At 69.1% G+C, this 55,296-nt stretch carries 53 protein-coding genes, 1 tRNA gene, 1 pseudogene and 1 riboswitch (1 of these 56 only partly in view); of the genes and pseudogenes, 26 read left to right on the top strand and 29 right to left on the bottom strand.

Features of this window, described 5'->3' with window-relative positions; translation table 11 throughout:
• Positions 1 to 1,961 carry the 3' portion of a putative Ig domain-containing protein gene (locus ABZ642_RS29270; RefSeq protein WP_360489435.1) on the top strand. The gene continues 94 nt to the left of window position 1, outside the view, so only the last 1,961 of its 2,055 coding nucleotides appear in the window; the start codon falls outside the window, past its left edge; the stop codon is at positions 1,959 to 1,961.
• Positions 1,962 to 2,083: 122 nt separating this feature from the next.
• A complete protein-coding gene (locus ABZ642_RS29265; protein WP_360489434.1) occupies positions 2,084 to 2,584 on the top strand; it encodes a hypothetical protein in 501 nt (166 codons plus the stop codon).
• A gap of 3 nt (positions 2,585 to 2,587) precedes the next feature.
• Here the strand turns inward: ABZ642_RS29265 and ABZ642_RS29260 are convergent, their stop codons facing one another.
• A complete protein-coding gene (locus ABZ642_RS29260; RefSeq protein ID WP_360489433.1) occupies positions 2,588 to 3,046 on the bottom strand; it encodes a type II toxin-antitoxin system PemK/MazF family toxin in 459 nt (152 codons plus the stop codon).
• A gap of 240 nt (positions 3,047 to 3,286) precedes the next feature.
• On the opposite strand from ABZ642_RS29260, the gene ABZ642_RS29255 reads away from it, so the two are divergent.
• Positions 3,287 to 4,039, top strand: a complete 753-nt coding sequence (locus tag ABZ642_RS29255) for an MBL fold metallo-hydrolase (protein ID WP_360489432.1) — start codon at positions 3,287 to 3,289, stop codon at positions 4,037 to 4,039.
• Between the two features lie 89 nt (positions 4,040 to 4,128).
• Here ABZ642_RS29255 and ABZ642_RS29250 read toward each other — a convergent pair whose 3' ends face one another.
• Both ABZ642_RS29250 and ABZ642_RS29245 read right to left on the bottom strand, forming a co-directional pair.
• Entirely contained in the window at positions 4,129 to 5,376 is a 1,248-nt protein-coding gene (locus ABZ642_RS29250) for a PTS transporter subunit EIIC (protein WP_360489431.1), read from the bottom strand.
• Positions 5,377 to 5,508: 132 nt separating this feature from the next.
• Positions 5,509 to 6,807 (bottom strand): PTS transporter subunit EIIC, encoded by a 1,299-nt coding sequence (locus ABZ642_RS29245; RefSeq protein WP_360489430.1) that lies wholly within the window; start codon positions 6,805 to 6,807, stop codon positions 5,509 to 5,511.
• 189 nt (positions 6,808 to 6,996) lie between these two features.
• Between ABZ642_RS29245 and ABZ642_RS29240 the strand changes: the two genes are divergently transcribed.
• The 4 genes from ABZ642_RS29240 (at position 6,997) to rdgB (ending at position 9,217) form a co-directional block, all read left to right on the top strand.
• Positions 6,997 to 7,230 (top strand): PTS glucose/sucrose transporter subunit IIB, encoded by a 234-nt coding sequence (locus ABZ642_RS29240; RefSeq protein ID WP_360489429.1) that lies wholly within the window; start codon positions 6,997 to 6,999, stop codon positions 7,228 to 7,230.
• Positions 7,231 to 7,306: 76 nt separating this feature from the next.
• On the top strand, positions 7,307 to 8,047 hold the full coding sequence (gene rph, locus ABZ642_RS29235) for a ribonuclease PH (RefSeq protein WP_360489428.1): 741 nt from the start codon (positions 7,307 to 7,309) through the stop codon (positions 8,045 to 8,047).
• 129 nt (positions 8,048 to 8,176) lie between these two features.
• Positions 8,177 to 8,578, top strand: coding sequence for a hypothetical protein (locus tag ABZ642_RS29230; RefSeq protein WP_360489427.1), 402 nt, complete (start codon positions 8,177 to 8,179; stop codon positions 8,576 to 8,578).
• Between the two features lie 33 nt (positions 8,579 to 8,611).
• Positions 8,612 to 9,217, top strand: coding sequence for an RdgB/HAM1 family non-canonical purine NTP pyrophosphatase (gene rdgB / locus ABZ642_RS29225; protein WP_360489426.1), 606 nt, complete (start codon positions 8,612 to 8,614; stop codon positions 9,215 to 9,217).
• A gap of 44 nt (positions 9,218 to 9,261) precedes the next feature.
• Here rdgB and ABZ642_RS29220 read toward each other — a convergent pair.
• Together ABZ642_RS29220 and bcp are read right to left on the bottom strand one after the other, a co-directional pair.
• Positions 9,262 to 9,346 (bottom strand) — tRNA-Leu (locus tag ABZ642_RS29220).
• A 288-nt stretch (positions 9,347 to 9,634) separates the two neighbouring features.
• Complete coding sequence (gene bcp, locus ABZ642_RS29215) at positions 9,635 to 10,102, bottom strand: thioredoxin-dependent thiol peroxidase (protein WP_360489425.1); 468 nt, start codon at positions 10,100 to 10,102, stop codon at positions 9,635 to 9,637.
• Between the two features lie 97 nt (positions 10,103 to 10,199).
• Here bcp and ABZ642_RS29210 point away from each other — a divergent pair, with 97 nt between their 5' ends.
• From ABZ642_RS29210 to ABZ642_RS29200, 3 genes are all read left to right on the top strand, one after another.
• Positions 10,200 to 10,529: a DUF3618 domain-containing protein gene (locus ABZ642_RS29210; protein ID WP_360489424.1), complete on the top strand. Its 330-nt coding sequence runs from the start codon at positions 10,200 to 10,202 to the stop codon at positions 10,527 to 10,529.
• Positions 10,530 to 10,553: 24 nt separating this feature from the next.
• Complete coding sequence (locus tag ABZ642_RS29205) at positions 10,554 to 10,904, top strand: co-chaperone GroES (RefSeq protein WP_351322974.1); 351 nt, start codon at positions 10,554 to 10,556, stop codon at positions 10,902 to 10,904.
• Positions 10,905 to 10,962: 58 nt separating this feature from the next.
• A riboswitch (guanidine-III (ykkC-III) riboswitch) is annotated at positions 10,963 to 11,030 on the top strand.
• 32 nt (positions 11,031 to 11,062) lie between these two features.
• Complete coding sequence (locus ABZ642_RS29200; protein ID WP_360489423.1) at positions 11,063 to 11,383, top strand: SMR family transporter; 321 nt, start codon at positions 11,063 to 11,065, stop codon at positions 11,381 to 11,383.
• Positions 11,384 to 11,422: 39 nt separating this feature from the next.
• On the opposite strand, the gene ABZ642_RS29195 is transcribed toward ABZ642_RS29200, so the two are convergent.
• On the bottom strand, positions 11,423 to 13,849 hold the full coding sequence (locus tag ABZ642_RS29195; protein WP_360489422.1) for a transglycosylase domain-containing protein: 2,427 nt from the start codon (positions 13,847 to 13,849) through the stop codon (positions 11,423 to 11,425).
• Between the two features lie 266 nt (positions 13,850 to 14,115).
• Here ABZ642_RS29195 and ABZ642_RS29190 point away from each other — a divergent pair, with 266 nt between their 5' ends.
• The 4 genes from ABZ642_RS29190 to ABZ642_RS29175 all read left to right on the top strand — a co-directional run bounded on the left by ABZ642_RS29190 (position 14,116) and on the right by ABZ642_RS29175 (position 17,643).
• Complete coding sequence (locus ABZ642_RS29190) at positions 14,116 to 14,916, top strand: ABC-2 family transporter protein (RefSeq protein ID WP_360489421.1); 801 nt, start codon at positions 14,116 to 14,118, stop codon at positions 14,914 to 14,916.
• 79 nt (positions 14,917 to 14,995) lie between these two features.
• Complete coding sequence (locus ABZ642_RS29185) at positions 14,996 to 15,760, top strand: ABC transporter permease (RefSeq protein WP_360489555.1); 765 nt, start codon at positions 14,996 to 14,998, stop codon at positions 15,758 to 15,760.
• A 71-nt stretch (positions 15,761 to 15,831) separates the two neighbouring features.
• On the top strand, positions 15,832 to 16,848 hold the full coding sequence (locus ABZ642_RS29180; RefSeq protein ID WP_360489420.1) for an ATP-binding cassette domain-containing protein: 1,017 nt from the start codon (positions 15,832 to 15,834) through the stop codon (positions 16,846 to 16,848).
• Positions 16,849 to 16,857: 9 nt separating this feature from the next.
• Positions 16,858 to 17,643: a DUF1707 domain-containing protein gene (locus ABZ642_RS29175; protein ID WP_360489419.1), complete on the top strand. Its 786-nt coding sequence runs from the start codon at positions 16,858 to 16,860 to the stop codon at positions 17,641 to 17,643.
• 139 nt (positions 17,644 to 17,782) lie between these two features.
• Here ABZ642_RS29175 and ABZ642_RS29170 read toward each other — a convergent pair whose 3' ends face one another.
• Positions 17,783 to 19,123 carry an SGNH/GDSL hydrolase family protein gene (locus ABZ642_RS29170; RefSeq protein ID WP_360489418.1) on the bottom strand — a complete coding sequence of 447 codons (1,341 nt, stop codon included), beginning with the start codon at positions 19,121 to 19,123 and terminating at the stop codon, positions 17,783 to 17,785.
• Between the two features lie 285 nt (positions 19,124 to 19,408).
• Here ABZ642_RS29170 and ABZ642_RS29165 point away from each other — a divergent pair, with 285 nt between their 5' ends.
• Both ABZ642_RS29165 and ABZ642_RS29160 read left to right on the top strand, forming a co-directional pair.
• The gene (locus tag ABZ642_RS29165; protein WP_360489554.1) at positions 19,409 to 20,671 is read left to right on the top strand and encodes a DUF445 domain-containing protein; all 1,263 of its coding nucleotides are present in this window, start codon (positions 19,409 to 19,411) and stop codon (positions 20,669 to 20,671) included.
• A 70-nt stretch (positions 20,672 to 20,741) separates the two neighbouring features.
• Entirely contained in the window at positions 20,742 to 22,259 is a 1,518-nt protein-coding gene (locus ABZ642_RS29160; protein ID WP_360489417.1) for an MFS transporter, read from the top strand.
• On the opposite strand, the gene ABZ642_RS29155 is transcribed toward ABZ642_RS29160, so the two are convergent.
• The 4 genes and pseudogenes from ABZ642_RS29155 to ABZ642_RS29140 form a co-directional block, all read right to left on the bottom strand.
• Complete coding sequence (locus ABZ642_RS29155; RefSeq protein ID WP_360489416.1) at positions 22,245 to 22,613, bottom strand: cytochrome C oxidase subunit I; 369 nt, start codon at positions 22,611 to 22,613, stop codon at positions 22,245 to 22,247. The genes ABZ642_RS29160 and ABZ642_RS29155 overlap by 15 nt on opposite strands.
• Positions 22,610 to 24,304: a cytochrome c oxidase subunit I gene (ctaD, locus tag ABZ642_RS29150; protein ID WP_360489415.1), complete on the bottom strand. Its 1,695-nt coding sequence runs from the start codon at positions 24,302 to 24,304 to the stop codon at positions 22,610 to 22,612. The genes ABZ642_RS29155 and ctaD overlap by 4 nt, the downstream gene beginning before the upstream one ends.
• A 214-nt stretch (positions 24,305 to 24,518) precedes the next feature.
• Positions 24,519 to 26,015 (bottom strand): annotated as a pseudogene (locus ABZ642_RS29145) (alginate lyase family protein); the annotation flags it as partial.
• Positions 26,016 to 26,069: 54 nt separating this feature from the next.
• Positions 26,070 to 26,540, bottom strand: a complete 471-nt coding sequence (locus ABZ642_RS29140) for a hypothetical protein (protein ID WP_360489414.1) — start codon at positions 26,538 to 26,540, stop codon at positions 26,070 to 26,072.
• Positions 26,541 to 26,684: 144 nt separating this feature from the next.
• Here ABZ642_RS29140 and ABZ642_RS29135 point away from each other — a divergent pair, with 144 nt between their 5' ends.
• Positions 26,685 to 27,644 (top strand): helix-turn-helix domain-containing protein, encoded by a 960-nt coding sequence (locus ABZ642_RS29135; protein WP_360489413.1) that lies wholly within the window; start codon positions 26,685 to 26,687, stop codon positions 27,642 to 27,644.
• 154 nt (positions 27,645 to 27,798) lie between these two features.
• Here ABZ642_RS29135 and ABZ642_RS29130 read toward each other — a convergent pair whose 3' ends face one another.
• Positions 27,799 to 28,101, bottom strand: coding sequence for a hypothetical protein (locus ABZ642_RS29130; protein ID WP_360489412.1), 303 nt, complete (start codon positions 28,099 to 28,101; stop codon positions 27,799 to 27,801).
• A 244-nt stretch (positions 28,102 to 28,345) separates the two neighbouring features.
• The gene (locus ABZ642_RS29125) at positions 28,346 to 28,774 is read right to left on the bottom strand and encodes a hypothetical protein (protein ID WP_360489411.1); all 429 of its coding nucleotides are present in this window, start codon (positions 28,772 to 28,774) and stop codon (positions 28,346 to 28,348) included.
• 168 nt (positions 28,775 to 28,942) lie between these two features.
• On the opposite strand from ABZ642_RS29125, the gene ABZ642_RS29120 reads away from it, so the two are divergent.
• Positions 28,943 to 29,092 carry a hypothetical protein gene (locus ABZ642_RS29120; protein WP_360489410.1) on the top strand — a complete coding sequence of 50 codons (150 nt, stop codon included), beginning with the start codon at positions 28,943 to 28,945 and terminating at the stop codon, positions 29,090 to 29,092.
• On the opposite strand, the gene ABZ642_RS29115 is transcribed toward ABZ642_RS29120, so the two are convergent.
• From ABZ642_RS29115 to ABZ642_RS29100, 4 genes are all read right to left on the bottom strand, one after another.
• The gene (locus ABZ642_RS29115) at positions 29,070 to 30,359 is read right to left on the bottom strand and encodes a hypothetical protein (RefSeq protein WP_360489409.1); all 1,290 of its coding nucleotides are present in this window, start codon (positions 30,357 to 30,359) and stop codon (positions 29,070 to 29,072) included. The two genes, ABZ642_RS29120 and ABZ642_RS29115, sit on opposite strands and share 23 nt — an antisense overlap.
• Positions 30,360 to 30,397: 38 nt before the next feature.
• Positions 30,398 to 30,904 carry a SigE family RNA polymerase sigma factor gene (locus tag ABZ642_RS29110; protein ID WP_360489408.1) on the bottom strand — a complete coding sequence of 169 codons (507 nt, stop codon included), beginning with the start codon at positions 30,902 to 30,904 and terminating at the stop codon, positions 30,398 to 30,400.
• A 174-nt stretch (positions 30,905 to 31,078) separates the two neighbouring features.
• On the bottom strand, positions 31,079 to 32,254 hold the full coding sequence (locus ABZ642_RS29105) for a serine hydrolase domain-containing protein (protein WP_360489407.1): 1,176 nt from the start codon (positions 32,252 to 32,254) through the stop codon (positions 31,079 to 31,081).
• 153 nt (positions 32,255 to 32,407) lie between these two features.
• The gene (locus ABZ642_RS29100; RefSeq protein WP_360489406.1) at positions 32,408 to 33,133 is read right to left on the bottom strand and encodes an SDR family oxidoreductase; all 726 of its coding nucleotides are present in this window, start codon (positions 33,131 to 33,133) and stop codon (positions 32,408 to 32,410) included.
• A 103-nt stretch (positions 33,134 to 33,236) separates the two neighbouring features.
• On the opposite strand from ABZ642_RS29100, the gene ABZ642_RS29095 reads away from it, so the two are divergent.
• A complete protein-coding gene (locus ABZ642_RS29095; protein WP_360489405.1) occupies positions 33,237 to 34,085 on the top strand; it encodes a LysR family transcriptional regulator in 849 nt (282 codons plus the stop codon).
• Between the two features lie 176 nt (positions 34,086 to 34,261).
• Here ABZ642_RS29095 and ABZ642_RS29090 read toward each other — a convergent pair whose 3' ends face one another.
• From ABZ642_RS29090 to ABZ642_RS29065, 6 genes are all read right to left on the bottom strand, one after another.
• The gene (locus ABZ642_RS29090) at positions 34,262 to 36,181 is read right to left on the bottom strand and encodes an N-acetylmuramoyl-L-alanine amidase (RefSeq protein ID WP_360489404.1); all 1,920 of its coding nucleotides are present in this window, start codon (positions 36,179 to 36,181) and stop codon (positions 34,262 to 34,264) included.
• Positions 36,182 to 36,351: 170 nt separating this feature from the next.
• Positions 36,352 to 36,843: a hypothetical protein gene (locus tag ABZ642_RS29085; RefSeq protein WP_360489403.1), complete on the bottom strand. Its 492-nt coding sequence runs from the start codon at positions 36,841 to 36,843 to the stop codon at positions 36,352 to 36,354.
• Positions 36,840 to 37,484 carry a hypothetical protein gene (locus ABZ642_RS29080; protein ID WP_360489402.1) on the bottom strand — a complete coding sequence of 215 codons (645 nt, stop codon included), beginning with the start codon at positions 37,482 to 37,484 and terminating at the stop codon, positions 36,840 to 36,842. The genes ABZ642_RS29085 and ABZ642_RS29080 overlap by 4 nt, the downstream gene beginning before the upstream one ends.
• Complete coding sequence (locus tag ABZ642_RS29075; protein WP_360489401.1) at positions 37,375 to 38,490, bottom strand: hypothetical protein; 1,116 nt, start codon at positions 38,488 to 38,490, stop codon at positions 37,375 to 37,377. Before ABZ642_RS29075 ends, ABZ642_RS29080 begins: the two co-directional genes overlap by 110 nt.
• Before the next feature lie 202 nt (positions 38,491 to 38,692).
• Positions 38,693 to 38,890, bottom strand: coding sequence for a DUF397 domain-containing protein (locus ABZ642_RS29070; RefSeq protein ID WP_360489400.1), 198 nt, complete (start codon positions 38,888 to 38,890; stop codon positions 38,693 to 38,695).
• Complete coding sequence (locus ABZ642_RS29065; RefSeq protein ID WP_360489399.1) at positions 38,891 to 39,736, bottom strand: helix-turn-helix transcriptional regulator; 846 nt, start codon at positions 39,734 to 39,736, stop codon at positions 38,891 to 38,893.
• A gap of 213 nt (positions 39,737 to 39,949) precedes the next feature.
• Here ABZ642_RS29065 and ABZ642_RS29060 point away from each other — a divergent pair, with 213 nt between their 5' ends.
• Positions 39,950 to 40,576 (top strand): ATP-binding protein, encoded by a 627-nt coding sequence (locus ABZ642_RS29060; protein WP_360489398.1) that lies wholly within the window; start codon positions 39,950 to 39,952, stop codon positions 40,574 to 40,576.
• Between the two features lie 39 nt (positions 40,577 to 40,615).
• Here the strand turns inward: ABZ642_RS29060 and ABZ642_RS29055 are convergent, their stop codons facing one another.
• Positions 40,616 to 41,578 (bottom strand): hypothetical protein, encoded by a 963-nt coding sequence (locus ABZ642_RS29055; protein ID WP_360489397.1) that lies wholly within the window; start codon positions 41,576 to 41,578, stop codon positions 40,616 to 40,618.
• Positions 41,579 to 41,921: 343 nt separating this feature from the next.
• On the opposite strand from ABZ642_RS29055, the gene ABZ642_RS29050 reads away from it, so the two are divergent.
• From ABZ642_RS29050 to dcm, 4 genes are all read left to right on the top strand, one after another.
• Positions 41,922 to 42,623 carry a hypothetical protein gene (locus ABZ642_RS29050; protein WP_360489396.1) on the top strand — a complete coding sequence of 234 codons (702 nt, stop codon included), beginning with the start codon at positions 41,922 to 41,924 and terminating at the stop codon, positions 42,621 to 42,623.
• 28 nt (positions 42,624 to 42,651) lie between these two features.
• The gene (locus tag ABZ642_RS29045; protein WP_360489395.1) at positions 42,652 to 44,118 is read left to right on the top strand and encodes a hypothetical protein; all 1,467 of its coding nucleotides are present in this window, start codon (positions 42,652 to 42,654) and stop codon (positions 44,116 to 44,118) included.
• Positions 44,115 to 45,920, top strand: coding sequence for a DEAD/DEAH box helicase (locus ABZ642_RS29040; protein WP_360489394.1), 1,806 nt, complete (start codon positions 44,115 to 44,117; stop codon positions 45,918 to 45,920). The genes ABZ642_RS29045 and ABZ642_RS29040 overlap by 4 nt, the downstream gene beginning before the upstream one ends.
• 237 nt (positions 45,921 to 46,157) lie before the next feature.
• Positions 46,158 to 47,507, top strand: a complete 1,350-nt coding sequence (gene dcm / locus ABZ642_RS29035; protein WP_360489393.1) for a DNA (cytosine-5-)-methyltransferase — start codon at positions 46,158 to 46,160, stop codon at positions 47,505 to 47,507.
• Here dcm and ABZ642_RS29030 read toward each other — a convergent pair.
• From ABZ642_RS29030 to ABZ642_RS29020, 3 genes are all read right to left on the bottom strand, one after another.
• Positions 47,439 to 47,906, bottom strand: coding sequence for a very short patch repair endonuclease (locus tag ABZ642_RS29030; protein WP_360489392.1), 468 nt, complete (start codon positions 47,904 to 47,906; stop codon positions 47,439 to 47,441). The two genes, dcm and ABZ642_RS29030, sit on opposite strands and share 69 nt — an antisense overlap.
• A 440-nt stretch (positions 47,907 to 48,346) precedes the next feature.
• Positions 48,347 to 49,357: a hypothetical protein gene (locus ABZ642_RS29025; protein WP_360489391.1), complete on the bottom strand. Its 1,011-nt coding sequence runs from the start codon at positions 49,355 to 49,357 to the stop codon at positions 48,347 to 48,349.
• Between the two features lie 96 nt (positions 49,358 to 49,453).
• Positions 49,454 to 50,023 (bottom strand): TetR family transcriptional regulator, encoded by a 570-nt coding sequence (locus ABZ642_RS29020; RefSeq protein WP_360489390.1) that lies wholly within the window; start codon positions 50,021 to 50,023, stop codon positions 49,454 to 49,456.
• A gap of 243 nt (positions 50,024 to 50,266) precedes the next feature.
• Between ABZ642_RS29020 and ABZ642_RS29015 the strand changes: the two genes are divergently transcribed.
• Entirely contained in the window at positions 50,267 to 51,661 is a 1,395-nt protein-coding gene (locus ABZ642_RS29015) for a carboxypeptidase regulatory-like domain-containing protein (protein WP_360489389.1), read from the top strand.
• 95 nt (positions 51,662 to 51,756) lie between these two features.
• On the opposite strand, the gene ABZ642_RS29010 is transcribed toward ABZ642_RS29015, so the two are convergent.
• Both ABZ642_RS29010 and ABZ642_RS29005 read right to left on the bottom strand, forming a co-directional pair.
• Positions 51,757 to 53,229: a beta-1,6-galactanase gene (locus ABZ642_RS29010; protein ID WP_360489388.1), complete on the bottom strand. Its 1,473-nt coding sequence runs from the start codon at positions 53,227 to 53,229 to the stop codon at positions 51,757 to 51,759.
• Positions 53,230 to 53,497: 268 nt separating this feature from the next.
• Positions 53,498 to 54,064 (bottom strand): dihydrofolate reductase family protein, encoded by a 567-nt coding sequence (locus ABZ642_RS29005; RefSeq protein ID WP_360489387.1) that lies wholly within the window; start codon positions 54,062 to 54,064, stop codon positions 53,498 to 53,500.
• A 228-nt stretch (positions 54,065 to 54,292) separates the two neighbouring features.
• Between ABZ642_RS29005 and ABZ642_RS29000 the strand changes: the two genes are divergently transcribed.
• Entirely contained in the window at positions 54,293 to 55,066 is a 774-nt protein-coding gene (locus ABZ642_RS29000; RefSeq protein WP_360489386.1) for a class E sortase, read from the top strand.
• Positions 55,067 to 55,296 lie beyond the last annotated feature (230 nt).

Here is a 55,296-nt window from a genome sequence, read left to right as displayed (position 1 = left end):
CCGGGGCCGCCCAGCCCGCGGCACCCCATGCCACCGCCAAGGTCACCCAGAACGCCAAGGCCCTCAGCGACCCCGCCCGCCAGGCCGTGCACAGCACCGGCAAGGCCGGCCAGAAGGTGCCGACCAAGCACCTGTGCGCCACCGCCACCAAGGCCGGCCAGGTCTCCTGCTTCGCGCAGCGCCGGACCGACATCAAGCAGCAGCTGGCCTCCGCGCTCGCCGCCGCCCCCTCCGGCCTGAGCCCCTCGAACCTGCACAGCGCCTACAACCTGCCCTCGACGGGCGGCTCCGGCCTGACCGTTGCCGTGGTCGACGCCTACAACGACCCCAACGCGGCCTCCGACCTGGCCACTTACCGCTCCACGTACGGCCTGTCCGCGTGCACCGTCGCCAACGGCTGCTTCAAGCAGGTCAGTCAGACCGGTTCGACGACCTCGCTGCCGACGAACGACTCCGGCTGGGCCGGCGAGGAAGCGCTCGACATCGACATGGTCAGCGCGGTCTGTCCGAACTGCAACATCATCCTCGTCGAGGCCAGCTCCGCCACCGACTCCGACCTCGGCACCGCCGAGAACGAGGCCGTCGCGCTCGGCGCCAAGTTCGTCTCCAACAGCTGGGGCGGCTCCGAGTCCTCCTCCCAGACCAGCGAGGACACCTCGTACTTCAAGCACCCGGGCGTCGCGATCACCGTCTCCGCCGGTGACGAGGACTACGGCGCCGAGTACCCGGCGACCTCCCAGTACGTGACCGCCGTCGGCGGCACCGCGCTCTCCACCTCCTCCAGCACCCGCGGCTGGACCGAGTCCGTGTGGAAGACCAGCTCCTCCGAGGGCACCGGCTCCGGCTGCTCCGCCTACGACGCCAAGCCGAGCTGGCAGACCGACACCGGCTGCACCAAGCGCATGGAGTCCGACGTCTCCGCGGTCGCCGACCCGGCCACCGGCGTGGCGGTCTACGACACCTACGGCGGCTCCGGCTGGGCGGTCTACGGCGGCACCAGCGCCTCCTCCCCGATCATCGCCGGCGTCTACGCCCTCGCGGGCACCCCGGGCTCCAGCGACTACCCGGCGAAGTACCCCTACTCCCACACCGGCAACCTGTACGACGTGACCAGCGGCAACAACGGCTCCTGCTCCACCTCGTACTTCTGCACCGCCGGCACCGGCTACGACGGCCCGACCGGCTGGGGCACCCCCAACGGCACCGCCGCCTTCACCTCCGGCACCAGCACCGGCAACACGGTGACCGTCACCAACCCCGGCAGCCAGTCCACCGCCACCGGCGGCTCGGTCAGCCTGCAGATCTCGGCCTCCGACAGCGCGGGCGCGTCCCTCACCTACAGCGCGACCGGCCTGCCCACCGGTCTGTCGATCAGCAGTTCCGGCCTGATCTCCGGCACGGCGTCCACCGCGGGCACGTACCAGGTCACCGTGACGGCGAAGGACTCCACCGGCGCGTCCGGTTCGGCGTCGTTCAGCTGGACCGTCAGCACCAGCGGCGGCGGCACCTGCACCTCCGCCCAGCTGCTCGGCAACCCGGGCTTCGAGTCGGGCAACACCACCTGGACCGCCTCCAGCGGGGTCATCACCAACGACACCGGCGAGGCCGCCCACGCGGGCTCCTACAAGGCCTGGCTCGACGGTTACGGCTCCACCCACACCGACACGCTCTCCCAGTCGGTGACCGTCCCCTCCGGCTGCAAGGCGACCTTCACCTTCTACCTGCACGTCGACACCGCCGAGACCACCACCAGCACCCAGTACGACAAGCTGACGGTGACCGCCGGTTCGACCACCCTGGCGACGTACTCGAACCTCAACGCCGCCACCGGGTACACCCAGAAGTCCTTCGACCTGTCGTCGTACGCGGGCTCGACCGTCACCCTGAAGTTCAGCGGTGTCGAGGACTCCTCCCTGCAGACCAGCTTCGTCGTCGACGACACCGCCGTCACGACCAGCTGACCCCGCCCGTGAAGTGACCGGATCCCGCGCCCGGAAGCCGTCCGGGTGCGGGATCCGTATGAGCGGCGGATACGTCATACCGGCACCAAGGGTCCGTTCCCCGACGGAAAGGCGGACACCTCATGCGCCGTACGACGGTCCACCGCGCGTCTCTCGCCGCGGCGAGCCTGCTCCTGCTGGCGGGCTGCGGCTCCCAGGGCGGAGGCGAGGACAAGGGCAGCGGCACGGTGTCCCCCTCGCCCACCACCAGCCCCACCACCAGCCCCAGCGCGAGCGCCAGTGGCTCCCCCGGGAGCTGCGCTCCCCTGGGCGCCGAGCTCACCGCCGCCGACAACGGCCGTACCTTCTGCCTGGCCGAGGACGGTGCGTTCCGGGTCACCCTGAAAGGCACCGAACAGCGCCCCTGGAAGAAGATCGCCGCGGCCGGGGACACGGACGCCCTGAAGCCCATCAACTACGGGTTCATGCTGCGCACCGGCTACGGCGGAGCCGCCTACCAGGCGGTCGCCGCCGGCACCGTCACCCTCACCTCGACCCGCCCGCTGTGCGCCGAGCCCACCACGCCCGGCGGGGTCTCCTGCAAGGGCATCCAGGAGTGGCAGGTCACCGTCAGGGTGAAGTGACCCTCAGGGGGCCAGGTGCCGCACCTGGTCCCACAGCACCGGGTCGACCACGCCCACCCGGCGCCGGAACTCCCCTACCGAGACCTCGCGCAGCTCGTCCGTCTCCAGGAAGCTCGGCCGGCCGTGGGCGTCCCCGACCGCGCCCGGCGGCAGCGGGATCACCCCGGCCCGCTCGTCGTGGTATTTGCTGGTGATCTTGGCGACGGTCGCCTGGTTGCCGCGCACCGCCAGCACCAGACAGGGCCGGTCCTTGGTGCCCGGCCCGTCCTCGTAGGGGACGTTGGCCCACCAGATGTCCCCCGGATGAGGCCGGCCCGCCTGCACGCGCGTGCCGCGCGGATGCCCCGGCGGGCGGGTGCGCTGTCCGCGCGGACGATGTCCCCGGCCCCATCCGTCGACGAGCGTGGCGACCAGCGCCAGCAGGACGACTGCCGCGAGCGCGAGCCACCATGACGTGTCCATACGACGACGTTACCGGCGCGGGATAATCGACGCGCGCCCTTGCGCGATCCTTATGCGCCCCCGGTCCAGCCGAACCGGTGACAGCACAGGTGAGTTCGCCCACAACGGCCCCTGGCGGAGGAGCGACCCGCCCTTTTGCGCCTTACGCTCGACAAACCGCACGACCCCCGCTCACCTCTCTCTTCTCCGACTCCAGTTCCCGGTTGTTCCGGGTGTTCCGCCAACGGAGGTTTCTGCTTCATGAAGCTCACCGTCGTCGGCTGCTCGGGGTCGTTCCCGTCCGCGGAATCGGCCTGCTCGAGCTACCTCGTAGAGGCCGACGGCTTCCGGCTGCTCCTCGACATGGGCAACGGCGCCCTTGGCGAGCTGCAGCGCCACTGCGGTCTCTACGACCTCGACGCGATCTTCCTGAGCCATCTGCACGCCGACCACTGCATCGACATGTGCGCCTACTTCGTGGCGCGCTACTACCGCCACGACGGCGGACCGTGCCCCCCGATCCCGGTCTACGGCCCCGAGGGCACCGAGCACCGCCTCACCACGGCCTACGCCGACACCCCCACCGCCTCCTCGATGAGCGAGGTCTTCGACTTCCACACGGTCAAGCCGTCCACGTTCGACCTCGGCCCCTTCACGGTCCACACCGAGCGGGTCCGCCATCCCGTGGAGGCCTACGGCGTCCGCGTCGAACACGCCGGGAAGTCCCTGACGTACTCGGGCGACACCGGCGTCACGGACGCGCTCGAATCGCTGGCCCGGGACACCGACCTGTTCCTGTGCGAGGCGGCCTTCACGCACGGCAAGGAGAACATCCCGGACCTGCACCTCAACGGCCGCGAGGCCGGCGAGACCGCCGCCCGCGCCGGCGCCCGCCGGCTGGTCCTCACCCACATCCCTCCGTGGACCGACCCCGCCGTCAACCTCGCCGACGCCCGCGAGGTCTTCGACGGCCCGGTGGACCTGGCGGCGCCCCGCGTCGTCTACGAGATCTGACACGTCGTACCCCGGGGTTCAGGCCCGTAGGTACGGCGAGGCCCCCGCAGCCGCCGGGCTGCGGGGGCCTCGTCAGGCCGGGGCCGGACTCACGCCTTCGTGAGGTCCTCGATCTCCTCCTCGGGCTCACGGCCCGGGGTGGGGAGGTTGAACCTGATGATCGCGAACCGGAAGACGAAGTAGTAGATCGCTCCGAACACCAGGCCGATCGGGATGATCAGCCAGGGCTTGGTCGCCAGGTTCCAGTTGAGCGCGTAGTCGATCGCACCCGCGGAGAAGGTGAAGCCCGCGTGCACCCCGAGCGCCCAGGTGATCGCCATGGACAGGGCGGTGAGCACCGCGTGGATCACGTACAGCAGCGGCGCGATGAACATGAAGGTGAACTCGATCGGCTCGGTCACACCGGTCACGAACGAGGTCAGCGCCATCGACATCATCATGCCCATCACGGCCGCGCGGCGCTCCGGGCGGGCGGTGTGCGCGATGGCGAGGGCGGCGGCCGGGAGGCCGAACATCATGATGGGGAAGAAGCCGGACATGAACTGACCGGCCGTCGGGTCACCGGCGAAGAAGCGGGTGAGGTCACCGTGGACGACCTGGCCGGAGGCGTCCTTGAAGTCGCCGATCTGGAACCAGGAGACGGTGTTCACGAACTGGTGCATGCCGACCGGGATCAGCGCGCGGTTGATCAGACCGAACAGACCGGCACCGAGGGCGCCCAGACCGGTGATCCACTCACCGAAGTTCGAGATGCCCTCGCCGATCGGCTTCCAGACCAGACCGAAGAAGACGCCCATCACCGTGCCGACGAAGGCCATGATGATCGGGACGAGCCGTCGGCCGTTGAAGAAGCCGAGCCAGTCCACCAGCTTGGTCCGGTGGAAACGCTGCCAGACCACCGCACCCAGCAGACCCATCACCAGGCCGCCCAGCACACCCGGGTTGTTGTACGTCGCGGCTATGTCCGCGCCCGTCTGAACCTTCGCGTCGGTGACGGGGAACGCGGTGAGGACGTTCTTGTAGACCAGGAAGCCGACCAGGGCAGCCAGCGCGGTGGAGCCGTCCGACTTCTTGGCGAAGCCGATCGCGACACCGATACAGAACAGCATGGGAAGGTTGTCGAAGATCGCGCCGCCCGCCGTGGCGAACACCGAGGTGACCTTGTCGGGCAGGTGCAGCTTGTCGTGGATGTCCTGCTGACCGAAGCGAAGCAGCAGACCCGCCGCCGGCAGCACGGCGATCGGGAGCTGGAGACTGCGGCCGACCTTCTGCAGGCCCTGGAACAGACCGGATCCCCACTTCTTTGTGGGAGCCGCCGTTGTGGTGGCGGTTGTCATACTTCCTCCATCGGTGGTGGTCTACACCACTCAGTGGTGTAGACCTGTTGTACACGATGGGGGCGTTATAAGGAACCCGTCAATTCCGCAACCGGAGAACTACGCTTTGTACGCCGTACGGGGACCCTCCGCTTAAGCCTTGGTGACGTCCTCCACCTCGTCCTCCGGCTCCCTTCCCGGGGTCTTCAGATCGAACCTCGTGATGGCGAACCGGAAGATCACGTAGTAGACCGCCGCGAAGCACAGCCCGATCGGGACGATGGCCCAAGGCCTGGTCGCCAGGTTCCAGTTGATGACGTAGTCGATGAGCCCCGCCGAGAAGCTGAACCCGTCGTGCACCCCGAGCCCCCACGTCACCGCCATCGACACCCCCGTCAGCAACGCGTGCACCGCGTACAGCACGGGCGCGATGAAGAGGAACGAGTACTCCAGCGGCTCGGTGATCCCCGTGACGAACGACGTCAGCGCCACCGACAGCATCAGACCGCCGATCTCCTTGCGCCGGTGCGGCTTCGCGCAGTGCGTCATGGCGAGCGCGGCGGCCGGCAGCGCGAACATCATGATCGGGAAGAACCCCGACGTGAACTGGCCCGCGTTCGGATCGCCCGCCAGGAACATGTTGATGTCGCCGTGCACCGTCAGGCCGTCGGGCGTGGTGTAACTGCCGAACTGGAACCAGATGGGCACGTTCAGGAACTGGTGCAGACCGATGACGAGCAACGCCCGGTTCGCGACCCCGAACACCCCCGCACCCCAGGCACCGGCGTCCCGCAGCCAGTGGCTGAAACTCTCCAGCCCGTCGCCGACCGGCGGCCACACCCACAGACACAGCACCGCGAAGACGATCGCGACGAACGACATGATGATCGGCACCAGCCGCCGCCCGTTGAAGAAGCCCAGCCAGTCCACCAGCCTCGTGCGGTGGAAACGGGCCCAGAAGTACGCGGTCAGCAGCCCCATCGCGATCCCGCCGAAGACGCCCGGGTTCTGGAACGTGAACGTCGACACCGAGCCGTCGCTCACCTGACAGCCGATCCCCGGCAGCGCCCTGGACCCGCCCGGACAGTCCTCCGGGAACTGGTGCAGCACGCCGTAGTAGACGAGGAAGCCCGCCACCGCCGCCAGCGCCGTCGACCCGTCCGCCTTCTTCGCCATCCCGATCGCGACGCCGACGCAGAACAGCAACGGGAGCCCGACCGACCCGTCGAGCAGCGCGCCGCCCGCGCCCTGCATCACCTTGGAGACATCCGTCCAGCCAAGGCCCTGGTCCCCGAACACGTCCGGCTGCCCGAGCCGGTTGAGGATCCCCGCCGCCGGCAGCACCGCGATCGGCAACTGCAGGCTCCGGCCCATCTTCTGCAGCCCCTGGAAAAGAGCGTTCCACCGCTCCCGCGCGGGACTGACCGTGCTGTCGGCGCTCTCGGCACTCATGGGCGCGTCCTCCGGGCCGCTCGGCTCCACCCCAGGGGTTTGGCGACCGCCCATCCGCTGGTGTAGACCAGTTGACGACGGTTCCGCCGCAGTGCTCGCCATCATTCGGCAGGCGCGGCACGGCCGCTCGAAAAGTTGGGCCAACTGTGGGTTACTGCGACAAAGCGGTTCGGATCAGGGAGAAGGAACATGGCCAGCAAGGCTGAGAAGATCGTCGCCGGCCTCGGCGGAATCGACAACATCGACGAGATCGAGGGCTGCATCACCCGGCTGCGCACCGAGGTGCACGACGCCTCGAAGGTCGACGACGCCGCCCTGAAGGCCGCCGGAGCCCACGGCGTCGTCAAGATGGGCAACGCCATCCAGGTCGTCATCGGCACCGACGCCGACCCGATCGCCGCGGAGATCGAAGACATGATGTGAGCCTCCGGGCTCACGCGAAGGGGCTTCTCCCTCCTGGGGACAAGCCCCTTCTGCCGCTCCCGATAGGCTCATGGCCATGTCTCGAATCGACGGCCGCACCCCCGAACAACTCCGCCCGGTCACCATCGAACGCGGCTGGAGCAAGCACGCCGAGGGCTCCGTCCTCGTCTCCTTCGGCGACACCAAGGTCTTCTGCACCGCCTCCGTCACCGAAGGCGTCCCCCGCTGGCGCAAGGGCAGCGGCGAGGGCTGGGTCACCGCGGAGTACTCCATGCTCCCCCGCGCCACCAACACCCGCGGCGACCGCGAGTCCGTCAAGGGCAAGATCGGCGGCCGCACCCACGAGATCTCCCGCCTCATCGGCCGCTCCCTGCGCGCGGTCATCGACTACAAGGCCCTCGGCGAGAACACGATCGTCCTCGACTGCGACGTACTCCAGGCCGACGGCGGCACGCGCACCGCGGCGATCACCGGCGCCTACGTGGCGCTCGCCGACGCCGTCACCTGGGCGAAGGAGCGCAAGCTCGTCAAGGCCGGCCGCCAGCCCCTGACCGGCACGGTCTCCGCCGTCTCCGTCGGCATCGTCGGCAAGGTCCCGCTCCTCGACCTCTGTTACGAGGAGGACGTCCGGGCCGAGACCGACATGAACGTCGTCTGCACCGGCGACGGCCGCTTCGTCGAGGTCCAGGGCACCGCCGAAGCCGAACCCTTCGCCCGCGACGAACTCAACGCCCTCCTCGACCTCGCCGTCGCCGGCTGCAACGACCTCGCCGCGATCCAGCGGGCGGCACTCGAAGCCACCCTCACGGCAAAGTAAAGGGAACCCAAAAAGCGAAGGTACGGCGGGGCAACCAGGGCGGGCGGCCCCGCGTCCCCATAGGTACGGGCGCACGGCGTGAAAGCCGTGCGCTCGGCCAGTCGTACCCAACGGGAGGGGAACACCGTCATGGCCGCCAGCCGACGCCGAGGCCGTCGCATCATCGCCATCGCCGCCGTGGCCGCGACCACCGCACTCACCATCGGCCTCACCGGCTGCGACGCCGTGAACAAGGCCCTGGACTGCGTCCAGACCGCCGACTCCATCGCCGACAGCGTCACCGACCTCCAGCAGGCCGTGGAGAACGCGGCGAACGACCCCACCCAGGCCGACGCCTCCCTCGACTCGATCCAGAGCAACCTGAGGAAGATCGGCGACAAGACCGACGACGCCGACGTCAACAAGGCGGTCGACGACCTCGACAAGGCCGTGGACAACGTCCGTACGTCCATCAGGAACGGCGACTCGACCCCCGACGTCACCCCGGTCACCGACGCGGCCGGCGAACTGACCAAGGTCTGCACCCCGTAACCGCCGGGCCCGGCCCTTGGGATACTTCCTGCCATGACGACCCGCCTGATCCTCGCCACCCGCAACGCCGGAAAAATCACCGAACTCCGCGCCATCCTCGCCGAGGCGGGGCTGCCCCACGAGCTGGTGGGCGCCGACGCGTACCCCGACATCCCCGACGTCAAGGAGACGGGCGTCACCTTCGCCGAGAACGCGCTCCTCAAGGCCCACGCCCTGGCCCGGGCGACGGGCCTCCCGGCGGTCGCCGACGACTCGGGCCTCTGCGTCGACGTCCTGAACGGCGCCCCCGGCATCTTCTCCGCCCGCTGGGCCGGCCGCCACGGCGACGACAAGGCCAACCTGGACCTCCTCCTGGCCCAGCTCTCGGACATCGCCGAGGAGCACCGGGGCGCCCACTTCGCGTGCGCGGCGGCGCTGGCGTTGCCGGACGGCACGGAGCGGGTGGTCGAGGGCCGGCTGCGGGGCGTGCTCCGGCATACGCCGACGGGCACGCACGGCTTCGGCTACGACCCGATCCTCCAGCCGGAGGGGGAGACGAGGACGTGCGCGGAACTGACCCCGGAGGAGAAGAACGCGATCAGCCACCGGGGCAAGGCCTTCCGGGGGTTGGTGCCGGTGGTGCGGGAGTTGTTGGGCTGAGGAGCGAGAGAGGGGCCGCCCGGACGGGCGGCCCCTCTGCTGGGTGCGGCCGGTGGGACTCGAACCCACACGGGATTTCTCCCACGGGCACCTAAAACCCGCGCGTATTGCCTATTTCGCCACGACCGCCCCAAAACGGACATTCTCTAGAGCCGCCGTTTTGCTTCGCCCAGTGTACGGGGCCACGCCTTTCGACGTGCGCCTCCTCGGCGCCAGGCGGCCGTGACCGCATGGCAGTTCGGGCATGGCGGCCGCGGGTTGTCCGTCGCGCCAGACTCCGTTGATGTGATCGTTTCCGGCCGCGCGTTCGCAGCCGCACGGAGTGGCGAATCGGGTGTCGGACAGTCCCGCCCGGAGAAGAGAGAACGGCCCGCGCCAGGTCGCTCCTGGTGCGGGCCGTCAGCGGCAGGTGCGGGGTCAGATGTCCAGGTCCTTGATGATCTTGGCTACGTGGCCGGTCGCGCGGACGTTGTAGAGGGCCCGTTCCACCTTGCCCTCCTCGTCCACGATGACCGTGGAGCGGATGACGCCCATGTAGGTCTTGCCGTAGTTCATCTTCTCGCCGTACGCGCCGTACGCGTCCAGGACCTTCTTGTCGGGGTCGGCGACGAGGGTGACCTTGAGGTTCTCCTTGTCGCGGAACTTGCCGAGTTTCTCCGGCTGGTCGGGGGAGACGCCGATGACGTCGTAGCCCGCGCCGGCCAGCAGGTCGAGGTTGTCCGTGAAGTCGCAGGCCTGCTTCGTGCAGCCGGGCGTCAGCGCGGCCGGGTAGAAGTAGACGATGACCTTGCGGCCCTTGTGGGCGGAGAGGGACACCTCGTTGCCGTCGGCGTCGGGGAGGGTGAAGTCGGGGGCTACGTCCCCGGGCTGGAGTCGCTCGCTCATCGGTCCAGCGTAACGGGGGGTCCTGACAGTGCGAGGGCGGCGAGAACTGACAGACTGTCCAGGACAGGGAGCACGGGAGACTTCGGAGGGCCCCACGGTGGCGGACACGTCGGACACCAGAACCCCGGCGCAGATCGAGGCGGACATCAAGCGGCGCCGCGATGTGCTGGCCGAGACGCTGGACGAGATCGGGGTGCGGGTGCACCCGAAGACCATCGTCGGCGATGCGAAGGCCAAGGTCGCGGCCAACGTCGATCACACGCTCGGACGGGCCTACGTCCAGGTCAACCGGGTGGTGAGCGATGTGCGGGCCCAGTTCGTGGACGAGGACGGCGCGCCCCGCCTGGAGCGGGTCGTGCCGGTCGCGCTCGTGGCCGTGGGCGTGGTCGGGCTGCTCGTGTTCGGTAACCGGCGGCGTAAGAGCTGAGCAGAGGCAGGTAGGTTCAAAGGCGTGAGCGCCAACAGAAACGACACCCATCACGACAAGCTGCCCATCCGCATGCTGCACGACCGGGTGCTGGTCAAGCAGGACACCGGCGAGGGTGAGCGGCGGTCGGGCGGCGGGATCCTCATTCCCGCCACGGCGGCCGTCGGGCGCCGGCTGGCCTGGGCCGAGGTGGTCGCGGTCGGGCAGAACGTGCGGACGGTGGAGCCGGGTGACCGGGTGCTGTACGACCCGGAGGACCGTGCCGAGGTCGAGGTGCGAGGGGTGGCCTATGTGCTGATGCGTGAGCGCGATCTGCACGCGGTGGCCGCCGACCGGTTCGAGGGCTCGGAGGACTCGACCGGCCTGTATCTGTGATTCAGTGGCCGAGAGGGGCCTGGTGACTGCGGTCACCAGGCCCCTTTGTCGTTCCTTTGCTATGTTCGAAGGAGCCAGCCCGACGAGACGCGCCGTACCGGGACCGTGAGGCAAAGACGACGCACCCCGTTCAGCGAAACGTCTCGGAGGTGCCTGTCATGGCCTGGGTTCTGCTTGTCGTCGCCGGTCTGCTGGAGGTGGGCTGGTCGGTCGGGATGAAGTACACCGACGGGTTCACCCGGCTCGTGCCCAGTCTGCTCACGGGCGGCGGGATCGTCGCCAGCATGCTGCTGCTCTCGTACGCCGCCCGGACCCTGCCCATCGGTACCGCGTACGGCGTCTGGGTGGGGATCGGGGCGGCCGGGGCGGCGGTGTTCGGGATGCTGGTGCTGGGGGAGCCGACCACCGCCGCGCGGATCTTCTTCGTGTGCCTGCTGCTGGTCGCCGTGGTGGGACTCAAGGCGACCAGCGGTCACTGACCGGGCGAGAACCGGCGCCGGAAACCGGCGCCGGACCGGTTACTGGAATCCGAAGCCGCCGCCGTCGTCGCCCGCCGTCGTCCCGGTCGTGTCGCCGCCGTCGGTGGTCCCGTTCGTCGTCCCGGTGGTGGTGCCGCCGTCGGTGGTCCCGTTCGTCGTCCCGGTGGTGGTGCCCGAGGTCGTCGTCCCGGCGTCCGTGCCGGAGGTCGTCGTCCCGTCCGTGGTCGAGCCGTCGGTGGTGGAGCCGTCCGTGGTGCCCCCGCCGGTGGTGCCGTCGGTGGTGGAGCCGTCCGTCGTCCCGCCGTTGTCCTGGCCGCCGCCGGTGGTCCCGCCGTCGTCCTGGTTCCCGCCGGTGGTGCCGCCGTTGTCCTGGCCGCCGGTGCCCGGGGTGGCCGGGTTCTGGGTGGCCGGGGCCACGGTCTCGGCGCCGGGCTGGAGGTCGAGGTCGAAGGCGGAGGCCACGACGCCCTTGAGGGCGGCCTTGGTGTACTGCGCCCAGATCTCGGTCGGGGCCCCGCCGCCGTTGATGCGTTGCAGGCCGAGCGCGCCGTAGAGCGACCTGTGGGCGGCCGTGACCGGGTCCTGGCCCATCACGGAGACGACGGTGGCGAGGTCGGGGGTGTAGCCCGCGAACCAGGCGGCGGTGTCCTCCTCGGCGGTGCCGGTCTTGCCGGCCGCGGGCCGGCCCGCGGCCTGGGCGGCGGTGGCGGTGCCGTTGTCGACCACGCTCTGCAGGATCGAGGTGGTGGTGTCGGCGGCCTGCCGGCTGACGGCCTGCTTGCTCCTGGTCTCCGGCAGCTTGATCTCCTGCGTGCCGTCCTTGGTGACCTTCTCGACCATCGTGTACGTGCCGTGCTTGCCGTGGTTGGCGAGCGTGGCGTACGCCTCCGCCATGTCCAGGACGCTGGCGGTGGCGGTACCGAGGGCGATGGACGGGTACGGCTGGAGGTCCTTGGTGTCGGAGGGGATGCCCAGGTCGACGGCGGTCTGCTTGACCTTGGACGGGCCGACGTCGACGGCCATCTGCGCGTACACCGCGTTCACCGACAGGTCGGTGGCCTTGCGGACGGTGATCTGGCCGTACGACTTCTCGTCCTCGTTCTCCGGCGCGTAGCTGCCACCGGGCCAGCCCTGGACGGCGCGCTTGTTGGTGCCGTCGTAGTAGGTGTTCGGGGTGATGGTCTGGCCGGACTGGGTGGTGGAGCCGTTGTCGACGGCGGAGGCGAAGACGAACGGCTTGAAGGTGGAGCCGACCTGGAAGTCACCGCGGGTCGCGCCGTTGGTGTACTGCTTCACGTAGTCGATGCCGCCGTAGATGGCGACGACCTTGCCGGTCTTCGGGTCGACCGAGGCGCCGCCGGCGCGCACGTAGTTGTCGGCCTTGTTGTTCTTCTTGTCCAGCTGGGAGATCAGCTTGTCGTCGACCGCCTTGACGAAGGCGTTCTGCTTGTCCTTCTCGATGGTGGTGGTGATGCGGTAGCCGCCGGCCTCCAGGGAGTCGGCGTCGACGATCTTGTTCTTGATCAGGTAGCTCTTGACGGCCTCGACGAGGTAGCCGCGCTGCCCGGACATGCCGGTGGAGGCGGTCTGCTCCTTGGGCATCGGGAACTTCATGCCGGCCCGCTTCGACTCGCTGAGCCAGCCCTTCTTGACCATGCCGTCCAGGACGTAGTTCCACCGGGCGACGGCCGCCGACTTGTTCTCGGGGTGGGCGACGACGTCGTACTCGCTGGGCGCGTTGACGAGGGCCGCGAGGTAGGCGGCGCGGGCCGGGTCGAGGTCGGTGGCGTCCTTGCCGTAGTAGGCCTGGGCGGCGGCCTGGATGCCGTAGGCGTTGCGGCCGAAGTAGCTGGTGTTGAGGTAGCCCTCCAGGATCTCGTCCTTGGACTCGGAGCGGTCCAGCTTGATCGAGATGAAGAACTCCTTCACCTTTCGGGTGACGGTCTGTTCCTGCGCGAGGTAGTAGTTCTTCACGTACTGCTGGGTGATCGTCGAGCCGGACTGGGTGCCCTTGCCGGTCGCGGTGTTCCAGGCGGCCCGCAGCATCGCCTTGGGGTCGACGGCGGACTCGGTGTAGAAGTCGCGGTCCTCGGCGGCGAGCACGGCGTGCTGGGCGTCCTTGGAGACCTGGGCGAGCGTCACGTTCTCCCGGTTGACCTCGCCGTCCCGGGCCAGCTGGGAGCCGTCGGCGTACAGGTACACGTTGGACTGCTTGGTGGCGAACGCGTTGGCCGTCGGGATCTGCACCATCGAGTAACCGAGGAAGAACAGGCCGATCAGCAGGAGTATGCCGATCACGAAGGTGCCGAGCAGCATGCGCCAGGTGGGGACGATCCGCCGCCATCCGGTCCGCTTGGGCCGCTTCATCTTCTTCTCGCCCCCCTTCGTCTCCTGGACCGCCGTGGGCGGTTCTGTCGGGCCTTCGCCGCTCTGGTTCGGCTGCTGCGGCTGCGGCTCGTCGCTCATGGTGTGCGCGGACTCCTGTGGTGCGGTGCGTCGTACGTCCCGGCGGGCGGTACGTCTTCGGCGCAAACGGCGCCTTCGTTACGGGAGGCTACTCATGCCTCCTTTGATGAAGACTGTCCCATCCGCCGATCAGTTCCATTACCACGGCACGCGTCGGGTGACCTCGGGCACTACCCTCCCCGGAGCCGGAAAACGGAAGGCGCGTCCGCCCTGCGTCCGCATAAGCTGCTGCGCTTCGGGGCCGGCGGGTCGAGGAGGGCTGTGGCGTGGGCGCGGGACGGTTGTACCTCGCCGTCGCGGCGGGGGGTTTCCGACGGTATGCGACATACCGGGCGGCCACCGCCGCCGGGGTGTTCACCAACACCGCCTTCGGGATCATTCTCGTGTACACGTACCTGGCGCTGTGGGACGAGAAACCGCACCTCGGAGGCTATGACCAGGCGCAGGCGGTCACCTATGTGTGGCTCGGGCAGTGCCTGTACGCGACGCTCGCCATCCAGGGCGGAGGCGTGGAGAAAGACCTGATGGAGCGTATCCGTACGGGTGAGATCGCGATCGACCTGTACCGTCCGGCCGATCTCCAGCTGTGGTGGCTGGCGACGGACGTGGGCCGCTCGCTGTTCCAGATGCTGGGCCGCGGGGTGATCCCCTTCGCGTTCGGCGCGCTGTTCTTCCCGATGGCCCTGCCGACGGACGTGGCGACCTGGGCGGCCTTCGCCGTCGCCCTGTTCCTGGCCATGGTCGTCAGCTTCGGCATCCGCTACCTGGCCGCGCTGAGCGTGTTCTGGCTGCTGGACGGCATGGGCGTCAACCAGGCCCTGATGGTCCTGGGGATCTTCTGCTCGGGCATGACCCTGCCGCTGAACGTCTTCCCGGGCGCCTTGGGCGATGTCGTACGGACCCTGCCGTGGGCGGCGCAGCTCCAGATGCCGGCGGACGTCCTGCTGGGGAAGACCGCCCCGCTGGGCGCGTACGCCTTCCAGGCGGCGTGGGCTGTGGCGCTGCTGACGGCGGGACGGCTGGTCCAGACGGCGGCGACCCGGCGGGTGGTGGTGCAGGGTGGCTGAGCGGGTCCTGGAAAGCGCCGCCGGGCCGCGGGCGTCCCGGCCCGCGGAGGGCGTGCGGGCGTACTGGCTGATCGCCGGGATGTGGATCCGTTCCTCCCTGACCTACCGCACGTCCTTCTTCCTCACGATGTTCGGCAACCTGACGGTGACCGGCCTGGACTTCGCCACGATCCTGCTGATGTTCACGCAGGTCGACCGGCTGGGCGGCTGGACCATGCCCGAGGTGGCCTTCCTGTACGGGCTGTCCACGACCGCGTTCGGCTTCGCCGACCTGGTCTTCGGCTCGATGGACGTGCTGGGCACCCGGATCCGTGACGGCTCCTTCGACATCCTGCTGGTGCGGCCGGCTCCGGTGCTCGCCCAGCTCGGCGCGGACCGCTTCGCGCTGCGCCGCCTGGGCCGGGTCGTGCAGGGCGGGCTGGTGCTGGGGTACGCGCTGTCCGCCGTGGACGTCGAGTGGACGGCGGCGAAGGTGCTGCTGGTGCCGGTGACCGTGATCAGCGGCGCGGTGATCTTCTGCGCGCTGTTCCTGGCGGGCGCGACCTTCCAGTTCGTGGCGCAGGACGCGGCCGAGGTGCAGAACGCGTTCACCTACGGCGGTACGACGCTGCTCCAGTACCCGCCGACGGTGTTCGGGCGGGACTTCGTCCGCGGGGTGACCTTCCTGCTGCCGCTGGCCTTCGTCAACTGGGTGCCGGCCGCGTATGTGCTGGGGCGGCCGTATCCGCTGCGGCTCCCGGAGTGGACGGCGTGGTCTCCGCCGCTGGTGGCGGTGGTGTGCTGCGCGCTGGCGGGACTGGCGTGGCGGGCGGGGCTCAGGTCGTACCGGAGCACGGGGAGTTGACCCGAGCACGGGGAGTTGACCGGAGCACGGGGAGTCGGACGGGGCACGGGGAGTCGGACGGAGCACGGGAGTTGACGGTGTTCATTGAAGTGGACCGGGTGGAGAAGGTCTTCGAGGTCCGGCGCAGGACCGGCTTCCTGAAACGGGAGCGCCGGCAGGTACGGGCGGTGGACGCGCTCTCCTTCGTGGTGGAGCGCGGCGAGATGGTCGGCTACATCGGCCCGAACGGTGCCGGGAAGTCGACGACGATCAAGATGCTGACGGGGATCCTGACACCGAGCGGCGGCCGGCTGCGGGTGGCGGGCATCGACCCGTCGCGGGAGCGCACGAAACTGGCCCACCGCATCGGTGTCGTCTTCGGCCAGCGCACCACGCTGTGGTGGGACCTCCCGCTCATCGACTCCTACCGCCTGATGCACCGCATGTATCGCATCCCCGACGCGCGGTACCGCGAGAACCTGGACCGGCTGGTCGAACTCCTCTCCCTGGAGAGCCTGTTGGACGTTCCGGTACGGCAGCTCTCGCTGGGCCAGCGGATGCGCGGCGACATCGTGGCGGCGCTGCTGCACGACCCGGAGGTGCTGTACCTGGACGAGCCGACGATCGGCCTGGACGTCGTCTCCAAGGCCAAGGTCCGTGAGTTCCTGCGGGAGCTGAACACCGAGCGCGGCACCACGGTCCTGCTGACCACCCACGACCTCCAGGACATCGAGCAGTTGTGCTCGCGCGTGATGGTCATCGACCACGGACGGCTGGTGTACGACGGTCCGCTCGCCGGTCTGCACGAGGCGGGGGAGAGCGAACGGACCCTGGTGGTGGACCTGGAGCGGGAGCTGCCGCCGGTCGAGACGGGCGGGTCGGCGCGGGTGGTGAAGGTGGAGGGCCCACGGCAGTGGCTGGCGTTCCCGGCGTCGGAGTCGGCGGCGCCGCTGGTGGCGCGGATCGCGGCGGAGTATCCCTTGGTGGACCTCTCCGTCCGGGAACCGGACATCGAGACGGTGATCGCGAAGATGCTGGGTTCCTTGGAGACGCCGAGGACCTCACTCGGGGCGCACGACGCCGTAGTGCCGGGCGACCGGAACTCGTAGTCTGCACTCATGACCGACGATGCTCCGGAGCTGCGTGCCTCCGACGCCGATCGCGAACGAGTCGCCGAGGTCCTCAGGGACGCCCTCGCGGAGGGGCGGCTCGACATGGAGGAGTTCGAGGAGCGCCTGGAGGCCACGTACAAGGCCCGTACGTACGGTGAGCTGACGCCGATCACGAGAGACCTTCCCGCGGCGGCCGGTTCGCCGTCGGTGTTCCCGTCGGTGTCACTGAACAAGCCGCCGGTGGACAGCGGCGGTTGGGGAGGCCGGATAGTCGGCGGCGAGGGCTCGTCCTCCTGGGCGGTGGCCGTGATGTCCGGCTTCCAGCGCAAGGGCCGCTGGACGGCACCCAAACGCTTCAACAGCCTGGTGTTCTGGGGCGGTGGCGAGATCGACCTGCGCGAGGCGAACTTCGCGGACCGCGAGATCGAGATCAACTGCGTCGCGATCATGGGCGGGATGAGCGTGATCGTGCCGCCGGGTGTCGAGGTCGTGATGCGCGGCATCGGCATCATGGGCGGCTTCGACCACCGCGAGGAGGGCACCCCGCCGGACCCGGCCGCACCGCGGGTGATCGTGACCGGCTTCGCCTTCTGGGGCGGTGTCCAGGTGGAACACAAGGTCACCAGGGCGGAACGTCAACGCCTCAAGGAAGAACGCCGCCAGGAAAGACTGGACCGCAAATCCTCCCGCCACGAACTCCACGCGGCCCGCCACGAGTTGCGCGAGGAGCGCAGGGCCGAACGAGAAGAGCGCCGCGAGGACCGGAGCCGCCGGAGGCACGGCCACTACTGAGCGGCGGCGGGGCAGCCCACCTGGGGGCGCGGGCAACTGCGCGACCGGCCCCCACCGGCCCGCGGGGAACCACCGGCCCGCGGGGAACCGCCGGCCGTTCGGCACGGGTCGCGGCGGGACGTCTGTGCGGGGCGTTCCCTCACAGTTCCGTCGAGCCGGCTCCCCTCAAGTCGGTCAGGGCGAACGTGTCGGCCATCTTCGCGAAGCCGCTGTCGTTCGGGTGGAGGTGGTCGCCGGAGTCGTAGTAGGGGCGGAGTCGGTTCGGTGCGTAAGGGTCCCGCAGTGCCCTGTCGAAGTCGGTCACCGCGTCGTACACCCGCCCCGCCCGGATCCGCTCGTTGATCTCCTGGCGAACCGTTTCCTTCGCCGGCGACCAGCCACGGTGGCCCTGGAAGGGCATCAGCGTCGCCCCCACCACCTTGAGCCCGCGCGCATGCGCCGCGCGGACGAGCCCGCGCAGCCCGGCGACGACCGCGTCCGGGTCGGCGAGCCGACGGTTGCGCAGGATGTCGTTGATCCCGAGATCGATGACGACGACCTTGACGTTCGGACGGGACAGCACGTCACGGGCGAAGCGCCCGACACCGCTCTCGTTCTCCGGCGGCCGCCCGAGCCCGTCCATGAGGACCTGGTTGCCGCTGATCCCCTCGTTGACCACGCTGTAGCGCGGCACGTCGGAACCCCCCGCCAGGGCTCGCCGCAGCCGCCCCGCCAGCACGTCCGGCCAGCGCCGGTTCGCCCCCTGCGTCGAGGTGATCCCGTCGGTCAGCGAGTCCCCGAACACCACCACCGTGCCCGCGGAGTCGTCGCTCAGCACGTCCAGCGCGGTGAGGTAACGCCAGTACGGCGTCTGCCCGGTGTACGCGGACGCGTCCGCGTCCTGCGTACGGTCGCCGTCCGCGACGTACGACACCTGACGGGCCCGCGGGTGGTAGGTCACCGGCCCGGACGGCGTCGGGGAGTACGTCGTGACCAGCACGTCCGCCGCCCGCGGCACCCGGATCGCCACCGGGTCGCCGACCACCTGCCCGCCCGCCGGCACGACGACGGACGCGGAGCCGCCGAAGGTGAGCCGCCGCATGGTCCCGGCGTCGGCCGCCGCCGTGTCGTGGCCGGCCGCGAGGGCGATCGAGGCGTGGGTGATGGTGAGCGCCGACTGGCCGTACAGGTTGGAGAGCGTGATCCGGGCGCTCGTACCGGACGCGGTCGTGTGCACGACGTTGCGCACGGACCGGCCCGCCAGCCCCTCCGTCTCGGTGCCCGGTTCGCCGCCCACCGGGGACGCCGACCAGGCGCCGACCCAGGTACCGGCCGATGCGGGCGCCGCCGAGGCGCCGTGGTGGTGGCTCCCGCCGCCCGTGACGGCGGCGCTCCGGGACGGACCGTCGGCGGCGACGCCGGCGTAGAGGGCGGCGGACAGGGCCACGATCAGCGCGACGACCGCGCTGAGCAGGGCGTAACCGTGGTGACGCCGGGTCATGCGTGTTCAGTTCTCCTCGAACGACGGGCAGGCCTCTGACGGGCGGCCTGCCGGACTTTTCCGAAGAGACAGACGGTGGGAACTCCTGTTCCGTTCCAGGAGTAGCTCAGGAAGGGACAATATGTGCGGGATCACCATGAGGGTGAGACCGGCTGCGAACGGGTGGAGCAGATGGAGGAACGTACGGAAACGCCGGACACCGACGGCCACGCGCCCGATCGGGGAGACGGCCGGGGGGACGGCCGGGCGGGGAGCACCCCGTCGAGCACCCCGTCCTACAAGTCGATGAACGCCTTCACGCCCGCCGACGAGGAGCGCCAGCGCGGCGTACGGCGCATGAAGACCACCGCGACCGGCCTCCTGCTGCTCGTCGCCCTGGTGTACGTGCTGGCCAAGTGGGCGTCCGGCGCGGGCGCCGGCTCCTGGGCGGACTACGTGGCCGCGGCGGCCGAGGCGGGCATGGTCGGCGCGCTCGCCGACTGGTTCGCGGTGACCGCCCTGTTCCGGCACCCGCTCGGCCTGCCCATCCCGCACACCGCGATCATCCCGACGAAGAAGGACCAGCTGGGCGTCTCGCTGGGCGAGTTCGTCGGCGAGAACTTCCTCTCCCAGGACGTCGTACGGCAGCGGTTGCACGCCGTCGGCATCGCCGGCCGGCTCGGCGCGTGGCTGGCGGAGCCGAAGAACGCCGACCGGGTGACGGCGGAGCTGGCGACCGCGCTGCGCGGCGCCCTGACCGTGCTGCGCGACTCCGACGTGCAGGCCGTGGTCGGCGAGGCCATCACCCGGCGGGCCGACGCCCAGGAGATCGCCCCCGGCATCGGCAAGATGCTGGACCGGGTCGTCGCCGACGGCGGTCACCGGCGGGTCGTGGACCTGGTCGTCAGCCGGGCGTACGACTGGCTGGTGCAGCACGGGGACTCCGTGATGGACGCCGTGCAGGGCGGGGCGCCCGGCTGGACGCCCCGGTTCGTGGACCGGCGGGTCGGTGAGCGCGTCTACAAGGAACTGCTGCGCTTCTGCGCCGAGATGCGGGACATGCCGTCGCACCCGGCGCGCGGCGCCCTCGACCGCTTCCTCTCCGACTTCGCGAACGACCTCCAGTCCGACACCGACACCCGGGCCCGGGTCGAGCGGCTCAAGGGCGAGGTCCTGGGCCGGGGCGAGGTGCAGGACCTGATCGCGTCCGCCTGGACGGCCGTACGGTCCATGATCGTCTCGGCGGCCGAGGACGAGCGCAGCGAACTGCGGCTGCGCGTGCGCGCCTCCCTGATCTCCCTGGGCGCCCGGATGGCCGGTGAGCGCAAGGTCCAGGACAAGGTCGACAGCTGGGTGGAGGGCGCGGCCGTGCACGTGGTGTCGACCTACCGCAAGGAGATCACGTCCCTGATCACCGACACCGTGGCGGGCTGGGACGCCGAGCACACCACCCGGAAGATCGAGGCGCACATCGGCCGCGACCTGCAGTTCATCCGGATCAATGGCACGGTGGTGGGGTCGCTGGCCGGAGTGCTGATCTTCACGGTGTCGCGGGCGCTGGGCGCGTAGGGCGCTTCGATCGCGCGGAGCGGGGCACTCGGCCGGCGTTTCGGTTCTCTCGCCGGCCGAGGAGGCGCGGATGGCTACGGGTGCGGACGTGGGCGTGGACGGCGTGGACGGCGGTCATGGCGGCGGCCGGACGATCACCACCCGGCTCCCGGCCCGACTGGACCGCCTCCCGTGGTCCCGCTGGCACTGGACGATCGTCATCGGCCTCGGCACGGTCTGGATCCTGGACGGGCTAGAGGTCACGGTCGTGGGCAATATCGCGAGCCGCCTGTCGGAACCGGGCAGCGGGCTCGCGATCTCCGCCTCCCAGGTCACCGGCACGGCGGCCGCGCTGTACGTGGCCGGCGCCTGCGTCGGAGCCCTCTTCTGGGGCCGCCTGACCGACCGGCACGGCCGCAAGAAGCTCTTCATGATCACCCTGGTGGTCTATCTGGCCGCCACCGCCCTGACCTCGATCTCCTTCGCTCCCTGGTGGTTCTTCATCTTCCGCTTCCTGACCGGCTTCGGCATCGGCGGCGAGTACGCGGCGATCAACTCCGCGATCGACGAACTGATCCCGGCCTACTACCGGGGCCGCGTCGACCTGATCATCAACGGCAGCTTCTGGGTGGGCGCGGTCGGCGGTTCGCTGCTCTCGATCGTCGCGCTCAACACGGACTTCCTGGCGAAGGACGTGGGCTGGCGCCTGACCTTCGCGCTGGGGGTGGTCCTGGGCCTGGTCATCCTGCTGGTACGGCGGAACGTCCCGGAGAGCCCGCGCTGGCTGCTGATCCACGGCAGGGAGCAGGAGGCGGAGGAGATCGTCTCCTCGATCGAGCACCAGGTGGAGGCCGAGAAGGGCGAGCCGCTCCCCGAACCGGCGAGCGAACTGGTGATCCACCAGCGCTCCGCGGTCACCTTCCGCGAGATCGCCCGCACGGTCTTCCACGACTACCGGCGCCGGGCCGTCCTCGGCTTCTCCCTCTTCGTCGGCCAGGCGTTCCTCTACAACGCGATCACCTTCGGCTTCGGCACGATCCTCACCAAGTTCTTCGACGTGCCGACCGGCGACACGGGCTACTACTTCGCGGTCATCGCGGTCGGCAACTTCTTCGGCCCCCTGCTGCTGGGCAAGCTCTTCGACACCGTGGGCAGGCGGGTGATGATCTCGTCGACGTACCTGCTCTCCGGGGTGCTGCTGTTCCTCACGGCATGGCTGTTCGACCGGGGCGTGCTGACGGCGGGGACGCTGACGGCGTGCTGGTGCGTGGTGCTGTTCTTCGCGTCGGCGGGAGCGTCCAGCGCGTACCTGACGGTGTCCGAGATCTTCCCGATGGAGACGAGGGCGATGTCGATCGCCTTCTTCTACGCGCTGGGCACAGCGGCGGGCGGCATCAGCGGCCCGCTCCTGTTCGCCGACCTGACGGGGACGGGGAAGGTGGCCGACACGGTCCTGGCCTTCCAGATCGGCGCGGGCCTGATGTGCGCGGCGGGGCTGGTGGCGGTGGTGTGCGCGGTGAACGCGGAGCGCCGGTCGCTGGAGGACATCGCCACCCCGCTGACGGCTGCGCCGCCGGGCGGGGGAAAGGGGCTCTCAACGGCCCAGTGACACGGCCGTCGCCAGGAAGGCGGCGCCCCCGCACACGGCCAGGGTCCAGCCCGCACAGCGCGCCCGCAGCCCGCGGTAGCGCCGCTCGTACTCGCCCCGCAGGGAGACACACCGGGCGGCGATCCGTTCGAGGTCCTGCCGGGCGCGCTTGAGGCTGTCCTCGACGTAGTGGCGTTCGACCTCGTCACGCTGGGCCGTGGTCAGCCAGTCCAGGTGCCCGGTGAACTGCCTGGCCCGCTGCTCGGCCTCCGCGATCCTGGCCTGCCACAGCAGGTATCCCTCCACCTCGTCGGCGAGGTTCCCGTCGGCTCCCTGCTGCGGTCTGTCGCCCACCCGGTGTTCCGCGTCGGTCATGAGTGGACGCCCTGGGCCTCGGCCTCGGCCAGGGCGATGTCGGGGTGGTGCAGGTCGAACGCGGGGGATTCGCTGCGGATCCGGGGCAGGGTGACGAAGTTGTGCCGCGGCGGCGGGCAGGAGGTCGCCCACTCCAGCGAACGGCCGTAGCCCCACGGGTCGTCGACGCCGACCGGCTTGCCGTACCTGGCGGTCTTCCACACGTTGTAGAGGAACGGCAGGATCGACAGGCCGAGCAGGAACGAACCGATGGACGAGATCGTGTTGAGGGTGGTGAAGCCGTCGGCGGCCAGGTAGTCGGCGTACCGGCGCGGCATGCCCTCGGCGCCCAGCCAGTGCTGGACCAGGAACGTGGTGTGGAAGCCGATGAACAGCGTCCAGAAGGTGATCTTGCCGAGCCGCTCGTCGAGCATCTTGCCGGTCATCTTCGGCCACCAGAAGTGGAAGCCGGCGAACATCGCGAAGACGACCGTGCCGAAGACCACGTAGTGGAAGTGCGCCACCACGAAGTACGAGTCGGAGACGTGGAAGTCCATCGGCGGCGAGGCCAGGATGACACCGGTCAGACCACCGAACAGGAATGTCACCAGGAAGCCCGTCGCCCACAGCATCGGCGTCTCGAAGGACACCGAGCCCTTCCACATGGTGCCGATCCAGTTGAAGAACTTCACCCCGGTCGGTACCGCGATCAGGAAGGTCATGAAGGCGAAGAACGGCAGTAGCACACCGCCGGTGACGTACATGTGGTGCGCCCACACCGTCACGGACAGACCGGCGATCGCGATGGTCGCCGCGACCAGGCCCATGTAGCCGAAGACCGGCTTGCGGGAGAAGACCGGGAGCACCTCGGTCACGATGCCGAAGAACGGCAGCGCGATGATGTACACCTCCGGGTGGCCGAAGAACCAGAAGAGGTGCTGCCACAGCAGCGCGCCGCCGTTTGCGGCATCGAAGACATGGGCGCCGAACTTGCGGTCCGCCTCCAGCGCGAACAGCGCGGCGGCGAGGACGGGGAAGGCGAAGAGGACCAGGACGGCGGTCAGCAGCACGTTCCACACGAAGATCGGCATCCGGAACATGGTCATGCCGGGCGCGCGCATGCAGATGATCGTGGTGATGAAGTTGACCGCGCCGAGGATGGTGCCGAAGCCGGAGAAGGCCAGACCCATGATCCACATGTCGGAACCGAGGCCCGGCGAGCGGATCGCGTCCGACAGCGGCGAGTAGGCGAACCAGCCGAAGTCGGCCGCGCCCTGCGGGGTGAGGAAGCCACCGACGGCGATGGTCGAGCCGAACAGGTACAGCCAGTAGGCGAACATGTTCAGCCGCGGGAAGGCCACGTCCGGCGCACCGATCTGGAGCGGCATGATCCAGTTCGTGAAGCCCGCGAACAACGGGGTCGCGAACATCAGCAGCATCACCGTGCCGTGCATCGTGAACGCCTGGTTGAACTGCTCGTTCGAGACGATCTGCAGACCCGGCCGGGCGAGCTCGGCGCGCATGACCAACGCCATCACACCGCCGATCAGGAAGAACCCGAACGACGTGAGCAGATACAGCGTGCCGATGGTCTTGTGGTCGGTGGTCGTCAGCCACTTCACCACGACATTGCCGGGCTGCCGCCCTCGCACCGGCACCTCACTGTCGTAGTGGGGGACGGCAGAGGGCTCGGGGTCGTTGAGAACGGTCACCGGTGTGTGTCTCCAGACGCTCGCGGTTCGCCCGCACCATGGCGTGATCCTCCGGCCATCCTGGCGGCTCCGGGCCGGGAGAGAAGCCCCGAGCCGCCCGCATACGGCCGAACGCGTGAGCAGGACCCACGGGTGGAGCAAGCCCGGCGCCCGCCCGGCCTCCCGGCGGCCGGTGCCTAGTCGGCCTCGGCGCCGGTGCCCGGTCGGCCCGGTGCCCCCGCCTGCGCAGCAGGAGCAGCCCGCCCGCCAGCGCGGTGATCCCCGTGGCCGCGGTCCACCCGACGACATCACCGGACCCGGTGGCGGCGAGGTCGTCGCCCTTGCCCACGGCCGACGGGGAGGACGACGCCGACGCCGGAGCGGATGCGGAGGACAAGGCCGACGCCGGAGCGGACGCGGAGGGCGATACCGATGCCGGTGCCGTCGGACTCGCGGACGGAGTCGTACCCCCTGCCGCCTGCGCCCGGTCCCGGGTGAACGTCAAAGTCCCGAAGCCCAGTTGGTCGTACCCCCCGCTGTTCGGCCCGTAGTCCCCGCCGCCGCCCTCCGGCGCGGCCTTCGCCGCGATCCGGGTGACGTACGTCGCCGACAAGCCCCGCCGTCGGGTGTAGTGGTTGGCGATCATCGCCCAGACGGGGCGGGTCATCGCCGGGTCCACCCCGGCCGCCGCGGTCGCCGTCTCGGTGCCCGACCAGCCGCCGACCGCCCCCTTCCTCCGGGTGTTCGCGGTGTACGGCACCTGCCCGCCCATGCTCCACTTGGCGACGTACTGAGCCCCCTTGAGGAACCGGCTGTCGTCGTAGCCGTACAGGTCGATGCCCTGGTTCCAGGCCATCTCGCAGAACGTGCCCATCAGGCCCACCCCGAGGAGCGCGTGACCCTGGTCGCGCCCCGCCTCCAGCCATTCGCCGAGTCCGCCGTCCGCCTCCTCGTCGTACACGACGGGAATGGCGTTCCTGATCGACCCGAGCCCGTCGCCGTGCTTGAAGTAGTCGACCGCGCGGGCGACCTGGGCCCGGTCGTCGCAGAAGACGCCGGTGGCCAGGACGCAGGCCATGGCGGCGAGGTCCCAGTTGGTCCAGTAGTTGGAGACGACGGCGCCGTTGTGCCGGACGAGGAAGTCGTCGCTGGGGGCGGCGAAGAGCTTGCTGAGCATCTCCTGGAAGCGGGCGAGCTCGAAGTCCCCGTGGTCGCGGACGAGTTCGGCGGCGTTGGCGAACTGGTAGCCGTACAGCCCGGCGGCCAGGAACCGGTCGGCGGACCCGTTGACCGCGGTGAGGGCGGACGACCAGGCGTTGAGGACCGCGACGGCGGTGTCGGCGTACTCGCTCTCGCCGGTCACGTGGTAGCGCAGGGCGTTCTGGTAGGCGGCGTGGATGTCGTTGTAGAGCAGCGCGTAGTTCTCCGGGGTGCCCGAGCCCCGGTAGACCACCGCCTGCGGCCGTGCCTGCCAGCCGCTCTGTGCGTGCCGGTTGGCGGTGAGCCGGGCGAACCCGGCCGTGTAGGGCGCGGCGCCCGCCCGCACCTTGGCGGCCATGCGGTCGAGATCGGTACGGGTGTGCAGCAGGCCGGGGTGGGCGAAGGCCCCGTCGGCCGCCGCGGCGGGCCGGACCCCCGCGGTGATCCCCGCGGTGATCCCGGTGGCGGCACCCACCGTCGCTCCCGAGGCCTTCAGCAGGCTCCGGCGGCTGATCTGTCGAGTCGTGTGCATGCCCTGGGAGACGGGCGGCAACGGCCCCGATAACAGAAACCAGGGGGGAGCGGATCAGGCGCCCGTCGTCGACCCCGGCCGCACGATCATCAGAACCGTCACCGTGGCCCAGAGGAGATTGAACACCCCGGTGAACATGGCGAGTCGGGCCGTCGCCCGCCGCGTCACGCCCTCCGCGCCGCCCTCCGCGCCGCCCTCCAGCAGTGCGCTCTGGCGAGGCAGCACCAGCGCGGCGAGGACGACCGCCGCGAGTGCGGTGAGCGCGATCGACGTGATCAGCCAGGCGCTGCCCAGCACATGCATGTTGCTCGCGGTGGCGAACCCGAACACCGGGACGGCGACGCCGACGACGGCGTACACCCGGCAGATCCGGTACAGCAGCTGAAGGGTCCCGGCGGCGCGGACGTCGTCCGGCGCCTCGATGGCGCGGCGGGCGGCCGGCGGGAACATGCTGGCGGCGACGGTGACGGGACCGATCGCGACGATCGCCGCGAGGACATGGACGGCTAGGAGGAACTTGGTCACGGCCTCGACCGTAGGCGGCCGGAGGATCTTGCAGAAGCGGCGATTCTGCCACCACTCAACGGATTCTCGCCAGCCACGCGTCCCGCCGCCTCGCGACATTCGCCCCCGGTTGGCGGGAACCCGTCGAGCGGGTACGTTCCTGCCATGCACACCGTCGCCGTACTGGTCCTGGACCAGGTCGTCCCGTCCGACTTCACCGTGCCGATCGACACCTTCGGCTGGGCCCGGCTGCCCGACGGCCGGGACGCCTACCGGGTCCGGGTGTGCGGGCCGGGCGGCGAGGTGACCGCGGCGGGCGGCGCGTTCACGGTGAGGGCGCCGTACGGGCTGGACGCGCTGGCCGAGGCGGACACGATCATCGTGCCGGGCGTCGCGGATCCCGCGTACGTCCTCCCGGCCGAGGTCGCCGACGCCCTGCGCGCGGCGGCGGCGAACGGCACCCGGATCGCGTCGGTCTGCGTCGGGGCGTTCGTCCTCGCGGCCACCGGCCTCCTGGACGGCCTGCGCGCCACCACGCACTGGGCCGCGGCCGACACCCTCGCCGCGCTGCACCCGGACATCGACATCGACCCGAACGTCCTCTACGTCGACAACGGCCAGTTCCTGACCTCGGCGGGCGCGGCCGCGGCCATGGACATGTGCCTGCACATGGTCCGCATGGACTACGGTTCGGCGGTCGCCGCCCACGCGGCCCGGATGTCGGTCATGCCGCTGGAACGGGAGGGCGGCCAGGCCCAGTTCATCGTCCACGACCAGCCGCCGGCACCGGCCGGTGCCACCCTGGAGCCGCTGCTGAGCTGGCTGGAGGACAACTGCGACCGGGACCTGACGCTGGAGGAGGTCGCGGCGCGGGCCGGCATGAGCACCCGTACCCTCAACCGCCGCTTCCGCGACCAGACCGGCACGACCCCGCTGCAGTGGCTGCACCGGGCGCGGGTGCGCAGGGCACAGCACCTGCTGGAGACCACCGCGCACCCCGTGGAACGCATCGCGACCCAGTCGGGCTTCGGCTCTCCGACGGCCTTCCGGGAACGCTTCCGCCGGGTGGTCGGCACGAGCCCACAGGCATACCGGCGGGCGTTCCGCAGCGCGGACGCCTCCTAGCGGGAGTCCGTGTTCGGCCGTGCCCCGAAGGGGCGCTGGGGGGTACCCCCGGCCGAAGGCTGGGGGAGGAACTGCGCGACCGGCTACGACGGCGCCGCGGTCGGGTGACGGCCGGGCACGGCACTTCCAGCGGAGCGCCTGGCGCCGACGCCGCTCAGGCGCGCCGGTCGGCGACCGCCCAGGACGCCAGTGCCACCGCACCGGCCACGCCGAAGACGGACGGCCAGGCGCCCACCTTCTTGGCCAGCGGATGCGACCCGGCGAACGCGGCGACGTACGCCACGGACAGCGCCCCGGCGGCCTTCCCGCCCGCCCGCTGCCGCCACTGCCGCGCGGCGACACCCCCGGCGACGGCCAGCACGGCCCCACCCAGCGGCCGCTTCTTCGTCCACCGGGCCACGCCGTACCCTCCGACAAGCCCGCTCGCGGCGATCACCGAACTGGGAACCCTGGCCATGCCTGTCTCCTTCTGCCACCTTCTGCCTGGATTTCCCGAGGCTAACTCGGCGGCGGCAGCGCTGAGCGAACATGAGTCGACCCTTGTCAACCCTTGTCAGTCCTGGGGAATCGACGAAATGCGGCTCCGGAGGTGACGGAGTGCGCCGAGCGGGGGCAGCGGGCCGGGTGGCCGCCGCGTTTGTGGCACGCCGGCCGGTCACTCTGAGCGTCGCGGTCGGCCGGCCCAACGAACCCGTTGCCGGTCAGCAGTTGATGGGTGGGTTACCGGAAGCGACTCGGCAGAAGTCCGACCCGAGTCCGCCGTCGACGGTGCCGGCGTTCGGGCCGACGGTGAGGAAGTCGCCGTCGGCGCCGCCGAGGATCCTGCCGGTCGCCGTGGTACCGGCGTTGGCCGTGATGGAGTCGCCGCCGGCGCCGCCGTCGACGGTGCCGGCAACGATGCCGTTGACGACGATGTAGTCGCTCCCGCCCGAGCCGTTGACGCTATCGCCCACGGCAAGGGCGCCGCAGCTGATGTAGTCGGAGCCGGCGGTACCGGTGACGGTCGTACCGGAGACGGGACGGCCGTTGACCGTACATGAAGTCAGGGCTTGTGCAGGCGTCGCGGTCAGGGCGAGGGGAGCGGCCGCGAGGGTGGCGGCGCAGAGCGTACGCATCGCGTATCTGATCATGTGATGAGTGGTTCACGACGACTTCATGATCGCAATTCTGCGCCATCGGTGACTCTGCCGTTCGGGGTGGTGTGCCGCCCGGACGGGTCACCGAGGCCGAGGATCGGATGATCGGGTAGGCCACGGGGCCTGGACCACCGCCCCGACGGCCTCTACCCGAAGTGCACGATGCCGGCGCCCGAAGCGGACCAGATGCGCACCCGCCGCCCGGCCACGCACCTCACCGTCGTCCCGCACGCCGCCCACGACGTCCACCTGGACGCCCCGGCGGAGCTGTACGAGACGATCACGGCCTTCATGACCTCCACTTGGGGCTGAGCGCGATGGCGCGCAGCTGCTTCATGGTCAGGGCCGGGGCGGTGCGGGTCGCGGCGGTCTGCTGGGAGCCGGAGTTGAAGGCGCTGATCACCACGCGGAAGCCGTCGGTGCGCATGGTGTCGACGGTCCACATGACGACCCCGTCGCCCCCCTTCTCCCCGGGCCCCTGCCGCTCGGCGACCTGGGTGCCGTCGGGGAGGGTCTCGGAACCGGCCCCGAACAGCTGACCCGCGACGTCGGACATGTTCGGCTGCACGTTGATCTGGACGAGGCTCCTGCCCTTGCCGTCGTCGACGACGAGGTAGGTGAACTGGTCGTCGTCATCGGCACCGTGCGCCACGACCTTGAGCCCCTTGGGGATCAGTGAGGCGAGGGTCTGCCGGATCGCCTTGCCGCCGTCGCCGTCGTCCGGCGCCGTGGGCGGCTCCTGGGTCTGCCGGGGATCCTCCGGAATGGCGTCGACCACCCCACGCCAGTCCTCCGCGGCAGCGAGCACCTTCAACTGGGTCGCTGACAAGGGAGGTTGGGCACGGCTGATCGGCGCGTCCTTCTCGGCGGCGGCGTTCCACTCGCTCACGGTGACGTGATGGCCGTCCGGGGTGACGAGGTTCGCGGTCCAGAGCTTGGTGTCCACCCGCCGGTCGGGATACTCGTACCCCTTCACGACGGTGACGACGGAAGCGTCGGGCAGATGGCTGGTGACACAACTGTCGTACGGGATGTAGACCTTGTCCGGGCACTGGACGGCCTGCCGGGCGTCGGACCCGCCCGGCAGCACCCGGTTCACGGCGACACTGATGGCGGCGGCGCCGTGACCGTCGTCGTACACGAGCTGCGCGTACGGGGCCACGAGCGGCGCGTTCTTGTCGACGCCCCGCCCCTCCGCCTTGCTGAACGTGCCCTTCGGCAGCAGCTTCTCCAGCGTGCGGATCATGTCGTCCGAGGTGACGGCACGGGTGGTGGCGGTGGGGGACCGGGTGACGTGCGGGTTCGTGCTCACGGCGGCGGGCGGCCGTCCGGACGACGACCCGCCCCAGGGCACCAGCAGCGCACCGCCCACGCCGGCGAGCGCGACACCGGCGGCGCCGCCCAGCACGGTGGTCCGCCGCCGCAGCCGTAGCCGCCGCCCCCGCGCCGTACCGGCGGCCGCGAGCGCGCCCCGGTCGGTGTCGAAGGTGCCGCCGGCGTCGTGCAGGGCGGCGGAGAGCCGGAGTTCGAAGGGATCGCTACTGCTGTCGCCGTCGCTGTGCTGCCGCTTCACGGGCATGACGAACCACCGTTTCCACAAAGTTGATGCGCTTGATGTCAGGAGCGGGCGTACTCGGCGAGGTCCTCGCCCAGCAGCTCACGCAACCGCGCGAGGGCGCGTACGCACCGCGTACGGACGGCGGCCGAACTCACGTTGAGGGCGTCCGCCGTCTCGTGGATCGACCGGTCCTCCCAGTACCGCAGGACGACGACGGCCCGGTCCTTGGCGGGCAGCCGCGCGAGCGCGTCCAGGAGGGTCAGCCGCAGCGAGGGATCGGCGCCGGTGTCGGCGAACTCGGGGAACGAGTCCCTGGCCCGCTCCCTGCTGCTGAACCGACGCCGGTGGGCGAGGAAGGTCCGGGTGAGCACGGTCTGCGCGTACCCGGCGGGGTTCCCGACCCGGGAGACCCGGCTCCACCGGAGGTAGATCCGCCCGAGGGCCTCCTGCACCAGGTCCTCCGCGAGATGGGTGTCCCCGGCGGTGAGCAGACAGGCCGACCGGTACATGTGCCCGGCCCGCACCGCGGCGAACTCGGCGAAGTCCTCCCCAGAGCCCTGCCCCATCCGTAACCTCCCCCGTCCCCGGCACTCTGCCGTTCCACTTCACTGATGCGGTGGGCCCGGGAAAATGTTTCAAAGAATTCTCAGGGACAGCTCATTGCTCCCCGCGCCCCCGGACTCCCCGCCATCGGGCTCCCCGTCTCCCCCGGGCCCCCGGGCCCCCGGCCCCCGGCCCGGTCACCGGGCCAGCGCCTCCCGTACCGCGTCGACGAGTGCGGACGCGCGCGGGTCCTCCGCCCCCTCCACGATGCTGTTCATGACGTAACCGAAGGCGATGCCGTGCTCGGGGTCGGCGAAGGCGAGCGACCCGCCCCGCCCGGGATGCCCGAACGCACGAGGACCGGTCAGGGGGTTGGTCTCTACGGGCAGCATGTAGCCGGAGGCGAACCTGATCGGGAACATGATGACCTTGTCCACCCCGGCGGCCTGTTCCACGGTCGCGGACGCGAGCGTCTCCGGCGTGAACAGCCGCACCCCGTCCACCTCCCCGATCAACGCGGCGTACATCCGCGCCAGCGCCCGCGCCGTACCGATCCCGTTGGACGCGGGCAGCTCCGCGGCCTGCACCTCGGCCGAGTTGAAGTCGATCTCGACCGGATCGGTGACGGCGAACGCCCGGTTGCTCAACGAGTCCGGATCCTGCAACGCGGCGACGAACTCCCGCGCCTCCGGCGGCACGAGATCCAGCGGTACGGTGCTCAGGTCGAACTCCGGCTTCGGATACACCATCCGGCTCACCCGACCGCGCTCGGCGGCCGGCAGCCCGATGTAGAAGTCCAGCCCGAGCGGCCCGGCGACCTCCTCGGCGAAGAACCGCCCCGGCGTACGCCCGGACACCCGCCGGATCACCTCCCCGACCAGCCACCCGAAGGTCCGACCGTGATACCCGTGCGCCGTCCCCGGCTCCCACGCGGGCCGCTGAGCGGCGAGCGCGGCCACCATCGCCTCCCACCCCAACGCCGCCTCCAACGGCACCGGCGGATCGACGGTGACCACCCCGGCCCGATGCGACAACAACCACCGCACCGGGATGTCGGCCTTGCCGTTCGCGGCGAACTCCGGCCAGTAGTCGGCCACCGGCGCGTCGAGATCCAACTCCCCGCGCTGGGCCAGCAGATGCGCGACGGTGGCGGTGGCTCCCTTGGTCGCGGAGTACACGAGCTGCAGGGTGTTCCGCTCCCACGCCCGCCCGGTCTCCGGATCGGCCACCCCACCCCACAGATCCACCACGGGCCGCCCGTCCCGATACACACATACGGCGGCCCCGACATCCCCCCGCTGCTCGAAGTTGGCGCGGAACGCCTCCCGCACACCCTCGAAACCGTCGGCCACTTCCCCATGGATCAACGTCATGTTCTCCATCCTGGCACCGAGGCGGTCCGGCTGGACGGCCTCGGGACGCACCGGGCCCGAACGTTGGGGTCCATGCCCGGGACGCCCGACCCGGTCGTGCGGCCCGTACGACCGGGTCGGGCGACTTCGTCCGGGCTGCTCACCGGCCTTCGGTCACCAGGGCACCTCCCCCGCGTCGTCGAAGAAGCTGCCGGTCGGGCCGTCGTCGGGCAGGGTCGCGAGCCGGATCGCGATCGCCGCGCCCTGTTCCGGGGTGCGGACACCGCGGAAACCGTTGAGGTCGGTCGCGCAGTAGCCCGGGCAGCCGACGTTGATCAGGATGTTCGTGTCGCTCAGTTCCTTTGCGTACTGGACGGTGACCGCGTTGAGGAACGTCTTCGACGGCGAGTAGGCCACCGCGATCGGGCCCGTTTCGGCGCCGGGGGTGGTCTGCAGGGTGAGGGAGCCGACGCTGCTGGACATGTTCACGATCCGCGGCGACGCCGACCGGCGCAGCAACGGCAGCATCGCGTTGGTCACGCGGATGACGCCGATCACGTTGGTCTCCACGGCAGCCCGTACCGTCGCGACGTCGACGGTGGTGGGCATCTGCGGCGCACTGCCGGTGATCCCGGCGTTGTTGACGAGCACGTCGAGGCGTCCGGCGCGGTCCTCGACCAGCCCGGCGGCAGCGGTCACGCTCGCGTCGTCGGTTACGTCCAGCGGTACGCCGAACGCGTCGACGCCCGCAGCCTGCAACTTCGCCACGGCACTCTCGCGACGCTCCTCGTCCCGCGCGCCGACCCCGACCCGCCAGCCGAGGGCGCCCAGGCCCGCGGCGATCTCGTATCCGATGCCCTTGTTCGCGCCGGTCACCAGCGCGATGGTCTGTTCGCTCATACCGTCGATCCTGTCCGGACCCGAGGCGGCTCGGCCAACACCGATCGGGTGGATATCGATACCGCCCGGGTATCGATCCCGGTCGGCCCAGTAGCATGGCGGTGTGGAGACGCGGGAGTTGCGGTACTTCGTGGCGGTCGCCGAGGAACTGCACTTCGGCAAGGCCGCCCAGCGGCTCGGGATCGCGCAGCCCCCGCTGTCGCGGGCGATCGGCTTGCTCGAACGGCGCCTCGGCGCACCATTGCTGGAACGCACCAGCCGCACGGTCACCCTGACCGAAGCCGGCTCAGTGCTCCTGCGCGAGGCCCGGGCGGCACTGGACGCCGTCGAGGCCGCCGAGCGCCGCACCCGCCGCGCTGCCCTCGCCGCGACCGGCCGGCCCGGTGTGGTCCTCGCCACGAAGGCCGGTGCCTCCGGCGAACTGCTGGCGAAACTCCTCGACGCCTACGCCGCCGAACCCGACGCGGTCACCGTCGACCTGCTCCTGTGCGGGATCGGCGAACAGGAAGGCATGCTGCGCGACGGCCGGGCCGACGTGGCTCTGCTGCATCTGCCGTTCGACTCGACGGTCGGCTTCGACACGGAGCAACTCCGTACGGAGAAGCAGGTCGTGATCCTCCCGGCCGGACACCCCCTCACCAGCCGGGCCCAGGTGCGGCGGGCGGAGGTCGCCGAACTGTCCGACCTGCCGATGCCGCGCTGGCCCGGCCCGGACGGCAGATACCCGGACGGCCCCGGCCCCCAGGCCCGCGACCACGCACAGCTGCTCCAGCTGATCGCCCTCGGCCGTGCCTGCTGGATCGCGCCGGAGTCCTCCCGGGCCCAACTGAGCGACGGTCTCGCCGCCGTACCCGTGCAGGACGCGCCCTCGGTCACGACCGTGATCGCCTGGCCGCCCCACAGCCGGTCCCGAGCCGTCGCCGGACTCGTCCGGGCCGCGACAGGACTCTGACGACACGCCCCGTGCTCGGACCCCGCCGACGGGACCCGCGACGACGTCCACCGAGCCTCTCCACGCGCTCGGTCACACTGCCCGGTGCCGTCAGCCGCACGGGGCGGTGCCGGTGTGTCCAGGAGGCCGGGACCTCCTGGACACCACCTCCCCGTCGGCGTGCTGTCAGCGGACCGTCATGAGTCCGTGGCCGTGACGTCCGAGGCGTACACGAGGGAGACCCGGTGGTTGTACTGGATGGTGTACATCGCCTTGCCGCCGGTGACGACCGTGCCGCTGGACGGGAAGAAGTCGTCCGTGAGGGACGGCGCCACGGTGGCCACGTAGGCCTGGCCGGCCGGGACGGAGTACATGCTCAGCGCCGCCTGCGTCGAGGGCGACAGGCCCGCGGGGTACTCGGCGGCGTCCGGGTAGCTGGAGCCGTACACCGCCACCGGGGAACTGCCGGCCGCCGTGATCACCTTCACCCCGTGGGCCGGCGCGGTGTTGCAGCCGTGCGGGTTGTAGAACCACACCTTCGCGCCGCTGTACCAGATGGCGGTCCAGTCGCCGTCCTGATCGGCGACCACGAACTGCTGTCCCGCCGCCGCGGTGCTGCCCCAGTCGTTGATCCGGTCGGTGCCGGCCGCGCCGGGGTGAATCGCCTGGTCCCCGAAGAGGGGGGCGGTGTCGCTGGGCCCGGTGCGCAGGTAGACGAAGTTCGACGCCTGCTGCGTCTCGGTGCACGCGGTGGTGGCGCCGGTCGGGTCGTCGGAGGGGCAGATCTGGACGGTCTGCAGGTTGTCGGCGAAGCGGGGGGCGATCGTGACCACCGAGCCGACGGGACCGACGCCGTGCCGCCCGGTGTGCACTCCGAGCAGGCTCATGAGGTGGTTCCAGTCCCAGGACGGGCCCGGGTCCCAGTGCATGCCGGAGACGAGGGACGACTTCGGCCCGGCGACGTTGTCATGGCCGATGATGTGCTGCCGGTCCAGCGGTATGTCGAAGCGCGCGGCGAGGTACTTCACCAACTCGGCCGTGGCCTCGTACTGCGCCTCGGTGTACCAGGTGGCACCGTGCGCGGCGTAGCCCTCGTGCTCGATGCCGATCGAGTGCATGTTGGTGGAGTAGTTGCCCGCGTGGAAGGCGAGGTCCTTCGTCGGCACCATCTGCGTCACCGCGCCGTCGGAGGACCGCATGACGTAGTGCGCGGCGGCGCCGCCCGCCTGCTCGAAGGTGGTGATGGCGGCGTCGTACGAGCTCTCGGTGTCGTGGATGACGATGCTGTCGATCCGGATGCCGTTGGCGGGCCGGTTGGAGACCTGGCCGTTGGACGGCGACGCCGGCACGAAGGAGCAGGCGACGGTGGTCGGGCACTCGGTGGCGGTGTCCGCCGCGGACTTCAGGTCCAGGGAGGCCAACTGGCGGGTGGCCGGGGCGACATCGCTGTCAGCCGCCAGCTTCACGTGCTCGCCGTCGACCGTGGTGCGGTGGGCGCCCTTCTTCACGGTGGCGAAGACGCGGTCGGCGAAGGCCGCGGCGCCCTGCCGCTCGGTGGACTGGCTGTAACGGGCCACGGCGCCGTACCAGTTACCCGGGTCGGTGGCGATGGAGCCGTTCACGGCCTTCTGGTACGAGGCGAGCAGCGCCGCACCACCGCGGATGTTGGCCGTCGGGTCGGTACGCAGCTTCTGGGCCGACAGACCGGTCAGCTTCGCGGCGGCCTGAAGGGTGTGCAGGGCCGGAGCGGCGGACATTTGCTTCAGATCGTGGCGGCCCGCCGCGCCCGCGTCGCCGCCGGCCATCATCGCCGGGGTGACATCGGTGAGATGCATCGGACCGTAACCGCCGTCCGTGCTGTGCTGCCCGGCGTGGGTGTCCCAGGCGGACTCCTGGTACGCCACCGCAAGCAGCAGCTGACGCGGGACGTGGTACGCGTCGGCGGCGGCTGTGAAGTCCTGTTGCAGCGTGGTCGCCGCAACCGGTGTGCCACCGGCGGCCAGCGCCGGCACCGGCACGGCCGTACCGCCCGCGACGGCGAGCGCGGCGACGGCGGTCAGCAGGGCCGTGCGGCGGCCCTTCGACGCGTCTCCGCGTCTGGGATTGCTTGAGCTCATGAATGGGTCCTCGGACCTCGGAGGATTGAATGGCGGAATGGAGGATGCGTGCGACGGGACATCGGTTCATCGACCGGACCGGTATACGCACGGCTCCGCGACCTACGCGGGGCTTCGTCCGTCGGCGCCTGGAAGTGGATGATCCCTCTCAGCGTGAAGGCGCGTCAACTTCACGTCGTCGAACGGAACTTGAACGTACCCGTGAACCACGCACCAAGACAGGCACCGACAGGCGCATGACGCAGTCTCCGAGAAACACGGCGCAACCCTGCCCGAGGAGGCTCCGGAACCCTGCCCGGAGATCCGCCGGAAGAGACCGGCAACGCGTCCGACACCGGCACCCCCGCATCGCATGCCCGGGGCAGCCACCCGACCACCTGACGACCGGTGCCCCCTGCCACAGCGACAGCGAGCGAACAGAGCGACGGCTCGCCCTGGAAGGAGTGGAGACAGCCGGCCGCGTACACGACGCCGACCTCGTCGAGAAGACGCGAGACCCGCTGGAGAGTCCGGGCCATTTCAGCCGGCTTTTCCGTATCGAGGTCACCGGCTGCCGACGTCCGGGCACATCGCCTGTTCACCTCAGCCCGGGCGGTGTCGAAGTCGGCGCCGACCGGGATGTCCGCGAACACGGCAGGGATCGAGAAGTCGACACGGATCACGAACGGTTTCCTGCAGGGTCCGCCGGCCCTGCGCCCGGGGCGGAAGGGGGCGGAGGAGGGGGCGATCCCCACCGCCGGGACCGCTGCTGCTCGAAGCCGTCGACCAGGCGTCGGCTCCGTTCGTACCAGCTCTTCATCCACCTGGGCACGAGTACCGCAACGACAGCCATGGCGACGGCCCCCAGCAGCAGCGCGACACTGGCAGCGGGCACCTGACGGGCCACCCATGCCAGGAGAAGGGAGCCGATCCCGAACAGCGCCGCGATGACGACCAACCCGCGGGAGCCGTGCGACTCGTAGGCGGCCATGCCCTGCCGGGCGGAGGCTGCCTGCTCGGCGGTGACCGGTCGGACCGCGCCATTCGGTGTTGTGGCCGGGGGCCAGACCATGGGCAGCAGAGGGCCGCCGGAGCGCAGCCGGTTCAGCGTGTCCTGGGTTCGTCGGCGTACGTCTGGGGAGTCGTCGCGCAGGTAGACCAGGTGCCACTGCCCCTGCGTGACTATGTCCCTCGAGTGCAGCCGGTAACCCATCTCATAGGCGACGGCGGCGATCTTGTTGTTCTGCAGGACGTCGAGGCCCAGCAGAGTGATCTCTGCCGTGCCGCGGCCGTCGAAGTGGGCGAGGATTTCTTCGTCCTTCATGGGACGCCTTCATTTCTCCTGATGGGCGGCACGGTCCTTCTTGTTCCCAGCCTCCCAGGCGTTCTGGAACCCCACGAGAAGGGGTGCGCCGGGAAGGGCGAGTTCGGCACCCTGCTCCGGGGTCTTCGGAACGCAGTAGCTCAGTGCCGTCGGATCTCCCATGAAGGAGGTGATGGTGTCCACCAGTCCGAAGTTGGCAGGCGCGTCGGTCGACGCAACGCAGGATCTTCAGCCGGGCGTCGGTGCTCAGAGCGACCAGCTCACGGGCGGACCGGTTCGACGCGACACCTCGTACGGACATCAGCAGCGCGGCGTCGGCCAGCCATGCCAGATAGCGGCTGAGGGCGCCCAGCGGCGGGGCGGGCTCGGGCAGGGTCCGGCACAGCCGTAAGACGGAGTCGACGAGGGCGTGGGCGCAAGACGTCGCCTGGATCGGATCGGCCCCGCTGACCAGGGCGGCGCGGGCGAGCCGGTGCAGGACGTCGACATGGAGGGCGATCGCGTTCTCGGCCGCCTCCACCGCCACGTCGGCCTCGACCAGTTGGTCCACGAGGTTCCGGACGGCGGTCGGATCGTTGCTGGTCACGGCCTGACTGATGGCGCCGAGGTAGGCGTTGACGACCGGGCCATTCTCGAAGTCGTGGGCCGCCGAACCCATGTCCGGCCGGCCGACCGCCTCGGCGAGCGTGCGGCACAGCAGCCGGTTACGACCGCCGACGCTGGCCAGACCGAAGAGTCGTACGAACGAGAAGATCCCGAAGATGTTGGCCAGCAGGAACAGCAACGCGCCGTAGGTAGCGCTGACCCTGTTGTCACCCAGCAGGCCGCATGCCGTGAAGAGGGCGGCGGCCCAGCCGATGAGCACCCACTCCCGGAAGGCGATGTGGCCGTCTATCGCCCGCAGGGAGGGCCAGGAGCTGGCCGCGGAGAAGGTGAGCGCGAAGATCACGGCTTCGCCGGTCAGCAGCGTGGCGAAGAAGGCGATGCTGAACTGGGTGGCGGCCACGACGTCATCGGGACTGCGTGGATACAGGACTGCTACGACCGCGAGTACGACAGCACACACGCACAGCACGATCTGCCGACGCCTCTGCACCACAGCCCCGCTCATTCCCCCGCGCCTCAGCCGACGCGTGCAACTGTCGCATTCGGTGGGGGAGTTGCCAACAAGGCCGATGCGTGATGGCCGCGCTGGAGCCGTCAGCAGGTCACGCCACGACGTTGGCCACGAACCTGCTCCATGTCTCGGCCGAGATGCTCAGGCGAGGACCGGCGGGCCGCTTGGAATCGCGTATGCGCACTTCTGCCCCGCCAAACACCGCCTCAAGACACTCCGTTGTATTTCCTCCGCTGTATGACGACTTGAACCATCTGGGCTCTTCGGTCACTCCACCGGCGACGGGCATTCACAGCTCCTTGCGGACGCGTTCGATCATGGACGAGGAAGCCTCCATGTCCAACGCTTGGGCGCGAAGGTACTCGAACGCAAGTCTGTACCGGTCAAGTTCCTCGTCCTTCTCGAGGAAGAGTGAGCCGGTGTGGAAGTCGACGTACACCACGTCGAGAGCTGGCTCGGTCCCGCCGATGATGACGAAGCTGCCCAGGGCGGCGGCATGGGCTCCCTTGGAGAAGGGGAGCACTTGAAGCGTAATGTGCGGTGACTCGTTCGCTTCGAGTAGCCGGTCCAGTTGTTCTTTCATGATCTGCGGTGACCCGACAATCCGGCGGATCACGGACTCGTCGAGGATCGCCCAGAGTCGCAGCGGCTTGGCCCGGCCAAGGATGTCCTGCCGCTTCAGACGGATGTCGACGAGCCGCTCGATCTCGCTTGGTTCCAGGGGGACTTCGTTGGCCTTCTGGAGCGCAGTGCTGTACGCGCGGGTCTGTAGGAGGCCAGGGACGTAAACACAGGAGAAGTGGCTTTCACTCAGCGCTTCGTCCTCAAGCATGAGCAGCAGGTTCATGCTCTCCGGGATGGAGTCGGCAAAGGAGCTCCACCAGCCCTGCTGCTTGGCGTCCTTTGCTAGCCCGACAACGGCGCGCCGCTCGGCCTCGGTTGCGCCGTACTCGCGGCACAGCGCATCAACGACGATCCACCTGACCGGCCCTGACTGTGTCTCGTACCGGCTTACGGTGGCTTTGGAGACGCCGACGAGCCCTCCCGCTTCCTCGAGCGTCAGGCCTTTGCGTGCGCGCAACTTGCGCATCGTCGCGCCCAGTTGTCGGCGGCGGGTGGTGGTCCGCTCGGCCATACGACTCCTTCGTCCACGCCCGGGTATGGCCCGGTGATCGCCCTCAGGCTAGGCAGCGGAGAACTGGCTGACCACCAGATTCACTCGATGGATTCTCGTGAGAAGTTACATGGAGAGAATTCTCTGTGTCATCCTCGCTACGAATCGCTACGCGCTGAAGCCGTACGGACACGGCGGGCGCAACATGCGCGTGGCTGGGAAGGAGGAGCCGACATGTCTGGTTGCGAGGTCCCCGAGCCCCGACTCCGCTGTGTCCTGCCGTTCGAGGCCGCACCGGCGGAGGTGCGCTTGCTGCGGAGGGCGGCGGTGCAGCAATTGGGCCGGTGGGGTTTGCCGGCGGCTGCCGAGGAGGCCGGGTTGCTGGTGGCGGAGTTGGCGACAAACGTTCTCAAACACGTTGGCGAAGGCGCGTCGGCAACCCTGATCCTCGTATGGAGCGGCGAACGGCTACGGGTGGAGGTCCACGACAAGAGCCGTACGATCCCGGTCCTTAAGTCGGCGAAGTGCGAGGAGGAGTGCGGCCGGGGCCTGCATCTTCTCGCAACATTCGCGGTGGACTGGGGAACCGTCCTGACCGCAGCCGGCAAGTCGGTGTGGTGTGAGATCCCGCTCGGCGCGAGGAGAGGCTGCCGCCGTATCGAGCGAGCGGTCGGGGTGCTGGAGAGCTATCAGAACGGTCATGCGGGTCATCACGGAAAGACACGAGAGACGGCCCTGGAAGAGTCGGCGATCGCCCTGATCGCTGACCTGCTCCACTGGTCTGCCGCCTGCGGCCACGATCCGGAGGACGTACTGGACCGGGCTCAGATGCACTATGAGGCTGAAGCGGATGCGGCCTGAGTGGCGCCGGCAGCGTGGGCAACTGCGCTGGGCGGAGCCTCATGTGGCGCCGGCCGATCGTTTCAGGACTGCTCGCAGTATGGCGCCGGCGTCGTCGAATGCTCCTTCCTCATTCAACGCCACTGACACTGCCATCGCGTGTCTCAGGTTTTTCTGATCTCGCCCGTACACGTGGATCAGATCGTCAGCCAGGTGATCACGCTCCTCCTGCCTCAGCTCCAGCAGGACCAGCGCGGTCTCGACCGGGGTCAGCAATTCGGTCGTGCTCTGCCTGAGGAGGGTGAGCGCTGAGTCCGGCTTCCCGGCGCCATCCAGATCCTTGGCCTGTGTCGTCAGCTGCCGAGCCACAGCCACCTCTTTCTCACTCCGCTGCCGGTCCCGCTGCTGACGGGGGACCGGCAGCGGAGTTCTGGAAGCTTTGGCCATCGCCAGACGGGCTTGCAGGCCGGCTTCAACGGTTTCCATTTCCTGGACAGCGGCCCTCAGGGCCGCCACGTCGCCCCGGAGCGCCGCCAGCTCCGCTGCTCTCTCATCCTGTGCCTGTTGGCGGACCGCGCACGCAGGGCAGGGCGTGCTGAGCTGCTGCGTAAGCGAATCGATTCGCCCGCCCAGCTCCACGCAGAGTTTGCATCCCAGTTGCTCGCCTTCGGCGCTGGCGTGGAGGGCGAGCAGGTCGTCGAGGGCGATGCAGACATCCTGACCGCTGATGGCGGCATCTGCCGAAGCTTCCTTGTGTAGAAGCTCGACGAAATTCCGCGTGGGCACCCTGGGGCGGTTCAGGTACCTCGACAGTGAATCCGCTTTGCAGCCAAGACGTTTCGCTGCGTCTGCCTGAGTGAGATAGCTATCTGCCGGTTTATCCAGGTCTTGCGTTTTGAGCAGCCTGGCCAGGGCCCGCAGCGCCAGAGCGAGCTGTCGCTTCCGCGGAGGTACGTCCTCGAGGAACCCCTTCCCAGGGTCCAGCCAGCCACGTCCTGCTGGGCTGCTTCCGGCTGATGACATGCGATTTTCGCCTTCCTGGGGTACTCGTGCGCCGTAGGGCCAGCCGCCCCAAGGTCTGCCCGCGATCCGGTAATTGTGCCCTAGGTGCGCCGTTCCTGTGCACGTATTCCCTGCCTCTTCGGTACCGGCCGGACTTGCTCTCAACGAGCAAGTCCGGCCGGTAGGAATTGCTTTACCCGGGCAAGCTGGAAAGCCCTGGACTTTTGCCCGCTCCTTGGTGTCAGCTGGATGAGCCGCTGAGGAGCGGGGGATCGCGGAGTCCAGGTGAGTGCACCGTCAGGTGTACTTGCCGCACACTCCGAAACAAAAGGCGTGCCGTCGGCGCGAGTTCACGGAGGCATTGATGGTGGAAATCCCGTCCTACCAGGACAAGCAGTTCGGAAGCATGGTGAAGGCGGCGCTGTGGCTGGTCGCCGAGGTGGGGGAGGGGAACATCTTCACCAAGGCCCAGTTGCGTGAAGCCTTCCCGGAGGTCGCGCAGATCGATCGCAGGCTGCGGGACCTGCGTGATCACGGCTGGCGGATCGACACGAGCCGCGACGATCCCTCTCTGCTCCAGCAGGAGCAGCGGTTTGTGATCAGGGGCGCGGACGTCTGGGTCCCGGGCAAGTCGAAGGCGCCGAAGCACAAGGCCAGCATCACCGCCGCCCAGCGCGCGAAGGTTCTCCAGGACGACAACCACCTGTGCCGGTCGTGTGGCATCGGTGCCGGCGAGGCGTACGAGGACGGGGGCGGGATCGAGCTTGCCAAGCTCAATGTCTCTCGGCGTAAGGTGCTCCACTCGGACGGGAGCGTCGAGCACCAGCTCATCACCGAGTGCAAGCGGTGCGGGACCGGAGGTGGCGCCGACAGGGAGGTTGACCTCGGAGCGCTGCTGGAACTCGTTGAGTCTCTTGCGCCGTTGGAGCAGCGCCTCTTCGCCAAGTGGATCGACGCCGACCAGCGCTCGTTCAGCCCGCTTGAGAAGGTGTGGGGCATTTACCGGACGCTGCCCGAGGAGTCGCGTGTCGAGGTGGCGCAGGCCATCGACGACATGACCGGTTGATCCAGGACGACCGGCAAAAGCAACTGACATGACCGGCGACAGAAAGGGACAGGGAGAAGACATGGTGCGGGAGTTCCCGCCGCCGCCGCGCGCGGAGCAGTTCAGTGAGCTGATCAAGAAGAGGGTGGCGGAGGCGAAGGCCTCGGGAGGCACCCGGGAAACGGTCACGGTCGACTGGAACGGGCAGCAGATCCACGTCGATGTGATCGATCTCCCGCTGAACGACCTCTACCTCAACCCCGGTACGCACAGGATCCGCGCCCAGCGCAGTCACAAGCCGGATCAGGACCGGAACTTGGACAAGGATCCTTTCGGGGAGGCGGGGCAGGACTACCTCGGCAGCCTGCTCCAGGCCATGCCGTCTGACCCGGATCTGCGGGATCCTGCCTTCGACAAGTTGATGGAAGACCTCAGGGAGTTCGGCCAGAACGACCCCGGGTTGGTTACGCATCACGGCGTACTGGTGAACGGCAACACGCGTGCTGTCGCCTTGCGGAAGCTCGGCAAGCAGTCCATGCGGGTGGGCGTGCTTCCTCCGTCCTTCACTCAGGCCGACATCGACGCCGTGGAGCTGGCCCTTCAGCTCCGCCAGGACCAGCGGCGCGACTACTCGTACGTGAACCGGCTGATCGCCATGGAGGAACAGGCGGCGCTGGGTCGGACGCCCGAGCAGATCGCCAAGGAGTTCCGGATCCGGACGGCTACCTACCACCAGGAGCGGTGGATCCTCAGTGTGATCAAGGAGCTGAACGACCGCAGCGCGAGCGGCGGGGGCGTCGCGCTGCGGCTCGTGGACTGGGAGGGGGCCCAGGAGCGCCTCAAGGAACTTCAGCGGCTTTACGTGAAGCTGGAGAACCTGGACCGGGACCAGGCCGAAATCATGAAGGAGCGGCGTCTGGTCGCGATCCTGCTGAACTTCTCGAAGACGGACGTGCGCCACATCGACGAGGTGTTCCTGGAGGAGGGGTATCTGGAGAGGGAGCTGCCGCCGGCGCTGGCGGACACCGGCCCGGCCGCCGAGCCCGAATCGGTGTCCATCCCCGGGCTCGGGCTGGACGTACCGGCTGCCTCGTCGGCTGTGTCGGCGGCCCGTGCCCTGAACGACCGCATCCTCCGGGCAGCCGCCACCGTTCGCAATACCTCGGCGGGCCTGCCTGATAGCGAGAAGGCTTCGGCGCAGGCGCTCCTTGACCAGGCCACGGAGGCCTTCGACAAGGCGATCGACAGCCACGGTCGCGACGCCCGGGTCCGCAAGCGCAAGCAGCTTGCACCGGCCCGGCTCGCGGACGCGTGCGCCAACATTGATCAGTGCATCATCGAACTGGTTCAGGCCCGTACCTCGAACAGCCTGGACGAGGAAGCCTTCGACGAGGCCGTGGTCAAGCTTCAGGGCAGCCTGCGCAAGCTCGCCCAGCAGGCCGGACGCGGTATCCCGAACCCCGGTGACGGCGTCTCCTGGCTCCTTGCCGCTGCCACCGCGGAGGGCACCCGGTGACGGAAACTTCCCTGCATTTGGGGTTCGACGACTCGCGTACCCGTGTGGTCCTGCGGACCACCGACCAGTACCGGCAGGACCTCGTCCAGCTGGCTGCCCGGTTCCGCACCGGCGGCCAGCTGGGCCTGCTCTCCGCCTCGGTGGCGCTGGATGAGCTCCTTGCGAATCTGCCTGTTCTGAGCAGCTGGCCCGATCCCGCCGGCGTCGAGTGGGCTCCGGAGCTCAGGAAGCTCGTCGCCGGTGTGGTCAAGGACGCCAAGCTGGTCGAAGAGCGCCTCGCCGACTCCGGGGGACCCTCGGAAGTCGGCGCTGGCGATGTGCTGAACCTGCTCGGAGATACCTGGAAGGAAGACCTCAACACCTTTCAGCGCCGTGACATCGCGAAACTGCTTTCACTCGGGCACGGGGCGAATTTCAGCGTGCCCGGTGCTGGCAAGACCCGTGTGGCGCTCGCCGTGTACGCCGCCCAGCGGGCAGAGGGCGCGGCCAGCAGGCTGCTTGTCGTCTGCCCCAAGTCGGCCTATGAGTCCTGGCGTTACGAAACGGCCGTCTGCTTCAACTATCCGCTCCGCACCCATGTGCTCGACGGTTCGCTGGACGAGTGGGCTGAGGTCCTCATCGTCAACTATGAGCGTTTGGACCGTTCCCTGCCTCTGCTTGCGAACTGGCTGAAGTCCGCTCCTTCGATGATCATCCTTGATGAGGCCCATCGGATGAAGCTCGGCGCGCGCGGTACGTACGGCGCCGCGTGCATGGCGCTGGGACCGCTTGCGGAACGACGGCTGATCCTGACCGGTACACCGGCCCCGAACGGCTCCAAGGACCTGGAGAACCTCATGGGCTTCGTCTGGCCAGGGCACGGACAGCGCGCGGTCACCCGGGCGGTGGCCGGCGGGGACCTTGCCTACGCCAGCACCGTCCTGCGACCACTGTTTACCCGGACGACCAAGCAGGAGCTGGGCCTGCCGCCGATGTCCGTGCGGATGCGCTACGTCGACATGCCTGACCTGCATGCGGAGATCTACAGCTCGTTGGTGGGCGGTATGACCAACGGCACCGCGCGCGAGGATCTCAGCGCACTGGGCAAGACGGCGCTGCGTCTGTTGATGGCAGCGACGAGCCCAGCCTTGTTGCTGGAGGGCGCCACCAAGTACGAGCCGTTGGCCTATCAGTTGCCTCCGCTGGAGATTCCGGCGGGCAGCTCGCTGTATTCGCTGATGCAGAACCTTCCCGACTACGAGCTGTCCCCCAAGTACAAGGAAGCCCTGGCGATCGTCGCGGAGAACGCCGCGCAGGGCCGTAAGACGTTGGTCTGGACAACTTTTGTGCGCAGCTTGACCACCTTGGCGCAGATGCTGGACAAGTACAGCCCGGCGGTCGTGTACGGCGGTACGCCTGACCGGGAAGAGCAGCTGCGTCGCTTCCGGGAAGACCCCAGTTGCATGGTACTGATCTCTAACCCGGCGACGCTGGGAGAGGGCATCAGCCTGCACCATGTCTGTCACGATGCGGTTTATGTGGACCGAGACTTTATGGCCGGCCGCTACCTCCAGAGTCTTGACCGCATCCACCGCCTCGGGCTTGCCCCGGAGACGGAGACCAAGGTCACCGTGATCGCCGCGCGGGGGACGATCGACGAGGTGGTAGAGGTGCGCATGGACCAGAAACTTGAGTTCATGGGGAAGATCCTTGATGACCCCACGGTCCAGCAGTTGGCTGACTTGGAGGAGGAGCCCTCTGTGGCCGCCGGGCTCGCACCTGGTGACATTGAGGCGCTGCTGCGGCACATCCGTGGTGTCTAGCGAATCCGCTGCCGCTTGCGCGAGGGGATGGCGATGGGGAGCCCGCCCAGCGGGAAGAGCGGTGCGTAAAATCACAAGGTCGAAAGACGTTCGTTGATCTCTCCCCTGGCCCCTCTTACCGGTCAGGGGAGAGACAGTGGGACACTCGTGGGCGTCGAGTGTCCAAGAACCACGCGGGTACATAGGGTCTCTGGGACACTTGGGCATCAGTTTTGAGTCACTCCCGGAAGGATCACTATGAGCGCCAGCGGTCGCGAGCGTCCGCAGTTCACCCGGCCACTGACCTCACTTGAGATCTGTGCCGGCGCGGGCGGCCAAGCCGTTGGACTGCACAACGCGGGGTTCGATCACCTGGCACTTGTGGAGTGGGATCCGCATGCAGTGGAAACACTCCGGGTGAACGTTGGCGACTGGCCGGGGTGGAGCGAGGAACACACTGGCGCACTTAGGCCTATGGATGTGAAGGAATTCCTTACAACCGACGTGCGAGAGAACCTGCTGGTTGAAAAAGGGAAACTGGATCTCCTCGCCGGCGGTGTGCCGTGCCCGCCATTCTCGCTGGCTGGGAAGCGGCTAGGGAAAGATGATGAGCGCGATCTTTTTCCTGACGCTCTGAAGATTATTGAAGATTTCATGCCGCGAGCCGTAATGATTGAGAATGTCCGAGGGATCCTGGAGCCCCCGGAGGTTTTCATCGACTATCGCCGGGATATTCTCGGTGAACTCCGCGGGCTTGGGTATGTGGTTCCGGAAATCAAGAAGAGCTGGTCAGCTGCCGAGCAGGATCGCGCTATGCGAAAGGTTTGGCGGCGGATCGACGCAAGTAATTTTGGTGTCCCGCAGCTTCGTCCGCGGGCTATCTTGGTTGTTATCCATGAAGATGAGTTGGGCTCATCGGATTCTGAATTCATCTGGCCAGCCAAGGTCAAGGGTGAGCAGGCAACCGTAGTTGGCGAACTCGCGGCCAGTATGGAGGCCCGTTGCCGGAAGTACTGGACGAAGAACAAGGACGGGGAGCGGGCGAAGCCGGGAGAGCGTACTGGCAAGGACGTCTACGAGGACTGGCTGCGCAAGGCCTCCGGGGCAGCTGAGGTGGGCCGGGGGGTGGCTCCGACCCTGGTAGGAGGGTCGAAGAAGCATGGTGGCGCAGACCTCGGGCCAACCAGGGCGAAGCGGGCCTGGGGGGCTCTGGGTGTCGACGGGATGGGTGTTGCCAACGATCCCAGCGAATGCGATCCAGAGCGGGATCTTTTCCGTCCTGCGGGTCCGATGCTGACCGTTGAGCAGGCAGCACTCATCCAGGGTTTTCCGCAGGACTGGAAATTCCAAGGGCGGAAGACAGCTCGGTACCGTCAGGTTGGTAACGCGTTTCCGCCGCCGGTTGCTGAGGCGATCGGGCGGGCCATCGCCGCTGTACTCAGGTCCGAGCACAGTGGTGAACTTCTCGGCAAGTACGAGCTGGATACTGACGGCCCCGCCTTGGATGCACCGCAGACGGAGCAGCTTTTCCTTCCGGAATCAGACAGGCCGTGTCTTACTGCTGCTCCGCCGCCGGTTAACCGCAGTAGCAATCTTGTCGGCGCATGAATCCGATGGCTCGTGCTCCCAGAACCGGAGCACGAGCCACCCGGCGTTCACGAGCCGCAGATCAGTGTCACGATCACGTTCCATGTTGCGCAAAACTTTCTCTGACCAGTAGCCAGAGTTTGTCCTCGGCGGCACGTAATGCTCTGGGCAGCCGTGCCAGTAGCAGCCGTCGATAAATACAGCTACCTTTGTCGGCCGGAACACCAAATCTGCCGTCCGCCGAAGGTCTGGCAGGGGCCGGGCAGCCACCCGGTAGCGCAGCCCTTGAGCGTGCACGAGTCGTCGAATCAGCCACTCAGGCTTTGTGTCGCGACTGCGGATCGCCTGCATATTGCGACGCCGAGCCGCCGACGAAGCCCAGGAGCCTTCTGGCGCTTCCCACTGAGGATCATCGTGCACAGCACAGAGCCTAGACCCAAGTCAACCGCCGCAAGGCCGGAGGGCAGCGCTCCTGACTGGTCCGCTTTGCGGCGGCCTTGTGCCGATCTTGTGCTGACGTGCCGTGGAGAGTCGGCCTCAACACTCAGACACCTGACCGTGTTGTGACGGAGCAGTTGGGCCGCCCGCTTCGAGGTCAGTGTCGTGCCTCCGCGTCCCGCCTCAAGGGCGCTCCCGCTCCGCTGCGCTCCGCGTCCGCGTCGGCTGCGCCGATGGCCCTTCGGGCCACCCTTGACCCGGGCCGCTCCAGCGCGGGGTAGAAGCGAGCGGGCGGCCCGGGGAAAGTGGGCGGCTTGCCGGGGTGTGCCCGGGGGTGGGCTGCGCTCTTGGTCGGGGTTGAGGGCGCGCCGGGTCGTCCGGGCACGCCGGGTGGGTTCGGCGGCGGGGAGGTGGTGGGTGGTCTAAGAGCCGTGGCAGGCGTCGTACGGCTGGGTCTCCCCGCACCAGCACTCCGACGTCCGCTGCGGAGGCCAAGCCACCGCCCGCCCCCGGGCCGCCAGTGTCGTCGCGTACTGCGGGAGCAGGGTCGTGTCGCCCGGGGATGAGCCCTCCGAGGCCGCGAAGGCCTCGTACGACGGGACCGTTGCCGTCACGATGCCCAGGTTGGCTGTGCCGGAGGCGGAGAGTTCGCGGAGCGACGACTCTATGGTCGCGAGGTGTTCGGGGTGGGACGGGTACTCCGTGGACAGGTCCGGGTACGCCGACAGGAGTTCTGTCAGTTCCTGCGCCGGCCAGTGCAGGACCGCTACCGGGAACGGGCGGGACAGGGCCTCTCGGTAGGTGCCGAGCTCCGCTCGCAGGCGGGAGATCTCCGCTTCCAGTTCCGCAGGGTTGTCGGAACCGAGGGACCAGACGCGCTTCGGGTCGTGGAGTTCGTCCAGGGAGATCGAGGAGGAGTGGAGGGTGTCCGCGCGGGCGTCCCAGTCGTCGTGGGGGAGGCCCAGCATGCGGCGGACCCGGTGGCGGCCGATCAGCACCGGGTGCGTGGCGTAGGGGGGTTCGGGGACGTCCGTCAGGAGGAGGGTCGCCGCCTCCGTGAACGTGTCGTGCGCCGCCTCGAGTTCGTCGTGGGATTCCAGGGACTCCGCGATGATCACCCAGGGGGCCGGGTCGCGGGGGGCGGTGGTGCGGATGCCGTCGATGATCGCGCGCGCCTCGGCCTCGTGGTCGTACTCCCACAGGTTCGACGCTTTGAGGGCGCGGACCAGCGGCGCGTTCTCCAGCATGTCCGGCGTGGACAGCAGGCGGTCGTAGAACGCGGTCGCGGCGGGGCGGGCGTCGGACAGTTCCAGGTGGGCCGCGGCCTGGAGGAGGAGGGCTTCGGCGTCCTCGGGGTACAGGTCGGCGGTCCGCTCCAGGCGTGCCGCTTCTGCGGTGTGGTCGACGTTCTCGGCAGGCGTGTCGGGGCGCATGGACGACACCGTACTGCCCATCGGTGACAAAGGAGAGAAGGGGACGGGGGGTAGTGGGGGGTAGAGAGGCGGGGTGGGGGTGGCGGGCGCGGTGGCTCAGTCGGCCTCCGTGACCGCGTCCCTGATGAGGCGGTCGGCGGCCGCGTCCGTGCGGGCGGCGTCGTGGGTGACCAAGCGGTCCTGGCACAGCCCGCGCAGGCCCGAGACGAGCAGGGTGGCCGCTGCCCGCGCCTGCTGCGGCGGATGACCCAGCCGCACGTAGGCGGCGGTGATGGGGCTGATCATGATCTCGACGGTGTCGGCGGCGAGGTCGCCGTACTCCTCGGGGTCGGTGGTGGCCAGGCTGAGCAGCTGCAGGAGCATGCGGATCGGTCCGGACTGCTCGCCGGTGGTCATCGCCTGCCACAGGGCCTGGGCGGCCTCGCGCAGTCCAGCGCTGTCGTGGACGCCGTCGAACATCGCGTGGGCGTCGGGACGGCTGGCGGCCAGGGCCTGGGCCAGCAGGTTCTCTCGGCTGCCGAAGTAGTACAGAAGCATGCGCTTGGTGGTGCCGATCGACTCGGCGAGGGGGCTCAGCGACATCTGCGCGAGGCCATGGTGCTGGAGCTGGTGCACCACCTGCTTCAGCAACTCGGCGCGCTTTTCGGCATTGGCGGGACGAGGCACACCTTTGACTGTACCGATCGGTACGTGTACTGTCCAGCGGCGATAGATGTGCCGATCGGTACGTTAATCGAGCGGTTGGCCGAGTGCCGGTCGTGGAAGGAGTGCCGTGAAGCTTGTCGCATCACGCGTGGCGGAGTCGGACGAGGGGGTCGACGCCGTGATCTCGCCGCCCGCCCGGGAAGCGCAGTCGGCTCGCCGAGGCGCCCGCGGGGTGGCGCGAGAGGTGACTCAAGGGGTGGCTCGGTGAAGAAACACCGCATCGAGCGGCCGCAACGCACCGCCGTTCCCTTGGCCAGGACGCTGCTGGAAGCTCTGGCCGCCCCGCTCTTGCTCTTCCTCGGCCTGCTGGCCTGCTTCCCCACTGCCTTCCATGAGCCCCTGCCGAACAACGCGAAGGTCGTGGTCGCCGGCTCCGCGCTGGAAACCAAGATCGACGCCGCTCTGCAGGCGCAGCATCCCGGCTGGTTCGACGTGTCCGCCAGGGTGGACGCCCAGGGGGCGCGCCAGGCGGTACTGGACCGGGACGCCGTGGCGGGCTACGCGGCCCAGGGGAAGCATCACGCCGTGCTGTACGTGGCCAAGGCCAACGGAGCGTCGCTGGAGCTGGCGTTGCAGAAGGGTTTCACCGCGCTCGCGGCGCACCAGCACCAGAAACTCACGGTCACGGACGTGGCACCCACCGTGCCCAAGGACGAGAACGGCACGACCCTGGTCTACCTCGGAGTCGCCTGGAACGTCCCCAGCTACATCATGGCCACGACCCTGCTGCGCGTGGTGCCCTTCAACCGTCGCAAGAAACTGCTGACGGCCGTGGGAACCGCCGCCGTCCTCAGCGCCGTGGGCTACTTCGTCGGCACACAGCTGGACTACTTCCCCCACGACCTCTCGGCCCTCGGGATCGCCTTCCTGCTCACCACGGCGGTGGCCACGTTCTCCCTCGGCATGGCGCCCTTCGTGAAGCAGGCCCTTCCCCTGGTGGGGCTGGGTCTGTACATCGTGCTGAGCGTTCCCACCAGCGGTGTCGTCCCGGTCTCGATGCTGCCGACGTTCTTCCAGGACCTGCACACCGTCATGCCGCTGGGCAACGCGGTCGACGCGCTGAGGGGGGCTCTGTACTTCGACGACACGGGGGTACTCAAGCCGGTTCTCGTGCTGTGCGCGTGGATCGCGGCGGGTGCAGCCCTGCTGGGCCTCGACGCGTGGCGGCAACACCGTAGGACCGTATGGCTGGAGGCGGAGGGCGAGGAGGAGTACGTTCCCGAGCCGCCGGTGGAGGACTCGGCCGTGGAGGCGCCCGTTCCCACCGCCCTTCCGGTCCATGCGCACCACTTCGGCGAGCAGTTGCCGATGCTGGAAGGCATCGTCTGCGACGACGAGCAGCAGCCCATCCGCCATGTCGCGGTGACCGTCATGGACACCGGCGGCCGGCAGTTGGTGCGGACCGCGACGAACGCGCGGGGCGAGTACGCCGTGACCGGCCTGCCCGAGGGATATGTCAGCGTGGTGGTCTCCCACCCCGGACGCAGCCCGCTGGTTCACCAGAAGCTGCTGCAGACCGGTGCGGCCGTCCGCAGCGACTTCATCCTGCACGACCGGCACAACGGAGCCCCGGCTCAACCGGCACTTCAGCGGAACTGACCCAGGGCTCGCGGGCGGCCGTCGCCGTCGCCCACGCGCCACGAAGGGGAGGGGGAACGGCAGGCGCCGCACCCCCTCCCCTTCGCCGTGTTCTCCTAGATCGTCACCCCGTCGATCTGCAGGGTCTGTACCGCCTTCGCCGGGACCGACACCGCCACCGTCTTTCCCGAGACGTACGTGTCCGAGTACGCCTTGTACGCGTCGCCGCCCGTCGTCACCGTGTTCCAGCGCGGGACCAGGCCGCCCGTGCCGCCGGTCACCGTGGTGAAGCCGGAGAGGTTGAAGGTGAAGGTCTGGGCGGAGGTGGCGGTGTTGAGGGCGACTATCACCAGGCGCTTCGCCGAGCTGTCGTAGGCCGCCACCGCGTTGCTCACGCCCGTGTCCAGGATCTTCATCCCGGGGCGGATGTGACGGCTGAACTGCGCCATGACGTAGTACTTGGTGGTGACGGCGCCCGCCGCCAACGTGTTCGCGTCGTACGCGATCATCGCCCAGTTCGAGGACGGGTCCATGACCTGCCAGTAGACCCACGCGGTCGGGTGCAGCCAGCGGAAGTCGTAGAGGAGGTTGAAGGCGAGGGTGTAGCCGGTGCCGTCGTTGTCGCCGGTCTCGGAGTTCCAGAGGGCCTTGCCGGCCGTGGTGACGACGTCCGTGTAGAGGAGGTCGCGGCGGCCGCCCGAGCCCTGGTAGCCGTGGACGTTCACGCGGTCCACGTAGCCCTTGGTGGTTGAGGAGAAGGAGCTCCAGGTGGTGCGGGCCAGGTCGTAGCTCGTCTCGTCCGACGCCGAGATCTTCGTGCTCGTCAGGCCTCGGGTGTTCAACTCGCTGCGGAGGTAGGGGAGTACGGCTGCCTGGACCGTCGAGTCGATGTGGCAGCCCTCCTGCGTGCCGGTCGCCGTCCACCAGGAGGACGAGGGCTCGTTGAAGGCCTCGACCGTCGCGAAGTTCACGCCCCAGTTGTTCTTGGCGTAGAGGGCGACGGCGGCCAGGTGGGAGGCGTGCTGGCGGTAGTTCCAGGACTGGAGATTGTTGCCGCCGTCGGAGGCGCCGGACGGGTTGTGGTTGTAACACATCCACCACATGGGGGAGTTGGCGAAGAGTTCGGCCGTCGCGCCGCGGTTCACCGCTTTCACGAGCATCGCTCGTTGGGTCGCGTCCGCGGTCCAGTCCCAGGCCGAGGAGGTGGGGTCCTCGTTGTTCCAGTCCTGCCAGTAGCCCTCGATCTGCTTGAACGCGGGGATGTTCGCGGAGGCGACCATCGACTCGCCGTTCACGCTGTTCCAGCTGCATCCGCCCAGGTTGTAGCGGGCGATGTTCAGGCCGAGGCCGGGGAGCGAAGTGCTGTTGTACGTCGTCGACTTGGTGGTGAAGAAGATGTCGGCGAAGTCGTCGCGGGTGCCGAAGACGTTGCCCCACCAGGCCAGCGAGGTGCCCCAGCCCTCCCAGGTGCCGTACGACGTCGACGGGCTGACGGCGATGGTCGCGTCGGCGCGGGCCGTACCGGTGGCCAGGGCGCTGCCCAGGAGGCCGCCGCCCGCGGCGGCCAGGAGTGTTCTGCGTCGGATCATGGCTGTTTCTCAACCTCTCCGTTGCGGCTCAAGCACCGGTTCCCGGACCGGCGTTGACTCGTCCCCCCGCATGCCATGACGAAGCATCGGGTGTGGCGTGTGAGGTTGTCGAGGGTTGCGACAGCGGTTTCTAAAACCAGTGTAGGAAGTGATCGTTGTGAGGGGGGAGCGGTGTGGGGTCTCGCGGCTGATGTCGTGATCTCGCGGGCCGTGTCGTGCCGATGTCGTATACGGCACCACCGTGGGACCAGCGTGTGGGTGCTGCTGCTCAGCGCCTCGTCTCGTACCTGGTCAGGACTACGCCGCCGGGAAACGTCCGTGTCTCCACCAGGTTCAGGTTCACCCAGTTGTCCAGCGCGGTGAAGAACGGCGTGCCGCCGCCCACCAGGACCGGCGCGGTGGCCAGCATGTACTCGTCGATCAGCCCGGCCCGCATGGCCGCCCCGGCGAGCGTTGCGCCGCCGATGTCCATCGGGCCGCCGTCCTCGGCCTTGAGCCGGGTGATCTCGGCGACCGCGTCGCCGGTGACCAGGCGGGTGTTCCAGTCGACCTTGTCGATCGTCGAGGAGAACACCACCTTCGACATGTCCCGCCAGCGGCGCGCGAACTCGATCTCCGCCGTGGTGGCGCCCGGCTGCTGGTCGCCGGTCGGCCAGTAGGAGCTCATCGTCTGCCACAGCTTGCGCCCGTACAGCGACAGGTCGGTCGCCTGCAACTGGTCGGACCAGAACTGGAACAGCTCGTCGCTCGGCGGTCCGCCCCAGCCGATGTCGTCGCCGGGCGCGGCGATGTAGCCGTCCAGGGTCAGGTTCATGCCGTAGATCAGTTTCCGCATGGCGCCAGCCTTCCGTGAGTCGGTCTCACGCGTACAGACCGGCGCGGCGCGGGAATCTCATCGGAGACAACAGGAAACCAGCAGGCCACAGAAGATCGGCATGTCATCGGAGGCGAGCCCCTGCGAGCGGGAACCCTTACGGCTCTGGTGACTTGGCGGCGTTCGCCTTATCGTGCGGCACCGGCTGGGCCTCGATACCGGCCGGGGTCGGCGGGAGGTGCGTGCGCGGTGCGAGTCGTGGGGCACGGCGACCGGCGGTGGCGGGCCCGGCGCCGGCGGGTCCTGTGGAGCGGGGGCGAACTCCTCGTCACCGTGGGCGTGGTGCTCATGCTCCTCGTCGTGCACCAGCTGTGGTGGACCAACCGGGAGGCGAAGCAGGGGGCCGCGCGGAAGGTGGAGGCGCTGGAGCGGGAGTGGGGGGACTCGGGCGGGTCCGGGGACCTGGGCGGCGAAGCGAAGGGCGACTCCGGTACGACCGGCTCCTCGTCGCCGTCCGCCCGTTCCGGCGCCGGCCGGCGGCAGTCGTCGTACACCACCCGGGTCGTCGCCTCCCAGGCCTACGCGATCCTCGTCGTTCCCCGGCTCGGGCTCCGCGTCCCGATCGCGGAGGGCGTCAGCAAGCCGAACGTGCTCAATCACGGGTACGTGGGGCACTACCCCGGCACCCAACAGCCGGGCCAGGCGGGGAATTTCGCGCTCGCCGGGCACCGGAACACGCACGGGGAGCCGTTCCGGTATCTCCCTCGGCTGCGGCGCAAGGACACCGTCGAGGTCGAGACCAAGGCGGCGACCTACACGTACACCGTGGACCAGATCCTGCCGCAGACCTCGTCCCGTGACTCGGGGGTGATCCGGGCCCTACCGCGGTCGATCGTGAAGCCCTCGTACGGGTACGAGGAGCCCGGCTACTACATCACCCTCACCACCTGCACGCCCGAGTTCACCTCGCGGTACCGGATGGCGGTGTGGGGGAAGTTGGTGTCGACGCGGCCGCGGGTGTAGCCCGCTCGTGGTCTTTGCCGTCTCTTGGTCACGCCCATACCTTCTGCATAACCGCTCTCCATAGTGTCTTGGGTTGGCATGTGCACAGAGTGAAGTACGGGGGTGGGCGGCATGTCGGACCTGAAGAAGGAAGCCGCGTCCATGCACAAGGCGGCCTCGGGGCTGCGGGGCGTGGGGCATCACACGGCGAAGCCGTTGCAGCAGTTCGAGGCGCAGTCCCATGACCTGGG

The organism is Streptomyces sp. NPDC007157 (assembly GCF_040634235.1).
Lineage (GTDB): Bacteria > Actinomycetota > Actinomycetes > Streptomycetales > Streptomycetaceae > Streptomyces.
This window is presented reverse-complemented; position numbering and strand designations above follow the sequence as displayed.

What these genes read in the sequence shown, in the direction of transcription:
- ABZ642_RS29060 (WP_360489398.1), top strand. Translation starts at nt 39,950, where the DNA reads ATGTCTGGTTGCGAGGTCCCCGAGCCCCGACTCCGCTGTGTCCTGCCG.
- ABZ642_RS29250 (WP_360489431.1), bottom strand. Translation starts at nt 5,376, where the DNA reads ATGACAACCGCCACCACAACGGCGGCTCCCACAAAGAAGTGGGGATCC.
- ABZ642_RS29120 (WP_360489410.1), top strand. Translation starts at nt 28,943, where the DNA reads ATGCCGGCGCCCGAAGCGGACCAGATGCGCACCCGCCGCCCGGCCACG.
- ABZ642_RS29130 (WP_360489412.1), bottom strand. Translation starts at nt 28,101, where the DNA reads ATGGCCAGGGTTCCCAGTTCGGTGATCGCCGCGAGCGGGCTTGTCGGA.
- ABZ642_RS29175 (WP_360489419.1), top strand. Translation starts at nt 16,858, where the DNA reads ATGACCGACGATGCTCCGGAGCTGCGTGCCTCCGACGCCGATCGCGAA.
- ABZ642_RS29245 (WP_360489430.1), bottom strand. Translation starts at nt 6,807, where the DNA reads ATGAGTGCCGAGAGCGCCGACAGCACGGTCAGTCCCGCGCGGGAGCGG.
- ABZ642_RS29260 (WP_360489433.1), bottom strand. Translation starts at nt 3,046, where the DNA reads ATGGACACGTCATGGTGGCTCGCGCTCGCGGCAGTCGTCCTGCTGGCG.
- ABZ642_RS29010 (WP_360489388.1), bottom strand. Translation starts at nt 53,229, where the DNA reads ATGATCCGACGCAGAACACTCCTGGCCGCCGCGGGCGGCGGCCTCCTG.
- ABZ642_RS29170 (WP_360489418.1), bottom strand. Translation starts at nt 19,123, where the DNA reads ATGACCCGGCGTCACCACGGTTACGCCCTGCTCAGCGCGGTCGTCGCG.
- ABZ642_RS29240 (WP_360489429.1), top strand. Translation starts at nt 6,997, where the DNA reads ATGGCCAGCAAGGCTGAGAAGATCGTCGCCGGCCTCGGCGGAATCGAC.
- ABZ642_RS29050 (WP_360489396.1), top strand. Translation starts at nt 41,922, where the DNA reads ATGGTGGAAATCCCGTCCTACCAGGACAAGCAGTTCGGAAGCATGGTG.
- ABZ642_RS29110 (WP_360489408.1), bottom strand. Translation starts at nt 30,904, where the DNA reads ATGGGGCAGGGCTCTGGGGAGGACTTCGCCGAGTTCGCCGCGGTGCGG.
- rdgB (WP_360489426.1), top strand. Translation starts at nt 8,612, where the DNA reads ATGACGACCCGCCTGATCCTCGCCACCCGCAACGCCGGAAAAATCACC.
- ABZ642_RS29185 (WP_360489555.1), top strand. Translation starts at nt 14,996, where the DNA reads ATGTGGATCCGTTCCTCCCTGACCTACCGCACGTCCTTCTTCCTCACG.
- ABZ642_RS29025 (WP_360489391.1), bottom strand. Translation starts at nt 49,357, where the DNA reads ATGCGCCCCGACACGCCTGCCGAGAACGTCGACCACACCGCAGAAGCG.
- ABZ642_RS29200 (WP_360489423.1), top strand. Translation starts at nt 11,063, where the DNA reads ATGGCCTGGGTTCTGCTTGTCGTCGCCGGTCTGCTGGAGGTGGGCTGG.
- ABZ642_RS29230 (WP_360489427.1), top strand. Translation starts at nt 8,177, where the DNA reads ATGGCCGCCAGCCGACGCCGAGGCCGTCGCATCATCGCCATCGCCGCC.
- ABZ642_RS29090 (WP_360489404.1), bottom strand. Translation starts at nt 36,181, where the DNA reads ATGAGCTCAAGCAATCCCAGACGCGGAGACGCGTCGAAGGGCCGCCGC.
- ABZ642_RS29065 (WP_360489399.1), bottom strand. Translation starts at nt 39,736, where the DNA reads ATGGCCGAGCGGACCACCACCCGCCGCCGACAACTGGGCGCGACGATG.
- ABZ642_RS29165 (WP_360489554.1), top strand. Translation starts at nt 19,409, where the DNA reads ATGAACGCCTTCACGCCCGCCGACGAGGAGCGCCAGCGCGGCGTACGG.
- rph (WP_360489428.1), top strand. Translation starts at nt 7,307, where the DNA reads ATGTCTCGAATCGACGGCCGCACCCCCGAACAACTCCGCCCGGTCACC.
- ABZ642_RS29100 (WP_360489406.1), bottom strand. Translation starts at nt 33,133, where the DNA reads ATGAGCGAACAGACCATCGCGCTGGTGACCGGCGCGAACAAGGGCATC.
- bcp (WP_360489425.1), bottom strand. Translation starts at nt 10,102, where the DNA reads ATGAGCGAGCGACTCCAGCCCGGGGACGTAGCCCCCGACTTCACCCTC.
- ABZ642_RS29125 (WP_360489411.1), bottom strand. Translation starts at nt 28,774, where the DNA reads ATGATCAGATACGCGATGCGTACGCTCTGCGCCGCCACCCTCGCGGCC.
- ABZ642_RS29045 (WP_360489395.1), top strand. Translation starts at nt 42,652, where the DNA reads ATGACCGGCGACAGAAAGGGACAGGGAGAAGACATGGTGCGGGAGTTC.
- ABZ642_RS29055 (WP_360489397.1), bottom strand. Translation starts at nt 41,578, where the DNA reads ATGTCATCAGCCGGAAGCAGCCCAGCAGGACGTGGCTGGCTGGACCCT.
- ABZ642_RS29080 (WP_360489402.1), bottom strand. Translation starts at nt 37,484, where the DNA reads ATGAAGGACGAAGAAATCCTCGCCCACTTCGACGGCCGCGGCACGGCA.
- ABZ642_RS29115 (WP_360489409.1), bottom strand. Translation starts at nt 30,359, where the DNA reads ATGCCCGTGAAGCGGCAGCACAGCGACGGCGACAGCAGTAGCGATCCC.
- ABZ642_RS29265 (WP_360489434.1), top strand. Translation starts at nt 2,084, where the DNA reads ATGCGCCGTACGACGGTCCACCGCGCGTCTCTCGCCGCGGCGAGCCTG.
- ABZ642_RS29135 (WP_360489413.1), top strand. Translation starts at nt 26,685, where the DNA reads ATGCACACCGTCGCCGTACTGGTCCTGGACCAGGTCGTCCCGTCCGAC.
- dcm (WP_360489393.1), top strand. Translation starts at nt 46,158, where the DNA reads ATGAGCGCCAGCGGTCGCGAGCGTCCGCAGTTCACCCGGCCACTGACC.
- ABZ642_RS29005 (WP_360489387.1), bottom strand. Translation starts at nt 54,064, where the DNA reads ATGCGGAAACTGATCTACGGCATGAACCTGACCCTGGACGGCTACATC.
- ABZ642_RS29195 (WP_360489422.1), bottom strand. Translation starts at nt 13,849, where the DNA reads ATGAGCGACGAGCCGCAGCCGCAGCAGCCGAACCAGAGCGGCGAAGGC.
- ABZ642_RS29255 (WP_360489432.1), top strand. Translation starts at nt 3,287, where the DNA reads ATGAAGCTCACCGTCGTCGGCTGCTCGGGGTCGTTCCCGTCCGCGGAA.
- ABZ642_RS29155 (WP_360489416.1), bottom strand. Translation starts at nt 22,613, where the DNA reads ATGACCGACGCGGAACACCGGGTGGGCGACAGACCGCAGCAGGGAGCC.
- ABZ642_RS29105 (WP_360489407.1), bottom strand. Translation starts at nt 32,254, where the DNA reads ATGACGTTGATCCATGGGGAAGTGGCCGACGGTTTCGAGGGTGTGCGG.
- ABZ642_RS29160 (WP_360489417.1), top strand. Translation starts at nt 20,742, where the DNA reads ATGGCTACGGGTGCGGACGTGGGCGTGGACGGCGTGGACGGCGGTCAT.
- ABZ642_RS29070 (WP_360489400.1), bottom strand. Translation starts at nt 38,890, where the DNA reads ATGCCCGTCGCCGGTGGAGTGACCGAAGAGCCCAGATGGTTCAAGTCG.